General features: G+C 39.1%; 41 protein-coding genes and 1 tRNA gene (1 of these 42 running past the window's edge). 29 read left to right on the forward strand and 13 right to left on the reverse strand.

Features of this window, described 5'->3' with window-relative positions:
* From ACT3CD_RS14410 to ACT3CD_RS14425, 4 genes are all read left to right on the forward strand, one after another.
* Positions 1–2398, forward strand: a 2398-nt coding sequence (locus ACT3CD_RS14410) for an MBG domain-containing protein (protein ID WP_444646350.1), incomplete at its 5' end; no start/stop codon positions are given.
* Between the two features lie 1423 nt (positions 2399–3821).
* Positions 3822–4541 (forward strand): DUF6261 family protein, encoded by a 720-nt coding sequence (locus ACT3CD_RS14415; RefSeq protein WP_444646351.1) that lies wholly within the window; start codon positions 3822–3824, stop codon positions 4539–4541.
* 403 nt (positions 4542–4944) lie between these two features.
* On the forward strand, positions 4945–5163 hold the full coding sequence (locus tag ACT3CD_RS14420) for a (2Fe-2S)-binding protein (protein WP_444646352.1): 219 nt from the start codon (positions 4945–4947) through the stop codon (positions 5161–5163).
* Between the two features lie 21 nt (positions 5164–5184).
* On the forward strand, positions 5185–5841 hold the full coding sequence (locus tag ACT3CD_RS14425) for a ferredoxin--NADP reductase (RefSeq protein ID WP_444646353.1): 657 nt from the start codon (positions 5185–5187) through the stop codon (positions 5839–5841).
* Positions 5842–5913: 72 nt separating this feature from the next.
* On the opposite strand, the gene ACT3CD_RS14430 is transcribed toward ACT3CD_RS14425, so the two are convergent.
* From ACT3CD_RS14430 to mce, 5 genes are all read right to left on the reverse strand, one after another.
* The gene (locus ACT3CD_RS14430) at positions 5914–7212 is read right to left on the reverse strand and encodes a sodium ion-translocating decarboxylase subunit beta (protein ID WP_444646354.1); all 1299 of its coding nucleotides are present in this window, start codon (positions 7210–7212) and stop codon (positions 5914–5916) included.
* A gap of 56 nt (positions 7213–7268) precedes the next feature.
* On the reverse strand, positions 7269–7694 hold the full coding sequence (locus ACT3CD_RS14435; protein WP_444646355.1) for a biotin/lipoyl-containing protein: 426 nt from the start codon (positions 7692–7694) through the stop codon (positions 7269–7271).
* A gap of 49 nt (positions 7695–7743) precedes the next feature.
* The gene (locus ACT3CD_RS14440; RefSeq protein WP_444646357.1) at positions 7744–8121 is read right to left on the reverse strand and encodes an OadG family protein; all 378 of its coding nucleotides are present in this window, start codon (positions 8119–8121) and stop codon (positions 7744–7746) included.
* Positions 8122–8139: 18 nt separating this feature from the next.
* On the reverse strand, positions 8140–9699 hold the full coding sequence (locus ACT3CD_RS14445; RefSeq protein ID WP_444646358.1) for an acyl-CoA carboxylase subunit beta: 1560 nt from the start codon (positions 9697–9699) through the stop codon (positions 8140–8142).
* Positions 9700–10002: 303 nt separating this feature from the next.
* Positions 10003–10410 carry a methylmalonyl-CoA epimerase gene (gene mce, locus ACT3CD_RS14450; protein ID WP_444646359.1) on the reverse strand — a complete coding sequence of 136 codons (408 nt, stop codon included), beginning with the start codon at positions 10408–10410 and terminating at the stop codon, positions 10003–10005.
* A 209-nt stretch (positions 10411–10619) separates the two neighbouring features.
* Between mce and ACT3CD_RS14455 the strand changes: the two genes are divergently transcribed.
* Genes ACT3CD_RS14455 through ACT3CD_RS14465 form a run of 3 tightly spaced genes read left to right on the forward strand, consistent with a single transcriptional unit; the run spans position 10620 to position 13102 of the window.
* Complete coding sequence (locus tag ACT3CD_RS14455; RefSeq protein ID WP_444646360.1) at positions 10620–11813, forward strand: pyridoxal phosphate-dependent aminotransferase; 1194 nt, start codon at positions 10620–10622, stop codon at positions 11811–11813.
* A gap of 36 nt (positions 11814–11849) precedes the next feature.
* Complete coding sequence (locus tag ACT3CD_RS14460; protein ID WP_444646361.1) at positions 11850–12584, forward strand: cell division ATP-binding protein FtsE; 735 nt, start codon at positions 11850–11852, stop codon at positions 12582–12584.
* Between the two features lie 2 nt (positions 12585–12586).
* Positions 12587–13102 carry a DUF7935 family protein gene (locus tag ACT3CD_RS14465; protein ID WP_444646362.1) on the forward strand — a complete coding sequence of 172 codons (516 nt, stop codon included), beginning with the start codon at positions 12587–12589 and terminating at the stop codon, positions 13100–13102.
* A gap of 155 nt (positions 13103–13257) precedes the next feature.
* Here the strand turns inward: ACT3CD_RS14465 and ACT3CD_RS14470 are convergent, their stop codons facing one another.
* The gene (locus ACT3CD_RS14470; protein ID WP_444646363.1) at positions 13258–13995 is read right to left on the reverse strand and encodes a hypothetical protein; all 738 of its coding nucleotides are present in this window, start codon (positions 13993–13995) and stop codon (positions 13258–13260) included.
* A gap of 555 nt (positions 13996–14550) precedes the next feature.
* Here ACT3CD_RS14470 and asnA point away from each other — a divergent pair.
* From asnA to ACT3CD_RS14495, 5 genes are all read left to right on the forward strand, one after another.
* Positions 14551–15591, forward strand: a complete 1041-nt coding sequence (gene asnA, locus ACT3CD_RS14475) for an aspartate--ammonia ligase (protein WP_444646364.1) — start codon at positions 14551–14553, stop codon at positions 15589–15591.
* 242 nt (positions 15592–15833) lie between these two features.
* A complete protein-coding gene (locus tag ACT3CD_RS14480; RefSeq protein WP_444646365.1) occupies positions 15834–17780 on the forward strand; it encodes an LTA synthase family protein in 1947 nt (648 codons plus the stop codon).
* A gap of 448 nt (positions 17781–18228) precedes the next feature.
* Complete coding sequence (locus tag ACT3CD_RS14485; RefSeq protein WP_444646366.1) at positions 18229–18501, forward strand: HU family DNA-binding protein; 273 nt, start codon at positions 18229–18231, stop codon at positions 18499–18501.
* 125 nt (positions 18502–18626) lie between these two features.
* Positions 18627–19343: a TrmH family RNA methyltransferase gene (locus ACT3CD_RS14490; protein WP_444646367.1), complete on the forward strand. Its 717-nt coding sequence runs from the start codon at positions 18627–18629 to the stop codon at positions 19341–19343.
* Positions 19344–19499: 156 nt separating this feature from the next.
* Complete coding sequence (locus ACT3CD_RS14495; RefSeq protein ID WP_444646368.1) at positions 19500–20213, forward strand: LytR/AlgR family response regulator transcription factor; 714 nt, start codon at positions 19500–19502, stop codon at positions 20211–20213.
* Between the two features lie 160 nt (positions 20214–20373).
* Here the strand turns inward: ACT3CD_RS14495 and ACT3CD_RS14500 are convergent, their stop codons facing one another.
* The 3 genes from ACT3CD_RS14500 to ACT3CD_RS14510 all read right to left on the reverse strand — a co-directional run bounded on the left by ACT3CD_RS14500 (position 20374) and on the right by ACT3CD_RS14510 (position 25101).
* Positions 20374–21705, reverse strand: a complete 1332-nt coding sequence (locus ACT3CD_RS14500; RefSeq protein ID WP_444646369.1) for a hypothetical protein — start codon at positions 21703–21705, stop codon at positions 20374–20376.
* Positions 21706–21797: 92 nt separating this feature from the next.
* Positions 21798–22790 carry a porin gene (locus tag ACT3CD_RS14505; RefSeq protein WP_444646370.1) on the reverse strand — a complete coding sequence of 331 codons (993 nt, stop codon included), beginning with the start codon at positions 22788–22790 and terminating at the stop codon, positions 21798–21800.
* 58 nt (positions 22791–22848) lie between these two features.
* Positions 22849–25101: an anion permease gene (locus tag ACT3CD_RS14510; protein WP_444646371.1), complete on the reverse strand. Its 2253-nt coding sequence runs from the start codon at positions 25099–25101 to the stop codon at positions 22849–22851.
* A gap of 226 nt (positions 25102–25327) precedes the next feature.
* Between ACT3CD_RS14510 and ACT3CD_RS14515 the strand changes: the two genes are divergently transcribed.
* The 4 genes from ACT3CD_RS14515 to ACT3CD_RS14530 all read left to right on the forward strand — a co-directional run bounded on the left by ACT3CD_RS14515 (position 25328) and on the right by ACT3CD_RS14530 (position 31355).
* The gene (locus ACT3CD_RS14515) at positions 25328–25969 is read left to right on the forward strand and encodes a LysE family translocator (RefSeq protein ID WP_444646372.1); all 642 of its coding nucleotides are present in this window, start codon (positions 25328–25330) and stop codon (positions 25967–25969) included.
* A gap of 43 nt (positions 25970–26012) precedes the next feature.
* The gene (locus tag ACT3CD_RS14520) at positions 26013–27665 is read left to right on the forward strand and encodes a DUF6377 domain-containing protein (RefSeq protein WP_444646373.1); all 1653 of its coding nucleotides are present in this window, start codon (positions 26013–26015) and stop codon (positions 27663–27665) included.
* Between the two features lie 294 nt (positions 27666–27959).
* Positions 27960–30098, forward strand: a complete 2139-nt coding sequence (locus ACT3CD_RS14525) for a glycoside hydrolase family 97 protein (protein WP_444646374.1) — start codon at positions 27960–27962, stop codon at positions 30096–30098.
* Between the two features lie 810 nt (positions 30099–30908).
* On the forward strand, positions 30909–31355 hold the full coding sequence (locus ACT3CD_RS14530) for a cold-shock protein (RefSeq protein ID WP_444646375.1): 447 nt from the start codon (positions 30909–30911) through the stop codon (positions 31353–31355).
* Positions 31356–31720: 365 nt separating this feature from the next.
* On the opposite strand, the gene ACT3CD_RS14535 is transcribed toward ACT3CD_RS14530, so the two are convergent.
* The gene (locus ACT3CD_RS14535) at positions 31721–32530 is read right to left on the reverse strand and encodes an SDR family oxidoreductase (protein ID WP_444646376.1); all 810 of its coding nucleotides are present in this window, start codon (positions 32528–32530) and stop codon (positions 31721–31723) included.
* Positions 32531–32902: 372 nt separating this feature from the next.
* On the opposite strand from ACT3CD_RS14535, the gene ACT3CD_RS14540 reads away from it, so the two are divergent.
* The 5 genes from ACT3CD_RS14540 (at position 32903) to ACT3CD_RS14560 (ending at position 40412) form a co-directional block, all read left to right on the forward strand.
* Complete coding sequence (locus ACT3CD_RS14540; protein ID WP_444646377.1) at positions 32903–33445, forward strand: FKBP-type peptidyl-prolyl cis-trans isomerase; 543 nt, start codon at positions 32903–32905, stop codon at positions 33443–33445.
* Positions 33446–34025: 580 nt separating this feature from the next.
* Complete coding sequence (gene aroC / locus ACT3CD_RS14545) at positions 34026–35102, forward strand: chorismate synthase (protein ID WP_444646378.1); 1077 nt, start codon at positions 34026–34028, stop codon at positions 35100–35102.
* Between the two features lie 153 nt (positions 35103–35255).
* Positions 35256–36671: a dicarboxylate/amino acid:cation symporter gene (locus ACT3CD_RS14550; protein ID WP_444646379.1), complete on the forward strand. Its 1416-nt coding sequence runs from the start codon at positions 35256–35258 to the stop codon at positions 36669–36671.
* Positions 36672–36816: 145 nt separating this feature from the next.
* Positions 36817–36893: transfer RNA gene (locus ACT3CD_RS14555), tRNA-Pro, on the forward strand.
* A 711-nt stretch (positions 36894–37604) separates the two neighbouring features.
* On the forward strand, positions 37605–40412 hold the full coding sequence (locus ACT3CD_RS14560; protein WP_444646380.1) for a ligand-binding sensor domain-containing protein: 2808 nt from the start codon (positions 37605–37607) through the stop codon (positions 40410–40412).
* A 451-nt stretch (positions 40413–40863) separates the two neighbouring features.
* On the opposite strand, the gene tnpC is transcribed toward ACT3CD_RS14560, so the two are convergent.
* From tnpC to tnpA, 3 genes are all read right to left on the reverse strand, one after another.
* A complete protein-coding gene (gene tnpC, locus ACT3CD_RS14565) occupies positions 40864–42540 on the reverse strand; it encodes an IS66 family transposase (RefSeq protein WP_444646381.1) in 1677 nt (558 codons plus the stop codon).
* 73 nt (positions 42541–42613) lie between these two features.
* Complete coding sequence (gene tnpB, locus ACT3CD_RS14570) at positions 42614–42970, reverse strand: IS66 family insertion sequence element accessory protein TnpB (RefSeq protein WP_444646382.1); 357 nt, start codon at positions 42968–42970, stop codon at positions 42614–42616.
* Between the two features lie 5 nt (positions 42971–42975).
* Positions 42976–43329 carry an IS66 family insertion sequence element accessory protein TnpA gene (gene tnpA, locus ACT3CD_RS14575; RefSeq protein ID WP_444646383.1) on the reverse strand — a complete coding sequence of 118 codons (354 nt, stop codon included), beginning with the start codon at positions 43327–43329 and terminating at the stop codon, positions 42976–42978.
* Between the two features lie 705 nt (positions 43330–44034).
* Between tnpA and ACT3CD_RS14580 the strand changes: the two genes are divergently transcribed.
* The 8 genes from ACT3CD_RS14580 to ACT3CD_RS14615 all read left to right on the forward strand — a co-directional run.
* A complete protein-coding gene (locus tag ACT3CD_RS14580; protein WP_444646384.1) occupies positions 44035–47259 on the forward strand; it encodes a SusC/RagA family TonB-linked outer membrane protein in 3225 nt (1074 codons plus the stop codon).
* A gap of 11 nt (positions 47260–47270) precedes the next feature.
* Complete coding sequence (locus tag ACT3CD_RS14585; protein ID WP_444646385.1) at positions 47271–48992, forward strand: RagB/SusD family nutrient uptake outer membrane protein; 1722 nt, start codon at positions 47271–47273, stop codon at positions 48990–48992.
* Between the two features lie 33 nt (positions 48993–49025).
* Positions 49026–50558: an Ig-like domain-containing protein gene (locus ACT3CD_RS14590; protein ID WP_444646386.1), complete on the forward strand. Its 1533-nt coding sequence runs from the start codon at positions 49026–49028 to the stop codon at positions 50556–50558.
* Positions 50559–50938: 380 nt separating this feature from the next.
* Positions 50939–52300 (forward strand): alginate lyase family protein, encoded by a 1362-nt coding sequence (locus ACT3CD_RS14595; RefSeq protein ID WP_444646387.1) that lies wholly within the window; start codon positions 50939–50941, stop codon positions 52298–52300.
* A gap of 24 nt (positions 52301–52324) precedes the next feature.
* Entirely contained in the window at positions 52325–54223 is a 1899-nt protein-coding gene (locus ACT3CD_RS14600) for a glycoside hydrolase family 97 catalytic domain-containing protein (protein WP_444646388.1), read from the forward strand.
* 120 nt (positions 54224–54343) lie between these two features.
* Entirely contained in the window at positions 54344–55552 is a 1209-nt protein-coding gene (locus ACT3CD_RS14605) for a glycoside hydrolase family 88 protein (RefSeq protein WP_444646389.1), read from the forward strand.
* A gap of 218 nt (positions 55553–55770) precedes the next feature.
* Complete coding sequence (locus ACT3CD_RS14610; protein WP_444646390.1) at positions 55771–57141, forward strand: CBM96 family carbohydrate-binding protein; 1371 nt, start codon at positions 55771–55773, stop codon at positions 57139–57141.
* Positions 57142–57218: 77 nt separating this feature from the next.
* Positions 57219–57671, forward strand: partial view of a serine hydrolase domain-containing protein gene (locus tag ACT3CD_RS14615; RefSeq protein ID WP_444646391.1) — the beginning only. 867 nt of this gene lie beyond the right edge of the window; the window shows 453 of its 1320 coding nt (coding positions 1–453); it begins with the start codon at positions 57219–57221; its stop codon lies beyond the right edge, outside the window.

Consider the following 57671-nt stretch of genomic DNA (forward strand, 5'->3'; position numbering starts at 1 on the left):
CACCCAGGGCGATTTATCGTTGAGTAGCAATTATGATCTAAGCTTCGAATCGGCAGATTTTAGCATTAATCCTAAAGCAATCACAGTAACGGCCGATGCCGGTCAAAGCAAAACCTACGGTGAAGTTGATCCTGTATTAACCTACACGGTAAGTCCTTCTTTGATTGAAGGCGATGCCTTTAGTGGATCAATCAGTCGTGAAGCAGGTGAAGACGCAGAAATGTATGCCATCACCCAAGGCGATTTGTCCGCCGGTTCAAATTATGACGTAACTTTTGAGTCCGCAGATTTTGAAATTAAAACCAAAGCGATCACAGTAACGGCCGATGCCGGTCAAAGCAAAACCTACGGTGAATCAGATCCTGTATTAACCTATACGGTAAGTCCTTCTTTGATTGAAGGCGATGCCTTTAGTGGAGCACTCAGTCGTGAAGCAGGTGAAGACGCAGAAATGTATGCCATCACCCAAGGCGATTTGTCCGCCGGTTCAAATTACGCCTTAAGCTTTGAATCGGCAGATTTTGAAATTAAAACCAAAGCGATCACAGTAACGGCTGATGCCGGTCAAAGCAAAACCTACGGCGAAGCAGATCCTGTATTAACCTACATGGTAAGCCCTTCTTTAGTTGATGGAGATGCCTTTAGTGGAGCACTCAGTCGTGAAGCAGGTGAAGCTGCAGGAATGTATGCCATCACTTTGGGCGATTTGTCGTTGAGTAGCAATTATGATCTAAGCTTCGAATCGGCAGATTTTAGCATTAATCCTAAAGCGATCACAGTAACGGCCGATGCCGGTCAAAGCAAAACCTACGGTGAAGCAGATCCTGTATTAACCTATACGGTAAGTTCTTCTTTAATTGATGGCGATGCCTTTAGTGGAGCACTCAGTCGTGAAGCAGGCGAAGCTGCAGGGACGTATGCCATCACTTTGGGCGATTTGTCCGCCAGTTTAAATTACGCCTTAAGCTTTGAATCGGCAGATTTTGAAATTAAAACCAAAGCGATCACAGTAACGGCTGATGCCGGTCAAAGCAAAACCTACGGTGAAGTTGATCCTGTATTAACCTACACGGTAAGTCCTTCTTTAGTTGATGGCGATGCCTTTAGTGGAGCACTCAGTCGTGAAGCAGGCGAAGCTGCAGGAACGTATGCCATTACTTTGGGCGATTTGTCCGCCGGTTCAAATTATGCCTTAAGCTTCGAATCCGCAGATTTCAGCATTAATCCTAAAGCGATCACGGTAACGGCTGATGGCGGTCAAAGCAAAACCTACGGCGAAGCAGATCCTGTATTAACCTACACGGTAAGCCCTTCTTTAGTTGATGGAGATGCCTTTAGTGGATCACTCAGTCGTGAAGCAGGTGAAGCTGCAGGAATGTATGCCATCACGCAGGGCGATTTATCGTTGAGTAGCAATTATGATCTAAGCTTCGAATCGGCAGATTTTGAAATTAAAACCAAAGCGATCACAGTAACGGCTGATGCCGGTCAAAGCAAAACCTACGGCGAAGCAGATCCTGTATTAACCTACACGGTAAGCCCTTCTTTAGTTGATGGCGATGCCTTTAGTGGAGCACTCAGTCGTGAAGCAGGTGAAGGCGCAGAAATGTATGCCATCACCCAGGGCGATTTATCGTTGAGTAGCAATTATGATCTAAGCTTCGAATCGGCAGATTTTGAAATTAAAACCAAAGCGATCACAGTAACGGCTGATGCCGGTCAAAGCAAAACCTACGGTGAAGTTGATCCTGTATTAACCTATACGGTAAGTCCTTCTTTGATTGAAGGCGATGCCTTTAGTGGATCACTCAGTCGTGAAGCAGGTGAAGCTGCAGGAACGTATGCCATTTCTTTGGGCGATTTGTCCGTCGGTTCAAATTACGACGTAACCTTTGAATCTGTAGGTTTTGACATTACAAAGGCCGGACTCATCGTTACAGTAGATGATCAAATCATAACACAAGGCTCCGAAATTCCAGAATTTAATATTATTTACAGTGGCTTTGTCAACGGCGACACGGAAAGTGATTTGGATGAGTTTCCAACAGCTTCTGCTACGGCCACGTCAGAGAGCGAAGCCGGTGAGTATGTGATAACTGTTTCTGGTGGATCGGATAACAACTACGATTTGATCTATGTTGAGGGAACCTTAACAATTTCGCCATCTACCGCCACCCACGAATTATCGGCGGAGACAATTTCGGTTTATCCCAATCCGGCTACCACCGTCATAACGGTAACAGGAAGCACCGGTGTTGCAAGTCTTTATAGCTTAGACGGAACAAAAGTGCTGGTTCAGGATTTAAGCCATAGTAATAGCATCAATATTTCGGCCTTACCCAGTGGCTTATATTTGTTAAGTGTGGATGGCATTATTATTAAAGTGGTTATTAAATAAGTCCATTTTTCAAAAACACCAAAAATCCGGTCTTTTATGGCCGGATTTTTTTTGTGCTAAAATCCATTTTGTTAATGTTTTTTTGCTTCAATGGACAGTTCATCCTGATATTTTTCCGATTTCTCCGTCTCGTTTCATCTGATTATATTTTGTCTCTCAGTTGCCATATGGAACTCGCCAGGATAATCATACTTCTGTGTGTGAAGCTATTCAAAATATCGATTTATTAAGGTCTTTAGCTTCTATTGGTCTTGCTGCTCCGGAATATCTGTCATGAGTAGATCATGAATTTGTAATCTCAATTCCTGAGCTGGATTGAAATCACGCAAAAAAAACACTGAAAATTTTATCGGTGAAAATTTGTGTTCACCAATTCGTCGCCATGGGCCCGATGGAATTATGTGTCCGTCCTTAAAAATTTCGGAATCCGAAAATTAAATCTGTTTGGGGCTTAAAATTTTTTAGGAAGCCAAATCAATTTTCGTTTGGGGCTTAAAATTTTTTAAGACGTCAAAACAATTTTCGTTTGGGGCTTAAAATTTTTTAAGACGTCAAAACAATTTTCGTTTGGGGCTTAAAATTTTTTAGGACGTCAAAACAATTTTCGTTTGGGGCTTAAAATTTTTTAAGACGTCAAAACAATTTTAGTTTGGGGCTTAAAATTTTTTAGGACGTCAAATCAATTTTAGTTTGGGGCTTAAAATTTTTTAGGAAGCCAAATCAATTTTCGTTTGGGGCTTAAAATTTTTTAAGACGTCAAAACAATTTTCGTTTGGGGCTTAAAATTTTTTAAGACGTCAAATCAATTTTCGTTTGGGGCTTAAAATTTTTTAGGACGTCAAAACAATTTTCGTTTGGGGCTTAAAATTTTTTAGGACGTTAAATCAATTTTCGTTTGGGGCTTAAAATTTTTTAAGACGTCAAAACAATTTTAGTTTGGGGCTTAAAATTTTTTAGGACGTTAAATCAATTTTCGTTTGGGGCTTAAAATTTTTTAGGAAGTCAAAACAAAATCAGTTTGAGGTTAAAAAAATAACAGCCTCCTGAACCGGGGTTAAAGGGGGCAAAAAATTCATGTTTATTCTCAATCAAAATAATTTGGGGTTTTGATTTATATTTTTGCCCTTAGGGATGGGGGTAACCGGTTTTGGAGTCTGTTCTATTGGTCCTTGGTTAAGCCAATTTAAACCACTGAAATTTTTTACTCCGGCATCTTATTCCTCCTTGCAATGCCGGTTTTATTAAATCGTTCTATCCTGTCATTCTCATTACATATCGCTCTAACGGACTCATTGAATTGATTCTATGTATAAATTATTTTGAAATTTCGAAAAAAAAGAGGAACTTCAGTTTACTTATTACTAGTTAGATATATTAAGAAGCAACAATCAATTTTATTAATCAATTATCAAAATTTAATAAAATGAATAATTTATCTTTTTACCTTCTCAGTGCAGAAGAAATTTTAATTGTTTCTACAAAAATTAAAGAAATTATAACGGAAAATCTTAGTAGCGATCTGTTTTGCAGTAAGGTTTTGCCCTTAATTACCAGTGCAAACGCTAATTTATCGGAAGCCATTGGTCGCGATACAATTCAAAGCTATACGCATGAGTTAAGTGTCGCCGACGACGAACAGGATGATGCCTTTATTGGCTTTCGGGACTATGTTAAGGCATTCACTAATAATCCTGATTCGGAAAAACAAGCGGCTGCCAATACACTTATAGATGTCATTAAAAAAATTGGTTGGTCGATATGGAGTGAGGGGTATGTGAATGAATCAGCCCTGATGAAGGTCTTGTTTGCTGAGCTGGATAAAGAAGAAAATATGACCGCCATGACGGCCATCGGTGCCACGGACTGGTACGAGCATTTAAAAACCAAACATGCCGCTTTTGAGGCGCTTGGTCAGCAAAAAATTACCGCCGAAGCAGGAAAAGACACCCCGCTGACCAGCAGCACTAAAAAAGAATTGGCAAAATATATCAATCCATTATTGAGTTATATAGAGCTGTTGGCGGATATGGAAGGTGGAGCTTATACTTTGGCAGCCAATGAGCTGGACGAAGCCATTGCTGAAGTAATGACCATTGCCCGTTCGCGCCAAACCAGAAAGAACAATGCAGTATCAGAAGAATAGAAATTTGAAGCGTATTGCAATTGATTAAAAATACCCTCCCTGGTTTGTTGCTTCCCGGGGTGGGTTTTTTGTTTTTATCGCCCGATCGTGTTTGGCTATAAAGTTAACGACCTCGTTATGCTCATCGGATGTTTTTAACCGGGGATTTTTTGTCGTTTTTTAATTACTTATGCCGGTATGTATTCTTCTTATCAGCAAGAAAGGCCCGTTTTTTCGTTACGCTCGTTCTCAAGATGGTCAATTTTTCATGAAAAGGACGAGTACAGATGTTTAAGTCCCATTTTGTTATTTATAGAACGTCCTTTTTATCTGACAAAGCAGTTTTTTAACGGCAAACAAAAGTTTAAAGTGTCGTCAACTATTTCCTCTTTTTTCTGTTTATCACGGTATAAATTCTGTTTATATGCGTAACCAAATTGTTTGTAATTGCAATGGCGTTTCTAAAAGGGAAATTGAAGCCGTTGTTAAAGGCGGGCACTATTTGTTGCCCGAAGTAATCCGTTGTACAGGTGCGGCTGGCTCTTGTGGGCGCTGTCGTCCCCTGATCGAAGAGATCATTGCGGATTATTTAATGAAACAACAAACCTTTCAGACCGTTATTAACTGGTCCGGAAACGATTAATTTTCGAATAAAAATATAACAATGAACAGGGCAGAAGCTTATCCACATAAAGTTTTGGATGTTCGTGATGTAACGCCTTCCGTTTTTGTGATACGAATGGCGCGCAACGGACTTCTATTTAAGACGGGACAACACATTAATGTAGGTCCGGCAGATGCGGGTTACACGCGTGAGTATTCTATTTACAGCGGTGAAGATGACCCTTTTTTGGAAGTGTTGATTAAAGAGGTGGTGCCACATGGTTTTGTATCGCCATTGTTACGGCAGGTAAAGCCGGACGATGAGGTTATGGTAGAGCCGCCTATGGGATATTTCAGCCTGCCCGACGAGCTGGACTCAACAATGCTTTTTATAGCGACGGGTACAGGTATATCTCCCTATCATAGTTTTATTCGCAGTTATCCAAAACTTGATTATCGCCTGGTACATGGTGTTCATGATATTTCTGACGTTTGTGATCTGGCATCGTATGATCGGCCGAAGGTGCATATTTGTACTTCTCAGTCGCATGAGGGCGATTTTGCCGGCCGGGTGACACAATGGCTCATGCAAAATGATTTAACAGCCTATAGGCATGCTTTTTTATGCGGTAACAGAAATATGATTAATGAGGCCCGTGATATTTTGTCGGCTAAGGGTTTTTCGTCCTCACAGATTCATGCGGAAGCTTATTTCTGATTTTTGTTAGAGTAGATGCAAAAAAAAAAGACCGCCTGTTGAGCGGTCTTTTTCCTTTTGTGATAGATAGTTTTACATCAAAAAGCTGATCATGATACCGGCAGCCACTGCCGAGCCAATAACTCCCGAAACATTAGGCGCCATGGCGTGCATTAACAGGTGGTTGCTGGGGTCTGATTTCAGACCTTCGTGTTGTACCACCCTGGCACTGTCGGGCACCGCCGAAACTCCGGCGGCTCCAATCATTGGGTTAATTTTGTTTTCAGGGCTCAGGAATAAATTCATGACTTTGGCGAAGATTAAACCTCCGGCCGTGGCAACCACAAACGACGCAGCACCCAAAACAAATATATTAATTGATTCAAAGGTCAGGAATACACTGGCCTGAGTAGAGGCACCTACCGTAAGGCCCAATACAATTGTGACAATGTCAATTAGTTTGGTTCGTGCCGTATCCGCTAATCGTTCGGTTACACCACTTTCTTTTAGCAGGTTGCCAAAGAAAAGCATCCCCAACAATGGAATTGCCGTTGGTGAAATAAACAGGGTCAGTATTAATCCAATAATAGGGAACAGAATTTTTTCTGTTTTGGATACTGCCCGTGGTGGTTTCATGCGAATAAGACGTTCTTTTTTGCTGATCAGTAAACGAATAACCGGCGGTTGAATAACCGGCACAAGAGCCATGTATGAGTATGCAGCAATAGCAATGCTACCGATTAGATGAGGCGCCAGCTTTGAAGAGGCGAAGATAGCCGTTGGCCCATCAGCACCTCCGATAATAGAGATAGCTCCTGCTTCATGAATTTCAAAGCCCAGTGCCATAGCACCAATGAAAGTGGCAAAGATTCCCAGCTGAGCCGCAGCGCCCAGTAACATTAGTTTTGGGTTTGAAATGAGTGATGAGAAATCGGTCATTGCTCCAATACCCAAAAATATTAACGGCGGATAAATACCTTTGACAACCCCGAAATAGAGGTAGTTTAGAACCGATCCTTTCTCATAAATGCCAATTTGAAAGCCGGTATTATTTTCACCCCACATGCCCAGTTGAACTCCCATGGCCTGATCGATAAACGGGATGTTACCGATGATGATACCGGTACCTATTGGGACCAGTAAAAGGGGCTCGTAGTTATATTTAATACCCAGGAATATGAAGAATAACCCGGCGAAAATCATGATTATATTACCTATGGCAATGTTGGCAAATCCGGTGAATCGCCAAAACGATTTCAGGCCTCTCAGAAGTGCACTTCCTCCTTCTACGTCTCCTGTCAGAATAGTCTGGGCTGTGGCATCATTACCAAACAGAAAGGAAGCCATAAACAGGATGCCCAGTACCGCGTAAACAGTTACAAATTTTCTCACGTTTAAAATTTTTCGATGAAGTTAATTTACTCCAATGGTTTCACATCTGTTTTTCGTTATGCGATGACCAGTAATGGGTCGTTTTGTAGTACAGCATCACCTTCTCGAACTTTGATGTTTTGTACGACGCCATCTTTTTCGGCCATGACGTTATTTTCCATTTTCATGGCTTCCATAATAAGTAGTACATCACCTTTTTTTACGGTGTCGCCTTCGCGTACAAGCATCTTAAAGATGGAGCCCGGCAGTGGTGCTTCAACGGTATAACCGCCTGCTGATGCTTTTTTCTGTATGTTGCCTTCGCCCGGTTTATTTTTTACCTCTTGACGCACCAGTTTGGGTGTCTTAACTTTTTTTACTTCCTGATGAATTTCAACTTGATAAGGGGTGCCATTGACCTCTATGGAAGCGACGTTGTCTTCCATGTCTTTGAAATCCACTTCATATTTGTTTCCGTTGATGGAAAAACTGTATTTCTTCATTGGTCGATAATTTGAGATTAAATCAGATTATAACGTTAACCGATTTCGTTTAACGTCGGCCCGATGGTAAAACATTAGCGGATGTTCCATAAATTTTGGAACTCCAGGGTGAATAAGTACGCGCCACTCTTTTTATGGTGATAATGTGGCTCTCTTCGTCGTGCTGTTCATTGAAATAAAGCACCAACGCCATTCCAATGGCAGCGTTCACTTCGCCTGAAATATAAGAGCCGTCGTTTGTCCCGGTGTCGGTCTGATCACCTGTCTTTTTCCTCTTTGGACGCGTTTGTATCTTGAGTATTATGGGTAAAAATTTATAAACAAAGATGAGGATCACCAATGCAAAAAATACCACCAAATACCCCACCGCCGTGATCACCCAAATGAGTGACCAGTTGACGGGGGTTGTACTTAAAAAGTTTATCATATTCTTTACTGATAGGAATTATAATGGAATATTACTGTGTTTCTTGGGAGGATTAACCAGTTTCTTGGTCTGAAGACTTTGTAATCCGCGAATAATTCTAAAACGCGTATTACGTGGCTCAATTACATCGTCGATATACCCGTAAGAGGCTGCCTGGTATGGATTGGCAAATTTTTCTTTGTATTCCTCTTCTTTGGTAGCAACGAGTTTGGCTTTTTCTTCTTCGTTTTCGATTTTGGCCATGGCTCGTCCTTCCAACACTTCTATGGCGCCGGAAGCTCCCATAACAGCAATTTCGGCTGTTGGCCAGGCGTAGTTCAGATCGCCGCGCAGTTGTTTACAACTCATTACGTCGTGCGCACCACCGTAAGATTTGCGTAGTGTGATTGTTACTTTTGGAACCGTGGCTTCTCCATAGGCAAACATCAGTTTGGCGCCATGGGTGATGATACCGGCATATTCCTGTCCGCTGCCGGGTAAAAAGCCGGGAACGTCAACCAGTGTTAAAATCGGTATGTTGAAGGCATCGCAGAAGCGAACAAAGCGGGCTGCTTTGCGGGATGCTTCAGTATCGAGTACACCCGCCAGGAAACTGGGCTGGTTGGCTACAACGCCTACCGATGCACCGCCCATACGGCAGAATCCGACAATAATATTTTTGGCATAATTGCGATGAACTTCCAGAAACTCGCCGTCGTCGGAGATGGAGTAAATCACCTCTTTCATGTCATAAGGCTGGTTCGGATTGTCAGGAATGATGGCGTTCAAGCCGTCGTCTACGCGGTCAATGGGATCATTGCATTCCATCAATGGCGGTTCTTCCAGATTATTCTGAGGAAGATACGACATCAGTTTGCGAATAAGCAGCAAGCCTTCTTCTTCGTTGTCTACTTTGAAATGTGATACGCCTGATTTTGACGCATGGATATTGGCACCGCCAAGGTCTTCGGTGGTTATGGTTTCGCCGGTAACGGTTTTTACCACTTTAGGACCGGTTACAAACATATAACTTGATTGTTCGGTCATCATGATGAAGTCGGTGAGGGCCGGAGAGTATACAGCACCACCGGCACAAGGGCCAAAAATTGCAGATATCTGCGGTATGACGCCTGACGCCATGATGTTACGCTGGAAAATTTCGGCATAGCCGGCCAATGATGTAACGCCTTCCTGAATACGGGCGCCACCGCTGTCGTTGATGCCAATAACCGGCGCTCCGACTTTCATGGCCATATCCATCACTTTGCAAATTTTTTGTGCAAATGTTTCAGATAAAGAGCCGCCAAAAACAGTGAAATCCTGCGAGAATACATAGACAACACGTCCATCAATGGTGCCATGACCGGTTACAACACCATCGCCCATAAATTTGGTTTTTTCCATGCCAAAATTGGTGCAGCGGTGTGTGACAAACATATCGAATTCTTCAAAACTGCCTTCATCCAAAAGGATTTCAATACGCTCACGGGCTGTTAACTTGCCTTTAGCATGTTGCGATTCGATTCGTTTTTCACCGCCGCCTAGTTTGGCTTCGGTTCTCAGGTCAATCAGCTTCTTAATTTTATCTTGATTTGACATATTTGTGTTTTAGTAAAAAAATTAATACTACTATTTAATGCCTGTTCATAAAGTCAGGAGTCTGAGGCAAGGAAGTTTTAATTCAAAATTTTATAAGCTCGGAAAATGTGAGTTTGCCTTTGTAAATTAGCATTTTTAAAGTGAGCGTAACAAAATAATGATGTTTCCTTGCTGACACGATTTAGTGTTTGTCCATAAATTCTAGCGTTTGAAATATAAAGTCCAAATTTTAGGCTTGCGTTGCTCTCAAAGTGTAGGTATACTGTCGGGCATAACGCATAAGTTGTACTTTATAAACAGACTTTATTTAGGATGTTCACACAATTCGGTAAGAACCCCGAAAGTTGATTTTGGATGCAGAAAACCGATGCTTAAGCCTTCTGCACCTTTGCGGGATGTTTTATCAATTAATCTAACGCCTTTGGCTTCGGCAGCCTGTAGTTGCTCATTAATATTTTCAACAGCAAAAGCCATGTGGTGAATGCCTTCTCCTTTTTTCTCAATAAATTTTCCGATGGGGCCTTCGGGATCTGTTGATTCCAGTAGTTCAATTTTGGTCTGTCCAACTTTGAAGAACGCTGTTTTTACTTTTTGGTCGGTCACTTCTTCAACGTTGTAACATTTCAGTCCAAATACTTCTTCGTAAAATGGGATGGCTTCATCCAGATTTTTTACTGCAATACCAATGTGTTCGATATGAGTTGGTTTCATGCCTTTAGAATTAGTGTGTATTTTAAATAATTTGTCCAAAAGTAAAACTTATTTAATAGTCTTCCCATTAATAAACGCTTAAAAAAGATTGTTTTAAAACATACCTCACGCTGTAAATGGTCAATTGGTGGGATCTCGAATATTTTGGACAATTGCGTGCACGCGGATTGCTGAATATTTTTTTACATTTGTGCGTTAAAATAACGTGTATGTACCATATTTCTCAGCGGATACAGAATCTTTCTGAGCCTGAGATGGCATTAATGTCGCAACGAAGCAGTGAACTGCGGGCCCAGGGAAGGGATATTATTAATTTAAGTTTGGGCGAGCCCGATTTTTCTACGCCTGAACATATTAAGGAGGCGGCCATTGAGGCTGTTAAACACGATTATTCACATTATCCTCCCATAGGAGGGTATGCCGTGTTGAAACAGGCCATAGCTGAGAAACTAAAGAGAGAAAACGGACTCGCGTTTGAGCCTTCACAAATTGTGATATCCAATGGTGCAAAACAGGCTTTAGCCAACGTTATACTAAGCCTTGTTAACCCGGGTGACGAGGTTATTATTCCGACACCTTACTGGGCTACTTATATAGAGATGGTTAAGTTGGCGCAAGGTGAAAGTGTAATCGTTAAAACTTTTTTCGAACAAAATTTTAAGATGACTGCTCTTCAGTTGGAGGAAGCCATTACGCCGCAAACGCGTGTGCTTCTTCTCAACAGCCCGTCAAACCCTTCGGGTGTGGTTTACACTAAGGATGAGCTTATGGAGCTGGCTTCAGTGCTTCAGCGTTATCCGCATGTGACTGTTGTTTCGGATGAGATTTACGAATTAATATCTTTTGGCGGCTGCCATGCAAGTATTGCCGGTTTACCCGGCATGAAAAACAGAGTCGTGATTATCAATGGGGTTTCTAAAGGGTATGCCATGACCGGATGGCGTATTGGTTTTTCGGCTTCTACACCTGATATCGCGGCGGCTTGTGTTAAAGTTCAAAGTCAGTATACTTCAGGTGCCAGCAGTATTTCTCAGATGGCAGCGCTGGCGGCCTATAAAGGTTCGCTGGACCCGTCGCTTGCTATGCGCGATGCCTTTAAGCGGCGGCGGAACCTGATCATGAAAAAAGCCGCGCATATCCCCGGTTTCAGGATTGTAAAGCCAGAAGGTGCTTTTTATCTGTTTCCCGATGTTAGTTATTATTTTGGTCGGTCGGATGGTCAGGTGGTAATTCAAAATGCAAAAGACCTTAGTATGTATCTGCTTGATAAGGCGATGGTGGCTACCGTGGCCGGCGATGCCTTTGGTGAACCTGCGTGTTTGCGAATTTCATACGCCGCGTCCGATGAAGAGCTGGCTAAGGCCATGGACAGGATTAAAGTGGTTTTGGAAGAACTCAGTTAATGATATTTTATATCTTTAGCATTTAAAAATTTAATTATGGCTAAGCAACCCGTATCGGCGGTCAACACAAACGGAAATGTTGTTGAGTTGGAAAATTCGTTAATTAGGCAGGAAGAACATATTATTCTGCGTGATGTGAATCTGGCAGTTCGACCGGGTGAATTTGTTTATCTTATCGGACGTGTTGGAAGCGGTAAATCGAGTCTTATGAAAACACTTTACGGGGAAATACCGCTTCGCGAAGGAGACGGATTTGCCGTTGGCTACAAGCTCAATACTGTTAAAACACGTGAGATACCCTGGCTGCGGCGTAGAATGGGCATCGTTTTTCAGGATTTTCAGCTGTTGATTGACCGTAATGTGTACGATAATTTATTATTTGTACTTAAAGCCACTGGCTGGAAGAATAAGCAGGAAATGGATCACCGTATCAGGGAGGTGCTTTCTGTTGTTGATATGGTTCATAAAGGTTATAAGATGCCGCATCAGTTGTCGGGTGGCGAGCAGCAACGAATAGGTATTGCCCGTGCTTTGCTTAATAAACCGGAATTGATTTTGGCGGATGAGCCTACCGGTAATCTGGATCCTGATACTTCGGATGACCTGATGAAACTACTGCATAAAATTTGTAAAGACGGGAAGACCGTTATTATGGCTACTCATAATTATAACCTCATTAAGAAATTTCCGGGACGCACCATGCGCTGTCAGGATACCCGTTTGAGTGAATCGCGTCAGGAAGAAATTGATTTTGACCAGTTAACTTTTTAACGATGACGGATTATACGATGTTTGTTCTGGCTCTTCTGGCCATCATGGTTTTTACACTGTTGTTGGTTTCATTTTTTTTGCGACAGGAAACCCGACGACGGCAATTGGAAATACGTTATAAGGACGGCGTTGAATTGATGAAACATCGTCTGCAGGCATATGAGCGGTTGACGCTTCTGTTGGAACGATTATCACCGGAAGCGTTAATTTTGCGTGAGCAGCGTCACGATTTATCAGGTGTATCTTTTCATCAGCATCTTTTGCGGGTTATCAGGAATGAGTTCGATCATAATATGGCCATGCAGGTTTATGTGAATGCTTCAACATGGGAGAAGATTAAATCAGCCCGTGAGGCCTTGGTTCGCCTGATTAACAGTACGGCAGCGGGTCTTGACCCTAAAGCTCCGGCTTTAGAACTGGGACGTCTGATCATTGAAAACAGTGGTGGCGAATTAATTCAAATCTTTAGAAGTGCCATTGCGGCTATCCGTGATGAAATGAGTAATTATTACCAGTAATGCTTATGTGAAATCCTGTTCTTGGACGATGAGAATTTTTCCATAGCAGTGAGAACAATGGATACGGCAACAGGGGAGATGGGCGCATGGTTTAATATAGCAGAGGTGTGTGTCTTTCCGTATCTGTCTTTTGTTAACTATAGCCGGTTAATGAATCAGCGTATTTGCTGGTTGCTAATAATGAGGTTGCTAATCATATTTACAATTTCTTGTTCGCTGATGTAGTTATAGTTTTGAATAGGGGGGATAAAAGAGTTTTCAGGAATGGCTTTATTGCTGATTTTTACTGCTTTAAGTCCCAAAAGATTGTTATTGCCAGATGCTGGTATCATTTCCATCATAATGCCCGGGAGCTCTTTAAATGGAGTGTATTTATTGAGATTGCCGGCATCTATTTCTTCAGTAAACCAAATTGTGGCTATTGTTGTTTTTTCGATTTTATTGAAAAGAATCGCTTTGTGGCATTGCATTTCCTGGATGTATCGCAGCGTGTCCCGGTCTATTTCAATGCCCATGTCATCATTGGGATTCAGCCATCTTTGTAATGATTTTGCCGATGACATCGTGTATTGTTTTTGCACATTTAAATCAATAAATGTATAAATGGTGTCGCTCTTGTCAGAACGGAAGAGGTTAATGGTATATAAATCCATGGCCCCGCTTAGGCTGAAGGCCTGGTTGTTGCGGTTAAACTTCATGGTTAGTTGTTTGGGTAGAAAAAATGAAATGCTTTCATTTTTTATTTTTGCAGGCCATAGTATGCTATATTCGATGGTCCCTTCATGAATGGCGGCTGTTGGTTGTGCTTTTTTGGCTGTTTGAATGCACGATACAATAAAGGTGCTAAGAGCGACCAGGAGAATTAGAAAGACGTATTTAGAAATTCGCGTCATGACCTGTTTTTTATTAAAAGTGGACTCAAATATAATTTATTTTTATTAGCCAAATGAAACCAGAGGCAATAGGCATTTCTTTTATGAGGAATTATTCTCATGTTCGTTTAATACAGTAAGTAGTGCCTGTCCATAAAGTCGGGAGTTTGAGCTATCAAGTTCAAATTCAAGGCTTGCGCAGCTCGAAAAATGTGAGTTTACTCCCGTAAATGACCATTTTGAGAGCAAGCGTAACGCAGAAGTTGGACTTTATAGACAGACTCTAAGTAGTTTGCGCTGAAATGTTCAAAACCTGGGGGCTCCGCGCTAAAACTGGGAGCTTTTTGATATGAGTGGTTCTTTTGAGAGCGCGCGTAATGATATTAATGGGATTTGACATTGTCTCCTTATTTAAAAAGGTAATAATGAAATCATAACTCTATTTTAAAAGTGTGCGAAATTTGTTATTATTTGTTATAGATTATATAGTTTTGTCTGTTTTTAATTTTGAATTGAAACAAAAGAGACCTACTTTTGATCTGCTTTTAATATACATCATTTGTCAATTTTAACAGAATGGAAGATTTACTCTATATACCTAAAGAATACAAGTCGTTACTTGATTTGAAGCAGACAGAGCATGCCATCACTATAATTAAAGATTCGTTTCAGACATTTTTATCTGCCGAACTTCGGTTACGTCGGGTTACGGCCCCTTTGTTTGTTTTGAAGGGAACTGGTGTCAATGATGATTTAAACGGAATTGAACGACCTGTAACTTTTCCTGTACGTGGATTAGATGATCGCGAAGTTGAAGTGGTTCATAGTCTGGCGAAATGGAAGCGCATGATGTTGGCCGATTATGATATTGAACCTGGTTATGGCATTTATACTGATATGAATGCCATTCGCCCGGACGAAGATCTTGATAATACCCATTCAATATATGTCGATCAGTGGGATTGGGAGCGCCATATAACCGAACGCGACCGAAATCTGGATTATTTGAAAGGCGTGGTTTCGCGTATCTTTGAAGTGATGAAACGTGTTGAGTTTGTGGTTTATGAAAAATATCCACAACTACGACCTATTCTTCCCGATCATATAACTTTTATTCATACGGAGGAGCTGTATGAAATGTATCCTAATCTGAAGGCTAAGGAGAGGGAAGACGCTGTGACAAAAAAATATGGTGCCGTTTTTTTGATCGGTATCGGGGGGGATTTGACCAATGGCGAACCTCATGATGGCAGGGCTCCCGATTATGACGATTGGAGTACGCCCACCGGAAATGGCCGAAAAGGTCTTAATGGTGATATTCTTTTGTGGAATCCTGTTTTGCGACGGGCTTTCGAAATTTCGTCCATGGGCATTCGTGTGAATGCAGAAATTCTTAAACAACAGCTGGCCATCAGAAATCAGGAATACAAAGAGAGTTTAATGTTTCATCAGCGTCTGCTGAAGGGGGAGCTTACCGACAGTATAGGCGGCGGCATAGGGCAGTCTCGTTTGTGTATGTACTTTTTGCACAAAGCCCATATTGGTGAAATTCAGGCAAGTATCTGGCCCGAAAAAATGCGGCAGAAATGTCGTGTCAATAATATTCATTTAGTATAAATTTAGGACTGTTAGAATAATATTACTTCCCGTGGGCTACTTTGCTCACGGGTTTTCTTATTTTTGTGAGTTTCCGTGTATATTATTGAGACGGGTTCTTTTTTGGGTACGATTGTTGAAAACGCAAAAATTGGACTTTTGCAAGTACTACCTCTAATTTATGATGAAATAAGCATGGTTGCTATCACTATTGTTTTATTATTTTAACCTGTCATTTCAACTTTAAAACAAATTATCAACGAATGAAACGAATTGAAGCGAATGAATATCTGGTACTGATTTATAGAATTGGCTTAATGATGCTGATTTATTCTTTGTGCCGCCTGGGGTTTTATGTTTTTAATACCGGTTTTTTTACGAATGTTAACTTTCCTGACTTCATGCACATAATGTGGGGGGGATTAATGTTTGATATCAGCGCTTTATTATATTTAAACAGCCTGTATTTATTTTTGTTTTTACTCCCTTTTAGGTTTAAGTTCCGGTCGGGTTACCGACAGTTGCTTAAATGGATCTTTTTTATCATTAATGGCGCCGGTTTGGCTGCCAATGTAAGCGATTTTATTTATTACCGGTTTACCTTAAAGCGTACCACTTTTAGTGTTTTTGATGCTTTTAAGAATGAAGATAATATGTTGCAGTTATGGGGGCGGTTTCTTATTGATTACTGGTACGCCACATTATTTTGGGTCGCAATTGTTGCACTGATGGTCTGGTCGTATGGCCGTTTAAAATCTAAGCCTTTTTCTGTTGCCCGTGGGTGGTGGTACACACCGTTGGCTTTGGTTTTTTTGACCCTTTTTTCAGGCCTGACAATTGTGGGAATGCGCGGCGGATATCGTCATAGCACTCGGCCTATAACAATGAGCAATGCCGGTAAATTCGTTGACGCGCCCGAAGAGATGGCATTGGTGATTAATACGCCGTTTAGTATTTTACGTACCATCGGTAAAACGACTTTTAAGCCTGTTCATTTTTTGCCGGACGACCAGATTGAATCTGTTTTTACGCCCGTTTATCAGGCGCCTGACTCAGTTGTTAAGAAACCAATGAATGTGGTTGTCTTTATTCTTGAGAGTTTTAACAGAGAAAATTCGGGGTGGCTTAATCCGACCCTCGATGGTGGCCATTATAAAGGTTATACCCCGTTTTTGGACTCGTTGATGCAACAGTCCCTGGTTTTTCCCAATGCCTTTGCCAATGGGCGTAAATCAATCGATGCCATGCCATCTGTTCTGGCCTCGCTGCCAGCATTGGTACAACCTTTTGTTTTGTCTGAATATTCATCCAATCGTATTAATGGATTTGGCACAATGCTCAATGAGATGGGTTATCATACAGCCTTTTTTCATGGAGCTCCCAATGGATCGATGGGCTTTGATGCTTTTGCCAAAATGGCCGGGTTTGACGCTTACTATGGAAAAGATGAGTATAATAATAATGATGACTTTGATGGTGTTTGGGGGATTTGGGATGAACCATTTTTTCAGTTTTATGCCAATACCATCACTACTTTTAAAGAACCTTTCGCGACGGCCCTGTTTTCCGTCTCGTCACATCATCCGTTTCAAGTGCCGGAGAAATATAATGGTGTTTTCCCAAAAGGAACCTTGCCTATTCACCAATGTGTAGGTTACACAGATATGGCCTTACGTCGTTTTTTTGAGACCGCTTCGAAAACAGAATGGTATAAAAATACTTTATTTATTCTCACGGCAGATCATAGTGTTCCGTCGCATTTTCCCGAGTATAAGACCAATATTAATGGGTTTGCCATACCATTGGTTTTTTATGCCCCGGGTTTGCAGTTAAAGGGGGTTAATAACCGACTGGCACAACAGATTGACATATTACCCACTCTGATGCATTTGATTGGTTATCCTAAGGGGTTCGTGGCTTTCGGTAATGATTTGTTGAAGCCCGACAGTCAATCTTTTGTGTTGAATTATTCCAACGAAAGCTATCAGTTTATGAAGGGTGATTCGGTGTATTATTTTGATGGCGACAATATCCAGGCTTTTTATAATTATAAAAAAGATCCGTTTTTATCGCATAATCTTAAAAAGAATGGCACTCCTGACGCAACGGCCGTTAAAACCATGAAAGCGTTTATTCAACAATATATTAATAGAATGGTCAGAAATGAACTTACTGTGGATGAAGCACCCACTGATGGCGCTACAAATTAGCGTTTGTCTGTAAAGTTCAACTTCTGCCTTAATTTTGCAATGGAAATGTACGTTTACACAAGTAACCTTACATTTTCAAAGCTTCAAAATAAATATGTTTGCAGAAAAGCCTTATATCAATATAAATTGGATATTTTGATTTAATACGACTACAAAAGGATAAATTATTTGCGGATGAAATTCTTAAAAGGGATGCTTTCTTACCTGTGGCAGGGGTTTTCAGGGGAATATAAAATTAATCTGACCCCAATGTTTTCAGGTTATAAAAAAGTGTCCGTTTTCGTACTATTCTGGTTACTTAGAAGCTGATAAAAGTCTCTTTTCTAGAAAAATTAGGGGTTTCAGTGCAATTTTTTTGTTCTGAAATTTGGAAGCCATTAGAAATACTCTATATTTGTCATAGTAAGTTTAAAAACCTAGTTTTTAACCCTAAAATTTAATTACTATTATGAACAAAGCTCAATTAATTGATGCAATCGCCGGGGATTCAGGATTGACCAAGGCTGATGCAAAAAAAGCACTGGATGCTTTCTTAAAAGTAACCGGCGACGCTCTTAAGGGTGGCGATCGCGTTTCTTTGGTAGGATTTGGGTCTTTCGCAGTTTCTGCAAGAAGTGCCAGAACTGGTAGAAACCCTCAAACCGGTAAAGAAATTAGCATTCCTGCTAAAAAGGTTATTAAATTTAAGGCTGGTAGCGAATTGACTGACTCAGTTAATTAGTAATCACTTTAAAAGAAAAAGGAGAGGCTTCGTTGAGGACTCTCTTTTTTTATGTTTTTTGAGCAGGTTTTACTTGAAATTTATTGTTTTTTAACGATTTGTTGTTATTGGTTAAGTGACAGTTTATGAATCGATTGCGCGAAATTGAAAGCCTTCCTTCCATCGAGCGTCAGCAGCTGATAAATCATTTAAAAGCCTTTAAGTTGGATGAACGACTGAAAACGTTTGAGCGTGTCATTGAGGGACGCACAAACTACTTTACAGTTATGCTTGAGAATATTGTTCATCCGCATAATGCCAGTGCGGTCCTGCGTAGCTGCGATTGTTTTGGTGTTCAAACGGTTCATTTGGTCGACGATGCCGATAATTATGCTGTTAACCGAAAAGTAGCTATGGGCGCGTCAAAATGGTTGCATTTAAAACGTTACAGTACCTTCAGCAATAATAGTGAAACTGCCATTGCCACGTTAAAAGAAGCTGGTTACCGAATTGTGGCAACAACTCCACATAAAGAGGCGCCGTCGTTGTCGCAATTTGATATTTCAAAAGGACCCGCCGCCTTTGTTTTTGGGACTGAGCTCACAGGGATATCATCTGTCGTTGAAAGTCTGGCTGATGAGTTTATCACCATACCTATGGTGGGTTTTACCGAAAGTTTAAATTTATCGGTTTCTGTGGCTGTTTTGTTGCAAAGTGTGACGGCCCGTTTACATCTTTCTGATATCGATTGGCAATTGAATTATGATCAAAAACAGAATTTATTTCTCGAATGGCTTAGGAAAAGCATACCACATATCTCACTGATTGAAGAACGTTTTTTTAAGATGCGTTTAGAACGTTAATTTTTTAGTTTCAGTTTTTTATGTTCAATTACGGCCTCAATTGTAAAATGTTTTTGGTGACGTTTATCAACAAAATTTGGATGTTCGTACTAAAAAAAAGGTCGTTGGTCAGGTTTCTTGTGCATAATTTTATATTTTTGACTAAAATATGTGTGTATGAATTGCATTATTGTTGATGACGATAAGTTATCTGTTAAGATAATACAGGAATTTGTTGAGCGTACTGAAGCTTTAGAGCTGAAGGGGACTTTTAGTTCGGCTGTTGAGGCGCTGAGTATTCTTAACAGCCCTTTAAGTCAACCTGTGCAGCTCATATTTCTGGATATTGAAATGCCTGAGATGTCGGGAATTGAATTTCTAAAGGCTCTTAATGTTATTCCTCAGGTTATTATTTATTCTTCGCAAGAAAAATATGCGCTGGAATCCTACGAGTATGATGTGACAGATTATTTGTTGAAACCGGTGCATTATGGCCGTTTTATGAAGGCTATATCACGTGTTCGCGAGCGATTTGAGAAGAAGGAAAATCCAGTGAAACAGAGCACCGAAATATTTATTAAAAATAACTCCTCTCTGGTTCGGTTAAAGTACGATGATATTTTATGGGCAGAGGCGATGGAGAATTATGTGGTGCTTAATACTTTTAAAGATAAGTACACCATTCATTTCACCATGAAATCGTTGCTTGAGAAGTTGCCTTCTGATCGATTTATGAGGGTTCACCGCTCTTTTATTGTCAATTTTAGTCGCGTAAAATCAATTGAGGATAATTGTTTGATTTTGGTCACTGAAAATGGGATTAAATCCATTCCTGTTGGGAAATCTTTTCGTGAAAAACTGCTGAACGATATTAATTTGATTACTAAATAAATTCCGTTCATAAAGTGGGGCGGTGGAGCTTGAAAATAAGTTCAGTCCCACGACTCCAGCAGTCCGCAAAATGTGCGATTCTAAAGTAAATGGTCGGTTGGAGAGCAAGCCTAACGGCAGGAGTTGGACGCTGCCAACAGACTCTAAAATGAAGCAAATTTTAATCGAGTAATCCCGCCTGATCTAATAAGGTCCAACCCAACAGCCAGTTATTTAATGGCGATATTGCCCCTTTAAACGATACTTCTTCAATTCCATTTTTTGTCGGTGCCAGATTCTGATGTATGGCTTCGTTTGGCTCTAATTTCCATGGGGACGAGGTTAGGCCTGCATCGGTAATTTCATTTAAGCCGTCCTGAAAATGCTGGCTAAAGGAGGTGTTTTCGTTTCTGATGTCAAGTCCTGTTTTGGTGTAGACCTCAAATACTGATGTGCTATTATTATCGCTGATATTGTAAAATACATTGTTGTTGAGTTGCAGCCATCCCGAAAGATATTGTTGGTAGGAGTCCAGTTGGTCGCCGCTGTATTCAATTTTTACCCCTTCGCGTGATTCCACAAAAATTGAATTAATAATTGTTCCGGCGGCGCTGTTGTCGAAGCGTACTATTTGTCCGTTTTCTCCTGCGCCCCGGCCAATGAATGTGCCATTAGCAATGGTGGGACGCGTTTGGGGAAATCCCTTTTGATCACTTAGTTCAATTAGCAGGTCGCCTATTGTTTCGGACTCCAATCCGACGATAAACTGAACATTTCCAGTATACCCCAGATCGAAGTCAAATGCATCATCCCCGCAAAATGCGCATACCATATAGCGCGGATTTACTGTCCCTCCAAATATTTCGATGCCATCGTCGCGCGATGAAATGACTTCAATGTATTCAACAATGGTCTTATTACCTACACCGCCAAGTGTGAGTCCGTTTATTTCGTTATCAGGACTCAGGCGCGTGCCTGAATGCCGAATGGATACATATCTGAAGATGCCTGAGTTATCTTCGGTATCGGGTCCTCCGTATGTGGCGCGGGGTTCGCCCACAGGGATGCCTTCAATTTGATTTTCATTTTCTTCCGTGTTAACGGGGGCGTTACCCAGTATGATGACACCTCCCCAAAGACCGCTTGTTTCAAGGGGGACTGATCCTTCCAGATCATCGCCCTCAACCGTGAAAATGATGGGTTGTTCTTTGGTGCCATTGGCCATGATTTTGCCTCCGCGGGCAACGATCAATGCACTGGCATTTTCTCCCTGACCGGTTTTGGCATGTATTACAGTTCCAGCTTCTATTGTCAGTGTCTGTCCATCATTTACATAAACCTTGCCTTCAATCAGATACTTTTGATTCGCTGTCCACGAGGTGGTGCCGGTACCCTGTCCGTCGTCTGTTATTCTGATATATCCGTCGCTCAGGTAATAGTCTGATTTTGTACAACCGTAAAAGACTATTGCAACGATTATAACCAAACGTGAGTACCGAAGTAAATATTTCATAGACGTCACTTTTTTAATGTTAAAATAGGATGAAGTTGCCTGTCTGCTCGTATGTTGAAAATTGAACGTTTTATTGAGTCAATTGCATGTTGTTAAAACTTTACTTCCACGTTGATATGAAGCGATGATTCTGTTTCGCTGTTGACCGCTTCGGGAATCCAGGTGTAATAATTGGCCGACAGACGCACCTGCTTACTGGCTTTATATTCCAGTCCGGCAATGACTGCCGATCCGTTGCTGGCCAAATTCCATGGTATATCTGAACCGTCAAGAATGTTGGATGTGATATAGTCGTAACGACCCAAAATATTGAATTTTTTGCTAATATCTATTTGCCCAAATACGCTATAGCCATATAGGTTATAATCCGCCAAAAAGTCTCTATTAAATTGGTAATTGTATTCTGCTCCCAACAACAAGCGGTTCAATTTTTGACCCGCAAAGACCGACAGCGTACTTTGAGTAATTTCTTTTGAGGCATAGTCTCCATATATTCGGGTTGTAAATCCATTGAAAGGCTTAGCTGTTACTCCCATTGCCGCTTTGAATGTATTATCGTTTTGAAGACTTGAATAGCCTTCTCCATTATATACGGCAAAGTCGAAACTGTATTTGTTTAAATTATAGATGGCTTTAAAACCTATATCGGCACTGGGACCAAATTTGTATTCATCCATGAACGATTTGATAATATACCGTTTGTTCCAGAATGATTCACTTACTTTGAATTGTAGGGCGTCAATGAGTCCGAATGCCAGTTTTAGGTTGTGGTAATCGTAATAGAGGGCGGCTGTTTTAAAATACCCAAACCGCCTTAGCAATGAGTAGGAGGATACATCGTCAGGCGATCCGATGTCAAGTTTTACCTCGGCCGAAAAACCATCCTGAAGCTCCTTAAAATAGCCGATGTAGGCTCTTTTAACTTCAAAAGCTGTTTGTTGTTCTTCTCCCTCCAGTGTGGTGTTAAATTCCGAAAAGATGGTGGCGTAAAAGCGCCCTTTGTCCGGTTCTGATTTTGTTTGAGCAGTCAGCATTGTCATAGTCAAGCTGCCCGCCAATAAAAGCATGGCTTTGGCACGTTTCATTTCCTGTGTGTATGATAAAACGGGCATTGCTTTGTGTGGAAGCAATGCCCGAAAATGGTTATTTTTTTAAGAATGTTACAAAATCTCGTTGCGCTTTTAACAGATTTACTAAATGTAACATCATATTTTGGGTTTCGTGCAATACATTTAAGTAAAGCATACTTATTTTGGTCCCGGCACGATCTTTTTTGATCCTTTTTAATTGTCCTTTTCTGAAGCTTTTTATTTGCTCAAGCAGTGCTGCCTGATCTTCAAAAATCTTATTTGATTCACTAAAGTTCTTTTTGTTTATGATCTGGATACTTTTTACTATGATTGATTTAACCTTGATTTGTAGTAGATTAAGATCTTCAAACTGCTCTTCGGTAAATACTCTGTGATTGTTATCAAGATGCTCGAAGCATGGGTTTGTGATGAAAGAGAGGCAATGGGTTGTTTCGCGAAGATAATCGAGGACCTGAACATAGTAGAGCCCGGAGTCGATACTTTCTTCCTGAAGTTTGCGTACCGTCGCAAATACGTTGCTTTTAAGTTTTTTGGTTTTTTTATTTATCTGTTCCACATCTTTTACTATTTCTTTGAGCGACTTGCGGTCTTCGGCCTCAAATGAAGTCAGCGTGTTTGAATATAATTGGGAGATTTTGTTTAGCGTTTCAGTGACGCTAATGGTGCATTTTTCCAGAACTTTTTCTGACTGAATAACGCCGTTAATATCCTCTATTTCAATTTCAGTCGTTTCGATTTCTTTTGTCTCACCTTTTTTTGAGAAAAGATGACTCCTAATCAGCATAAAAAAGGCGAGTATCAGGAGTCCGGCAATGGCCCACTGGCCTCCAAAGAGAATGGCATTGGCCACCAAAAATGCAATGGTAAAGGCCGAGAAAGCTGTGAAGAACCATCCGCCAATCACTGAAAGTACCCCTGTAATACGGTAAACGGCACTGTCGCGACCCCAGGCTCGGTCAGATAACGAGCTTCCCATTGCAACCATGAATGTGACGTATGTGGTGGATAGCGGAAGTTTTAACGAGGTGGCGCTGGCGATTAATATGCTGGCTACGACCAGGTTTACAGAGGCTCGTAACATGTCAAAAGCTGGCGCATCTAAGTCTTTTTTTTGCGGTGTGAGGCCTGAAGTGTCAAATTGTTTTTCTATTTGTCGCTTAATGGGCTCAGGAATGATTTTATTAACTGAGGTCGATAAGGCTATTGAGCTTCTAACAATGGAACGGGCAAAAAAGGAAGACCCAAATCGTTCTTCACCTTCGGACTGTCGACTGAGATCCACGGAAGTTTTTACCACTTTACGGGCTTTTTTTGAAAACCAAAGTGTCAATACCATTATTAAGCCGGCGATCAGTAAAAAGAATGTCTTCGTTTGAACCGGGTCGGATAGTGATCCCATCAAAAAAGTTGACGGCGTGGCGCCCGGGGTTGAAATGAAAACTTTGAACGATTCGTATCCAGCCAATGGTACGCCGATGAAATTTACCAGATCGTTACCGGCAAAGGCCATGGCCAGAGCAAATGTCCCGACTAAAACGGTAAATTTAAGGATGTTTAGTTTGAATAACCATTGAGATATTTGCAACAGACCGGTCCAGCCTATTAAGCTGTATAGAATGATGAGATGGCTGTTGTTATGAATCCAGTTTTGGGTATCGGTGGTCATAAAGGTGGCTCCTTTGGCCCCTTTAACCAGGATGAAGTAGGTGATGGCAGTAATGGCGAAACCTCCCCATAAGGCTCCCAGATATTTTATCCTTTTTTCGTATCGGAACGAAAAGATCAGACGAGCCACAAACTGGACCACTGCTCCTACGGTAAATGAGATTACCACAGAGATTAGAATCCCCGAGATAATTGCCAGTGCTTTGGCTGAGTTAATATAATCGCTCATCGGTATTTCAGGGTTATTCATGGCTTTAATGATAGCCACGCCTACCGCAGCCCCCAATAATTCAAAAACGATTGATACTGTGGTAGAGGTTGGAAGCCCAAATGTGTTGAACAAATCCAGTAATACCACATCGGTAATCATTACTGCCAGAAAAATAATCATTATCTCTTCAAAGAAGAAATACCCTGGGTTGAACATGCTTTTCCGCGCAATTTCCATCATTCCTCCTGAAAAGGTTGCGCCAATAAATACGCCTAATGCTGCTATGGCCATTATAATTTTGAAAGGCGCAGCTTTGGAACCAATGGCTGAGTTTAGAAAGTTGACGGCATCGTTGCTTACGCCAACCACGAGATCGGATATGGCTAGTACAAACAGTACTATAACCAAAATTAGATAGATGTTTTCCATTCTTACAATCACTATTTAGTCGCCGGCAAACTTACTTTCATCTGGGGTGCGGAATATTGTCAGTAGTTTAATTCTATGTTAAGAAATTGTTAAGTCATTTTTTGGAATGGCTATAATTAGTTAATATTAACAAATTTATGGGGAAAAAATAACATTTGCGTCCATTTTATGGGCTATTTTTTGTTAGAGTGTTTTATAAAGAGTGATTTTTTCAGATATTTGCCACATGGATTGGAATGGATTCTTTGATGGTATGATTGTTGGGTTTTCTGCCTCGGTTCCTTTGGGACCAATAGGAGTGCTGTGCATTCAACGTACGCTTCAGCGGGGACGTTGGGCTGGTTTTATGTCGGGCCTGGGGGCTGCATTTTCTGATACAATCTATGCTATTATTGCCGGATTTAGTTTGTCGTATATTGTTTCTTTTATTGAGGAACAATTTCTTTGGATTCAGATTTTTGGCGCTATTATACTTATCTTTTTGGGCGTATACATATTTCGATCCAACCCTGCCGTGCAACTTCGACGACAAAGACAACGAAGGGGAAACCTTTTTCAGGATTTTGTATCTACTTTTTTACTGACCATTTCTAATCCGTTGGCAGTATTTCTTTTTATTGCTTTTTTTGCCGGATTTCGGGTCGTTGATCCTTCTTCAGGCCTGATAGGCCAGATGATTCTTATTACCGGTGTCTTTTTGGGGGCTGCAACGTGGTGGTTCATGTTGACTTCCGTGGTTGGCTTCTTCAGATCAGCCGTTAATTTGAGACGTTTGTACTGGATTAATAAAATTGCCGGAGCTGCCATTATCGTTTTAGTAATAATTGGTATGACAGTGTGGATGATTCGTGATTATGTTATGAAGTGAATTTTTTTTTATGCCCCTCTGATAACTGTAACTGCAACTTGTTATGAAGCAGTCAGCCTTTGTATTATTCTTTTTTTTATCTGTCGCTTGTTTGGATGGTCAGTCGTTTTCGGTTGACTCGGCTTTGCGAGTACTGGATTCTACTCTTTTACGGAAGAATGAGTTTATTAGGGAGAAAGAAAACCGTGTGGATGCTATTAAAGTTGAGTTGAATGAGTCGACATCTCAGGACTCGGTTTTCTTGCTTTTGGGCAAACTGTTTTTTGAATATTTACCCTATAATACCGACTCGGCTTTTTACTTCGCCCGACAACGGGTTGCTAGTGCCCAAACTAACGGTCGGGCCGATTGGTACCAGGAGGCTCTGTTAAATATGGTGTCGGTCTATAATTCAACAGGCATGTATCTGGAGGCTGTTGAATGGCTCAGGCGGGTTTCCCGCCCGGCAATGACGCCTAAGGTACAATTGGCTTATTATCATCTCTGCAGAACTTTATATGGTGCCTTGGCCGATTATTCCATTTTTCAGGGCGAAAAGAAGAGCTATCAGACTTTAACGCAAAACTATCGCGATAGTATTATTCTGGCTTCCGGGTCGTACAGTGAAGATGTAAAAGTGGTTAAGGCTGATGCCATGATTGCTAAAGGTGAGTATCGTGATGCAATTAATTTGCTTTTGTCAGATCATAACGATCTTCAGGGTACAACTCATCAAAAGGCCATTGTCTGTTATACCATTGCCGATGCCTGGCATGGACTGGGCAATAGTGAAATGGAGTTGTATTATCTGGCCTTGTCATCGGTTTATGATGTAAGGGCCGCTGTGAGAGAATACATCTCATTGTGGCGGTTGGCTGAACGTTTATTTGAACATGGCGACATTGAACGGGCGTATCGTTATCTGCAAGTGTCGCTGAAGGATGCCACGGCCGGAAACGCACGGCTTCGAACCATTCGTATTTCAGAGATTTACCCCATCATTGCCAATTCGTATGAGGCGATGGTGCAGCGTCAGCAGCAGCAGTTACGTAAACAGTTGATGACGATAACGTTACTGGCTGTAATTTTGTTTATGGCGGTGGCCCTTGTGTTATGGCAGGTGTCACGTTTGGGCCGGGCGCGAAAAGCGTTGAGTAACGCCAATGAACGACTGGAAATGATTAACGGGGAATTAAGTCTGCGAAATGAAAATCTCAAAGATTTAAATCAGATCATTACCGAAAATAGTTTTATCAAGGAGGCTTATATTGGTAGATACATGCAACAATGTTCTCTTTATCTCGATAAAATGGATCATTTTCGGCGTTGGGTGAGGAAGATGGCCGCAGGGCCTAAAGATGACCTGCTGGAGGCATTGAAATCCTCTGAAATAGTGGATGATGAACTCCGAGAGTTTTACAACGGTTTTGATGATGCTTTCCTTCATTTGTTTCCTGATTTTGTGAAAGAATTTAATGCTTTACTTAATCCCAATGAGCAGGTGGTGCTTAAACCTGGCGAGTTGCTTAACACTGAACTTCGTATTTATGCTCTTATTCGATTGGGAATCAGCGACAGTGATAAAATTGCTGATTTCTTGAGATATTCTGTCTCCACCATCTATAATTATCGTACCAGAGTTAGAAATAAAGCGGCTGGCGAACGTCAACACTTTGAAGAAAAAGTGATGAAAATTGGTGTTAAACCGGGCATTTAAAACTTTGTTTAGACTACCTTTTTGAGGCTTGTTTTTACTAAGCTTTTTATGCAATATGCTGATATGTAGTCTGTTCTTATTTTATGTCTTTTCGTTTTTACTACTTTTTTACTTTATACCTTAGTTTTGTTTGTGGTTGTCTGATACATTTGTCGTAGCTTCATTTTAAAATGATGTCAGTTAATCATCGTAAAAATAAGAATTATGAAACGAGCCCTGGGAATAGCTTCACACACAGAAGTATGATTATCCTGGCGAGTTCCATATGACAACTGAAAAACAAATTGTAAACATATGAAAAAGTTATTGTTAATATTTATTAGTGCATTAGCCATGTTATCAGTTACGCGAGCCGAAGAATTGCAATCGCCCAACAAAGAATTGGTTCTTCATTTTGATGTAAAGGATGGGCGCCCCGTTTATCGGTTAGACTACAAAGGTAAAGCGGTGATTAAGGAGAGTGGTTTAGGATTGTCATTAACCGATGCCGTCGATTTAATGGGTGGTTTTAAGGTGACGGCTGTTAAACGGGACGCCTTTGATGAAACATGGGAGCCGGTGTGGGGTGAGTGGAAAACCATACGCAACCATTACCAGGAAATGTTAGTGACCTTGAGCCAGACCGAAACAAACCGTGTTATGAATATTCGTTTTCGTTTATTCGACGATGGGTTGGGCTTTCGATACGAATGGCCTGAACAGGATAATCTGACTTATTTTGTGATTAAAGAAGAGCATTCTCAGTTTGCGATGGCCGGCGATCATACGGCTTTCTGGATTCCAGGGGATTATGATACGCAGGAATACGATTATACAACTTCTAAATTGACCGAAATCAGGGGGCTAATGGATGGTGCTATTACAGGCAATGCTTCACAAACCTCCTTTTCGCCTACCGGCGTTCAAACGGCTTTGATGATGAAAAGTGATGATGGTTTGTACATTAATCTTCACGAAGCTGCATTGGTAAATTACAGTTGCATGCATCTGATTCTGGATGATGAAAAGCTGGTGTTTGAATCGCACTTAACTCCCGATGCAATAGGCAATATGTGTTATATGCAGGCACCCTGCCATTCGCCGTGGCGTACAGTTATCGTCAGCGATCGGGCAGCAGATATTTTGGAATCCAAAATAACGCTTAACCTGAACGAGCCAACCAAATATAAAGATACATCCTGGATTAAACCGGTTAAGTATATTGGCGTTTGGTGGGAAATGATTACCGGTAAAAGCAGTTGGGCATATGCCGATGTGCCATCGGTGAAGCTCGGTGAGACCGACTATTCAAAATTGAAACCCAACGGAAAGCATGCTGCGAACAACGAACGCGTTAAGTATTACATTGATTTTGCAGCCCGCCATGGCTTTGATGCCGTGCTGGTGGAAGGCTGGAACATTGGCTGGGAGGATTGGTTTGGTAAATCCAAAGATTATGTATTTGATTTTGTGACGCCTTATCCCGATTTTGATGTTAAGATGCTGAATGGTTATGCCGCCTCTAAAGGTGTGAAATTAATGATGCACCACGAAACGTCGAGTTCGGTACGTAACTATGAACGTCACATGGATCAGGCTTATCAGTTTATGGTGGATAATGGCTATAATGCCGTGAAGAGTGGTTACGTGGGAGATATTATTCCCCGTGGCGAGTATCATTATGGCCAGTGGATGATTAATCATTATTTGTATGCCGTGACAAAGGCCGCTGATTATAAAATTATGGTTAACGCGCACGAGGCGGTGCGCCCAACCGGTCTGTCTCGTACCTATCCCAACCTGATTGGTAATGAGTCGGCTCGTGGTACCGAATACGAAGCCTTTGGCGGCAGTCATCCCGATCACACCACCATACTGCCGTTTACCCGACTCATTGGTGGCCCCATGGACTATACGCCAGGTATTTTTGTTACCGATATTAGTAAGCTGAATCCCGACAATCACTCATGGGTTCGTTCAACCATTGCCCGCCAGCTGGCATTGTATGTTACCATGTACAGTCCGCTGCAAATGGCGGCTGATTTGCCCGAGAATTATAATATGTTTCTGGATGCTTTCCAGTTTATTAAAGATGTGGCTGTTGATTGGGACGATACTAAAGTGCTGGCCGCCGAGCCCGGCGATTACATCACTATTGCACGAAAAGCCAAAGATTCCAATAATTGGTTCATTGGCACTACCGTGGATGAAAATGGCTATACTTCCAATATCAGCTTTGATTTTCTGAATCCCGGTAAAACTTATGTGGCCACCATCTACGCCGATGGAAAAGATGCCCATTATCGTGATAATCCGCAATCGTATCGCATTCGTAAGGTATTGGTCAGTAATAAATCAAAACTGACGCAGAAATGCGCCCCCGGTGGTGGTTATGCCATTAGTGTTATGGAAGTGACTGATAAAGATCAAACCAAAGGTTTAAGGCGATTGTAGTCGTTCAGAATGTTTGCCCGGAAATTTTTGAGGCAGATACAAAAATGATATTTTAAAACGATAACACCTGTTAACGGAGGTGTTGAACTGAGCCCTGACTAATTTGTCAGGGCTTTTAGCTTTCTGCCGGATCATGTTAAAGAAAACGCATGGCAAGCAGTGAGTAATTATCTAATTTTTTCATACATTTGAGGCTGAATTTGTTTTTTATGTCTTGATGGCATTTTTGTGATTGAATAATAGAAGAAATTGCGTAATCCAGAGAATACTTCAATTCCATGCTCTGGCGGTTATAGGTGTTAATATTTCCGGTTTACAAGATGCCACAATCTTTCAATAAAGATATTGTCAAGTGCTCGTCCTTTTTTATCCGGACTTAATTATTTAAGTTTTAGGTGTTAGGTGATCAATTCATAATGGACAGATAGTCTGGTCTGAAATCAATGTTTTTTATAAATTAATATTGCTTTTTTGTTAGGCGCTGAGATTGTTTTTAACCTCTGCATCGTAGTCAATAGATCAGGTCGAAAACTGATCTTCGTAATCTTTGATTGTGGCTTTTGATGTTCAGCCCGGATAAAAGATTAGGTTGAATCTATTTTACGATGACAAAATTGCTGAAGTTATATTTTTTCAACTTAACTTGTAGTCCTGATTTTTTGGGTATTAGGATAAGTGCAGTCACCGTAACCGAAGCGAATGCAAATTTGATTATAGCAACAGATCCGGGTGGAGAATGTCAAAAATAAATGAATGAATAAAGCCAATGCTTCGTTGCATTAGCAAGTATTAAACAAAAAATAATAATTAATGGGAAAATCACAAGAAACTTATAACAAGAAAGAAAAAGAGAAAAAGCGTTTGAAGAAACGTCAGGACAAAGAAGCAAAAAGAGAAGAACGTAAGGCGCTTCCCAAAAATTCAGGACTAGAGAGTATGATAACCTATGTTAATGAATTTGGAAATTTTTCTGACACGCCACCGGATCCAACAAAAAGAAAAAAATTAAAGGCTGAAGATATAGAGCTTGGCGTTCCAAAAAGAGAAAAAGAAGAAGTGGACCCCATTCGAATGGGAAAAGTTGAGTTTTTCAATAATGAAAAAGGATATGGGTTCATTAAAGAAAATGAGACAAATGAAAAGTTCTTTGTTCATGTGAGCAGCCTCACTGAAGAGATCGTTGAAAACGACAAAGTTTCGTTTGAACTGGAACAAGGTTTAAAAGGTTTGAACGCTGTTCGGGTGAAGAAAATCTGATATTGTAGATAGGGCTTGCCGGAAGGGGCATTTTTTGCGTCAGGCTTCTCCTGTATTGAGTGATTTACATTAGTGAATTTACTTTTTTACTTAAGTTTTCAATTTTATGGACAGGTACTTGATTAGTGTCGTCTGATATAGCAATTGTGAAATTTGTTTGGAATTTGGTTAAGACCACACAAATAATAGTTGCAGAGAAATAAAACCACAAAAAGCAGTTGGAAAGATAAAAATTTTCAACTGCTTTTTGTGGTTTTATATTCATCTATACCAGAATGTTTCGGAAAACGAAGTCTGGTTTAATATTGTTTCATTTTAGCCTTGAAGTGGTTTGTTTTAGGCAATTTATTCTTGTGTTTCACGAATCAGTGGAACGGAGAATTGGGCTCCTTTGCCATGTGCATATAACTGAGCCGGTCCAGAAGCGATGGCCACCATTTATGCATGAAGACGGTGAATTTACCTTCGGCAAAGGTAAGTATAAGCGTTCTTTTCCTTTTAATGATGGCTTTTGAAATGTGAACCGCCACCTCTTGGGCACTCATCATTTTATTTTCGGCGCGTGGCGTTTCTCCCTGCTGCGAACCATCGGCTGTGAGGGCCGACTTACGTACATTAGACGCCGTAAAGCCGGGGGCTGTAATCAAAACGTGAAGACCTTGTTTTCGGTTTTCGACGCGTATTGTTTCCAGAAAACCCTGCATCGCAAATTTGCTGGCTGAATAACCGGCACGCCCGGGTAATCCTATAAACCCCGCTATGGATGAGATTCCTACCACCGAACCTTTTTCTTTGAGAATATAGGGGAGCGCATATTTGGTACAATATACTGTTCCCCAAAAATTAACATCCATGAGGCTTTTCATGACTGATAAGTCCAATTCCGTGAATATGGCGCGCATTGATAGGCCGGCATTATTAATCAGAATGTCGATTTTTCCAAAGCGTTTTATGGTGTTCTCAACCAATTGTCGACAGTCGGCCTCCTGGCTGACATCGGTACGGGTTATTTCCACCTGGTGACCTTCTTGTTCTAGTTCCTGTTGAAGTGCCTGCAATTTGTCAAATGAGCGTGCTCCCAATGACACGAGCGCTCCTCGTCGGGCCATTTCCCGGGCACAGGCCATGCCAATTCCTGATGAGGCGCCTGTGATGATTATTACCTTGTTTAACATATTTCAAGATTCCAGTCTGCTATTTTTTTTGTTTGAATGTTCGAAATTAAGAAAAATAAGTTTTGTTGATAGCATTGACACTTGAAATTCCTTTGGTTTGTGAGTTCTGAAAGTTGGTTGGTATTTCAGCTTAGGTAATTCGTGTTTTTGGAATGTGCCATAGCTTTGTCGCTTGGTTTCCCGATATCGGTTGGGTGAAACTTCTGTTTCCATTAAAAAAAGTGTTAAATGACCGGTTGGGCTTAAGTTGTTTTTTGATAAGAACTAAATTCTCCTTTTCTTTGCATCTTTCTGGCGTATGCCAAAACCTTATATGTGCTGTTTTGTTTATTATAGCATCTTTATGCATTAAATTTTAAAAGGAATACTACCATGGAAATTGGAAGAAACAAATTTGTATCGCTTACCTATCAACTACGTCTTGATGGTGCTCAGGGAGAAATGATTGAAGAAACGAGTGCCGACAGTCCGCTGGAATTTGTGTTTGGTGCCGGACGTATGCTCGAAATGTTTGAAGAGAAACTGGATGGGATGAAGGCCGGTGATAAATTTGATTTTGAACTGAAAGCTAAGGATGCTTACGGTGAGGTCAATGAAGATGCTATTGTCGATTTGCCTAAAAATATTTTTGAAGTAAACGGTTCTGTTGATGAGGAAATGTTGACAGTTGGAAATTCAGTTCCCATGCAGGATGCCAATGGTAACCGTTTGAACGGTATTATACTGGAAGTTAGCGATGACGCTGTCAAAATGGATTTTAACCACCCTTTGGCTGGCGATAATCTGCATTTTTCTGGCGCTATCTTGTCTGTTCGTGAAGCTACCGAAGATGAATTAGTGGCTGTAACTAGCAGTTGCAGCAGCCATGGCGATGGTTGTGATTCTGGTTGTGGTGATAGTTGCGGATGCCATTAATCTTTTGGCGTTAATAATATTAAAAGAGGCTGCTCCATTTGGTGCAGCCTCTTTTGATTATGTGTATTAATGGATTATCGATATTAATGCGTTCAAATTAATTGTATGTTATGTAGAGTCCGTCTATAAAAGTGCAACTTCTGCGTTACGCTCTCTCTTAAAATAATCATTTATACCGGTAAGCTCACATTTTTCGAACTGCGCAAGCCTTGAATTTGCACTTTATAATCAAACTACCAACTTTATGGAGAGTCACTATGTCCTGCTTGCAATAGAAGTTCAAATTCGGCATCATGTTAGTCTTAAAAATGGTCATTTATTTTCGCAGAATCACATTCTTTGGACTTATAAAGCCTGAATTTGAAAATTTCTTATCAAGCACTTGAGCTTTCTTGCTGACACTGAATATAAAGCTATTGTTTATCGATAGACCGATATTACAATTTTATAGCGAATAAAGATTCCTTTTCAAGACCCTCTTTTTGTTTCTTACCAATTCATACATTATTTTTGACCTCAGACGTTATGCTGGTTATTAATCGTAAGCGTCAATTGTTATAATCTGATAATTTGAAATTGTATGGCTGGAAATAGTTTTGGAACTTTATATAAGCTGACTTCTTTTGGCGAGTCACATGGGGTTGGTGTAGGTGGTATTATTGAAGGGGTATTACCTGGTTTGGTTTTGGATATGAATTTTATTCAGGGAGAACTGAATCGACGACGTCCGGGACAGAGTGCCATAACCACACCACGCGATGAATCTGACCAGGTTGAGTTTCTGTCAGGGGTGTTTGAGGGGAAGACCACAGGTACGCCGTTGGCGTTTCTTATTCGTAATAAAGATCAACGTTCAGGTGATTATGGTAATTTAAAGGATTTATATCGGCCATCGCATGCCGATTATACTTATGAGGCTAAGTACGGACTCCGTGACCATAGAGGTGGGGGACGTGCTTCCGCGCGCGAGACCATTGCCCGGGTGGTGGCTGGTGCCATTGCTAAGCTGATGCTCCGTGATATGGGCGTTTCGATACAGGCGTTTGTGTCGCAGGTGGGGACGCTTAAACTTGAAAAATCCTATACCGATCTTGATCTATCGGTTGCCGAAACCAATATCGTTCGTTGTCCCGATCCTGAAACTGCTCAAAAAATGATTGATTATATCGATACGGTCCGTTTGGATCACGATTCGGTGGGGGGTATTGTGACCTGTGTGGTGGCCGGCGCGCCGGCTGGCCTGGGTGATCCAGTGTTCGATAAGCTTCATGCGACTCTGGGACATGCAATGCTTAGTATCAATGCTGTTAAAGGGTTTGAATATGGCACTGGATTCGATGCCGCCAAAATGAGAGGCTCGCTCCATAATGATGAGTTTACAGCCGAAAAGGGGATGATAAAAACAAGAACCAATCGGTCGGGGGGCATACAGGGCGGAATCGCCAATGGCGAAGACATCTATTTTAATGTGGCTTTTAAACCGGTGGCAACTATTACAAAGGATCAGAAGACGGTCGATAAAGACGGCAACGAAACGGTTATGAAGGCCAAAGGCCGTCACGATCCATGCGTTGTGCCCAGAGCTGTTCCCATTGTTGAGGCAATGGCTGCCATTGTGCTCGCAGATGCCGTCTTAATTAATAAATCATACAAATAGAGTGGGTGACCTTTGCTTTCCATCATTTGGGAGCGCCCGCCTGCCTTGTTTTTTGTGAAATTAGATGTCCTAAAATGGTATTTTGCAGAATTATATTGTGAAATTATTGATTAGATTTAATAATATTTTGGTCTTTACGTTTAAGCCCCTCTCATGAAAAAAATTCCTCTTTATCTTCAAATTATTATCGGATTAATTGTTGGGATTATTTGGGCGATTGTTGGCGGCTACCTCGGATGGTCACATTTTACGGCCCAATGGATTGCCCCATTTGGGCGTATTTTTATTAATTTGTTGAAGCTGATTGCTGTGCCTCTGGTCTTTTTTTCAATAGTAGGCGGCGTTATTCAGCTGGGTAATCCGCGTAATTTAGGACGTCTGGGGGGACGCACCATATTATTTTACATGGCAACGACTGTTTTTGCCATTTCGCTTGGACTTCTTATTGTAAACGTCTTTAAACCCGGTAAGCATATTGACGAAACGCTGCGTATTGAAAATCGTCTGAGTTATGAGTTGTGGCTCCAAACTGAGGGACTTCAGCCTAAAGATGGACGTTGGTTGATGAAACAGACCGATTACGCCGGTTTGTTGCAGGAGGTTTTGCAACGTTCAGGCCGTGAGGCGGATGAACAGATACAACCCCGTCTGAAAACCGCGCAGAGGGCTTCGCAGGATGGACCTCTTACTTTTTTGGAAGAGATCGTCCCTGGCAATGTGTTTGCAGCCTTGCAGGATAACCGTAGCATGTTACAAATTATCTTTTTTGCCATCTTTTTTGGGGTGGCAGTGCTGTTTTTACCCAGGCAGCAAACGTCCCTGATAAATAAAGTTATGGATGCCTTAACACAGGCGTTTATTACGATGGTTGATTTGGTGATGAAAGCTGCACCCTGGTTTGTTTTTGCCCTAATGGCTGGCATGGTCAGCGAAATGGCTGGCGACGAGCCGTCACGGGTCTTCGAGCTTTTTAAAGGCCTTACCTGGTATTCGTTGTCGGTGCTGGGAGGTTTGCTGTTTATGGCATTTGTTGTATACCCGTCGTTGATGTCTGTTTTGGTCAAGGGCATCTCTTTTCGTCGTTTTTTACGTGGTATCAGTCCGGCTCAAATGTTAGCCTTTTCTACAAGCAGTAGTGCTGCTACATTACCGGTAACCATTGAGTGTGTTGAAGAAAATCTTAAAGTAGATCGCAAGATTACCGGTTTTGTTTTGCCCATTGGTGCTACCATTAATATGGATGGCACAAGTTTGTACCAGGCCATAGCCGTGGTCTTTTTGGCCCAAATGCACATGGTCGATTTAACCCTGGGCCAACAACTCACCGTGCTTATGACTACGGTTTTGGCAAGTATTGGGTCTGCCGCAATCCCGGGAGCCGGGGTGGTTATGATGATGGTTGTTCTTAGTTCGGTCGGCCTCAACCCGGCCTGGATTGCTATAATTTTACCCGTTGACCGGATTCTCGACATGGTACGTACCATGGTTAATGTGACCGGAGATGCTTGTGTGGCAACTGTTATTAGTCGGATGCCATCGAGCGATGAGCCTGACATTGATTTATTGTGAGCTGTAATTATTAAAAAAATCAGTTGTTCCTTTTGTAAGAATTTACATCATTGGTGATTAGCATTGCCGTTGAAATTTCTGTGCGATTGTTTTGTGCATTTATGCGTTCTATGAATATATTTTTTTAAATTTGCAACGTCAAAATCGGGGTGTAGCGCAGTCCGGTAGCGCACTACGTTCGGGACGTAGGGGCCGCTGGTTCGAATCCAGTCACCCCGACCATTTTACTGACATACAAGAAAAGAGCCGACAGATCAATTGATTTGCCGGCTTTTTTATGCGTTAATGTCTGATTTATAGTCCCGATTTCCATTTATGAAAAAAAAGAACCGGCTAGCTTTCTTCTAAAATATGATACTTTACGTTACAATCCTGATTTGAGTTCATTCTTGTTATTATTTTTTAGAGTGCAGGGGATTCGAAAGACTTTAATGCTTTTAGGTTTGGGTGAGAACATTCGCAACAACGAAGTTTACAACAATTATTTAAATAGGAAGAAAATGGCAGTAGTTGATAATTAGTTGTTTAGGGCTGTGGTGATTTAACTGGCAGGATTGTATACATTTTTATTATATTTGAGCAATAATCGCCGTTTTATGAGTAGTACTATCCATTTGTTAAAGCAAAAAGAGTTATTAACCACGCTTGGAAAAAATCTTAAGTTGGAAAGATTAAGCAGACAGATGAGATCTGAACGAGCAAATCTTAACCGTCGGAAGTTTGTTCACACTGAGCAACGAACTGAAAGTGAATCAATGGACAGTTATTTACAAGGTTTTATTTGTTTGAATTTAAACTAAAATATACTGGAGTCTAAAGACGTTATGTTACGACAAAAATTTCAAGATGTCTTATTGGTCACTTCTAAGTGAGTTAGAAAATAATGGCATTAAAAATATTTTTTAATATAATCGAAAAATTATTTGTTTTTAAATGGGATATTGTTTAAAGCAGATGTTGTGTAGAGTTATGGCAGTTTATTTGTCATTGGTTATAGCTCCGGGAATTATGGCTGAATCAACATCAATGGTATTTAGTCATATATCAGTTGATGATGGGTTGTCCAATAATTTTGTAAAGACAATATTTAAAGATAGTTATGGGTTCTTATGGTTTGGTACGCTAGAGGGGATTAATAGATTTGATGGCGTAGAAGTCAGGTCATACAATCACTATTTTCCTGATAATATTTATAGTGTCGTTTCAATATCTGAGGATATCGATCATAAACTTTGGATAGGTACGGAATCTGGATTGTTTTATTGGGACAGAGTGACTAATTATTTTGTAGAGTTTGATAATGAATTAATAAAAAAAGCAAAAATTGATAAACTTTTGTGGCTCTCGCAGAATAAACTTCTGTGTTCTACCGAAAAAGGATTTTTTCTTATTAATATTCATTCTTTTGAAATTGATCAAATACGTTTTCATAAAAGTGTTGATGCATTATTAAACAAAGTGACTGATTTTGTAGTTGAAGATGACCAATTATTTGTCGCAACTAAAGGAGGGTTGATCCAGTATGATTTGAAGTACCAAAGCTCGATGATATATAATATGTCCTCATTACGAGGTGAAGAGTATTTGGATTTTTCATGTATAACAAAATTTGATGATATTATTTATTTGGGAACTCCAACTAAAGGTATTGTAGGCTTTAATACGCATACTAAGGAGTATTTCGAATTTAATAATTTTAAGGATGATATAATTTTATCACTTGCGCATGATTCGTCGAAATTATTTATCGGCACCGATTCTAACGGCTTGTTAATTTATGATGTATTAGAAAAAAGAATAGCGAGAGTAGAACATGTCGATAACGATGTTACTTCGATATCTTCTGATGCTATATATTCTTTACTAATTGATGATAATTCGACTCTTTGGGTTGGGACATATGCCGGAGGTGTAAATTTTGCTTCTTTGCTTGATAAAACGTTTAATACCTATAGTTTAGATAATGAATCGTATAATCTAAGCAAAAGTATACGCTCAATATATTTTAAAAATAATACCAAATATATTGGCACAAGGGACGGGTTGTATGTAATTGTTGATAATAAGAATGTTAGTTACTTTTCAAATGATAATTCTTTAATGAAAAGTAAAATAGTTCTTTCTTTTTATGATAGTCAAGATGGAATTTTGTTTGGAACCTATGGTGGAGGGATTTATAAATATAAAATTAACGAAAATTCAATTACAGCGTGGAATGATAATCGTTTTTTGAATAAAAGTGTTTATGCTTTTGAGGAAGATAGTTCTGGGACCCTTTGGATAGGGACGCTTTGTGGCTTATACAAAAAAGAAATCGCACAATCTTCTAGTATCCGTAAACTGAATCTTGATGCAGATACGTTAATTTATTGTTTGAAAGTTGATCATTTAAATCGGTTGTGGATCGGAAGTATGTCAGGAGCGCGTGTGTATCAAATTAATTCGGATGGTTTAGGGCTTATTTCCGATCTCCCTAGCGTGTCAGGGTTTAAAATTACTGGGTTTTATTTGGATAGAAAAAATACAATGTGGATTTTATCTGAAAAGCATGGGGCTTTTCGGGTAGATATGAACTTGAAAGTGATTAACCATATTACAGAAGACGATGGATTAAGTAATAATTCTGTTTGCTCAATGATTGAAATTGAATCGGGAGAATACTGGATAGGAACATTAAAAGGCATGAGTCTTTATAAAATTAATGATCACTCGATGATTAATTTTTATAAATCAAATGGATTACCCGGTCTTGTTTTTAATCCGAATGCAATTATACAAAAGGATAATCAGATCTGGATCGGAAATGAGAAAGGTTTGGTTTATTTTAATCCTCAAAAAGTTGTTCGGGATAGCGGTATTAGCAACATTGTGATTACCGACATTTATATAGGAGGCAAACCGATTGCAGAGAAGGAAGTTGTGTTAAATAAAAGTATTGAAGCATTAACAGACCTCGAGTTAAGAGGAAAGGATAATAATATTGGCTTTCGCTTTGTTAATTTATCTATCCCAAACCTTAAAGAAAGTAAATATGCGGTAAGATTAGAGAAAAATGGACTCGGTGACGATAATAATCAATGGGTTTATCTGGATAATGAAAATAAAGTTTTTTATAATTCGATGAAACCAGGGACATACTTATTTAGTATCGTCCTTGTTGATGGCGCAGGAACAGTGATTGAAGATAGTCTGAAATCTATTTCGATAAAGATAACATCGGAATGGTATCAGAGTGTTTTTGTTTTAATTTTGATTATTATTTTTCTGATTCTCTTATGGCTTGTTTTTATATATTCGATCAAAAACGTTAGAGCGAAGCTTAAAGAGGCGTACATTCAGATAAATGATGATGATAAGAATAGATATGGAAATTCTCGATTGAGTGTTGAAGAAAGTAAAGAATTATTAACTTCAATCCAGAATTATGTATTCGAATCAAAAATTTATTTAAAACCGGATTTAAAGATCGGCGATTTAGCCATAAAAATGGACTATTCAATACACAATATATCGCAATCTATTAATCAAAATTTAAATCAGGGATTTACCGATTTTATTAATTTTTATCGTGTTGAGGAGGTTAAACGACGGTTAGAAGATCCTAAATATGAAAAATTTACGCTATATGCAGTAGCTGAAAAATGTGGGTTCAATTCTAAATCGTCTTTTTATAGAGCTTTTAAAAGAGTAACAAATCAAACACCTTCAGATTATTGGAATGATATTCACAAAGGGAGATGAAAGTTAAATCGCATCAGCATGCAAACTTTTTTTTGTAACTGTTGTTTCCAAAATGTTTTTTTGCGACAATCAATTTGTATTCTCTTTTTTTTCTCAATTAATAGGCAATAGCTCGGACGGGCTAAATTCATCGTGGGCGTTGTCCGAAGCATAATGCTATTTTACGAGATAGATGAGTTAACCATTTTTTGTGGTTTGCGGCCCATTAAATAAGGGATTTAGCCTTCAATCATGCCTGCTTATGACGGCCGATGTGCGGCCATCACTGAAAGAAGTATTCTTAAAAACGCAGTTTCCCACCTTTTTGTGATTGGAGGGATCTTTTTTTTTTTGCTTGGAATCAACGTAAGTATTCGGCCTAATACGTATGGGAAAAATAAAAAAAAGGCCCAAGCGGAGAATGCCTGCCTGGGTGTTGTAATTTTCTAAGTTCTACTGGAATCTTTTGGAATTAGTTGGAATTGTTTGGAAAACTCTGACACTTGTTGGTCTTTTTCCAATTGTGTGGCAACAGCTCAGCCAGGTCTAATTCATAGTTGGCGTTGTACATAGCAATTTTGCTAAAGACGTAGGTCAACCATTCTCTGGGGTTCACGTCACAGGTTTTGCAGCAACCCAATAAGGAATACATGACAGCAGCATTTTCTGCGGCATCATCGTTTCCGCAAAAAAGATATCCCTTTCGTCCCACCGCCAAAGGGCGGATGGCATTTTCAGCCAGATTATTATCCGGCAGATAGCGGCCATCAAGATGATAGCGTGATAATCGCCCGAAGATGTTATAAGTATAGCTCAGAGCTTTACTCATCCTTCCTCCCGGAATCGCTTTGGGATAATAAGCCTCAATCCATTTCTCAAAGGCGCGCATGATCGGATAAGCCAATCGTTTTCGTAACTCAGCTCTTTGCTCATAACTTAACTTTTGGTCGTCAGCCATTTGCTCAACCCTATAGAGTTTGGCGATTTGCGCCAAAGCATATTCGGCTCCGGCTTGATCTTCCGAAACACTTTCGGAAAATTTTCGACGTGCATGCGCCCAGCAACCTAAGAGCAAAACACCTTTTTTCTGCTCGTAAATTGAATATGCCTGATAACCATCGGTTTGAATTGCCCCCTGGAACTTTTTTAAGAGATCGACCACTACTTTTTGAGCCCGGGAGCCTTTGTCGTAGTGAAAGAATACCAGATCATCCATCACTGAACGTACCATCCAGAGGTAGGCCTTTTGGGCTTTATGCTTTTCGTTGTCGATAACCGGAATGGTGCTTTCATCTACCTGAATATAGTCGGATGCCAGAACTTTATCCTTTAAACAAAAGTAGAGAGCCCGAAGCAAGTCACAGCCGCCCTGAAACCAACCATTAACGGTAGATGCCGCCAATTTAAAATTCACCATATTTAGCATGGCTATTTGACGATTAAAAGGGAGGTGGTAAAAGTATTTGTTCATCAATAGCTCAGCCAACAAAGAGGGACCGGCATTGCTGCGAGGTAATGGCAACATGGGCATAGCTGCAATGCGAATGGCTACGGTTTCTTCCTGTATTGACTGGTCAATTTGTTTTTCTGCTGCGGGTTGTTTTGTTGCGAATTTAGGACGTTCTATGCGACGAACATACAGCTCTCCGGGTTTGTGTTCAAGTATTTCAGTCACTTCAACACCTATCCGCTCCCAGTTGTCTTGAATGCCTTCCGGTTCAATCACTTCGACTTCTCGTCTGAGTTCTTCAGGAATAGGAAGACGTACAGGTTTTTTCTTTTCTCTGACAACTTTACGTCGTTCATATTCAACAATCTCTTTATCGGCTTCTTCTGTGGCTGCTAGTTCTTCAGGAAGGACTTCAATTCCATCAAAATCAAGCTTTCTTTGATTGGGGTCTTCCTTTATAAATTTTTCAGACGATTTACTGAAATACTTATGACGAAACCACGCCAGCTGGTCGGTAAGTTTTTTGATTTGTTGATCTTTTTCAGCCACTACAGAGGTTAATTCCTTGTTCTGGGCCTCCAGAGTATCTATGGCTCCGTTATCGATTTTTCGCAGCCGGGAAAGCTCCTGAAAGAGTTCGTCACGTTCCTGAAGAAGCGCCTGAACAAAAGAGTCTTTGTCGGATGAAAAATCGGTCATTTATCTTTGCTTGATTGTGAGCTTAAAGATAGTAAAGTCAAGTAGTTTGGCCAATTTTACGAGCTTAATAATGCTAAAAAAATGCTTCTTTTTGTCGCTGCTTCAGGAGTCTTTTTCGGGGTTTCACATTTTGTGCAATCAGCATTAAATCATGCCAGCTTATAGCGGCCGATGTCAGGTCTTCATCAAAGGTAGGGAGCTTAAAAACGCCGCTTTCCAATTTTTTGTGATAAATCACCAAACCACCATGTTCCAAATGAAGGATTTTCATGGTGGTTAATCTTTTGTTGACAAAAATAAAAACCTCTCCGCTTTGAACATCGCGATTCATCCGGGACTTTACGATACCACTCAAAGTGTAGAAACTCTTGCGCATATCAACGGGAGCCGGATAAAGAAAGTATTTTAGTTTATCGTGTAGATAAAACATCGGCTTCAATCATATAAATGAACAATTGTTTTTAGTAACCCCATATCGACATTATTGTCTCGTAAAACCATTTTTGTGCCATTGGGAAATACAAATTCAATGGAAGCGAGATTACTTGAGGTTGGCGAATTTTTTGTGATAGCTGAAATGGCTTGTCGTTCTCGGATCGGTTGATTGGGATCAAATATCAGTGGGACAAAACTCGTGGGCTGATGTTGCGATGTCTCTTCTAATTTATGCCGCCAGTAGTAAAATGTTGACGGGGCTATGGCCTGGTTGGCACAAAAGTCCTTTATGTTCAGGCCGGATTCCTGATACGCCTGATAAAGGCGTGTGAAGGTTGATAATGTCATCCCCATTTTTTGCCGTCAAAGTAACAGCAGAGGAAAGTCGTGCACAATATTTAGGGTCCCGGGGGCTTACGCTAATTCATTTTTTTATGACGTCTGAAATTTGAAATTCAGATATTGCTGAAATTTATTTCTTAGGTATTACTTTAATTTATCTTCAGTTTGTTCTTTTTTCTTAGCCCCGTGATAGAGTCTACATGTCTACAATAGTTAACGGTATTTGGTTTGGTTGATTTTTTAAAGGTATTGTTCGCTTTTTAGATGTTGTTAAGAATTGAACTGGTGTTGTTTTTAAAAATAGTTGATACACCTGGGGGGGGAGTTGTGTTTAAGCTGTTTTGTTAGTTGAAATGATGCTGCTTATAATTGGCTTATTAGGTGATTTGTGTTATCGCATTAAGATGTGTCATATCATAATGTGACAATCTGTTATGCTTCTAGTTTGTTGTTTTATAGATGGTTGTGTATTGTATTTTAAAGGTTGATCTAATTATGTTGATTTAGAATTCAAATAAATTGACACTAGTAAAATTTAGGTTCAAAGCTTGAAAAGAGACATTTGTGACAGTTTTTTGTTTTACAATAATTTCAATTTAATGGATATTTGTGTGATTAATTAACGGTATTTAACAGCTGTACGTGTAATTAATTATCAGTTCATGTCGAGTATAACTAAGTTACAAATCAATTTATAGTTAATTAAATTTCATATTTATGAAAAATTATGATGAATATAGTGGCTATTATCCAGCTGAATTTTGGAGCGTTAGCCAAAAATTAACAAGGATACTTTTAATTGCTTTGTTATTCCTATTTATAGAGCATTTTGCTAAAGCAGATTTTGTCATAAGTTATGATCAAACTCAACAGCAAGAACAAGCTCTAATTAACGGTAAAGTCGTTGATGAATTTGGGGCTGCAATGCCAGGGGTTGCTATTGTGGTTAAAGGTACATCAACTGGTACCATTACCGATATTAATGGTAATTATTCTATTAATATCAACAAGGGCGAAATTTTGGTTTTTTCATTTATTGGAATGAAAACACAAGAGTTTGTTGTTGGTGATCAAAGTGTTATTAATGTTTCGCTTCTTTCTGATGTCGTCGGCCTTGACGATGTCGTCGTTGTTGGATATGGTGTGCAAAAGAAAGCCACATTAACAGGCGCTGTTACAGCAATTAATTCGGAAACATTACAAGAAAAAGGAAGCCTTTCTAGTCCTTTACAAGCGCTACAAGGACAGGTCCCCGGAGTGATGGTCTCAAGAGCTTCAAGTGCTCCTGGAGATGAAAGTTGGGATTTAAAGTTAAGAGGATCTTCATCCGTAAATTCAATGGAGCCTTTAATAATTGTTGATGGAGTAGCATATAATAGTGTTAATGATTTGCGTCTGTTGAATTCAAATGATATTGAGTCAATGAATTTTTTAAAAGATGGAGCAGCCGCAATTTATGGATCAAGAGCAGCCGGAGGTGTTGTTTTGATCACAACAAAAAAGGGAAAATCAGGAGATGTCAAGTTTGAGTATAGTGGTACAATGGCTTTTAAAAAAGTGGGATTAATGCCGGATTTGATGAATACGAATCAGTGGGCAGATGGTGTTATGACAGCTTTAGAAAATGACGATAATACTTCAAATGTTTGGTATACTTTTGCTCAATTGGCTAAATCATATAAAGGAAAGTATATTGATTTATCCGAAAGTGCAAATCCTTTTGGTAATTCGGCTTTTACTGATGTGTCTGATTTTGTTTTTTGCGAAGATGATTGGTTAGGCTCTTTATTTGGAGATTCATACTCTACCGAAAATAATCTTTCTATATCAGGCGGGACGGAAAGATCTTCATATAGGGTTTCTATGAGTTATTTATATGATGGGTCAAACTTGCAATATGGAAATAACAATAATAAAAGATATACGTTTAGAGTAAATAATAGTTATAGTTTTACAGATAAGGCTACTTTAGAGTCGGTTATTTCATATAACCGACAAGAGCAGGTTGCTCCAACATTTATTGGTTCAATGTTAACGACTTCGATGCCAATGCCTGGGTTGCCTTTAAAATCATTGAACGGTAAGCCTTATGCCTGGGGAACTTGGGGGTCGCCTGTTGCAAAGGCAGAAGAAGGAGGAGATAATAAATTGTCGGTGTCAGCTATAAATATTAGTGAAACATTTAAATATGATGTTACTAATTGGCTGGATGCTAATGTGAATGTTGGTTATAATACATCTTCTGCTTCAAGACATGTAACTCAGAATTCAATTTCTTTTTATAATTATACAGGAACAGATGAAGTATTAACCTCACCTACACAAGCTAATTCATATTATAAGCAAACTAATGCACAAACAGATTTTTATTCTCTGTCAGGATACTTGAATTTCAAAAAGAGCTTGGAAGATCATGCCTTTAAATTGATGGTTGGTAGTCAGTATGAATTTAAACAGTATACATATTTTGGAGTAAAAGTTTTAGATACCCAGGAAGGTTTAGAAATTGTTAATGGATCTGGAGAAATTTCTTTGTCAGGTGATGAAGAAAAGTATCAAAATGCTAATACTTCATTTTTTGGGCGACTTAACTACGATTATAAATCTAAATATCTACTTGAATTTAACAGCCGATACGATGGATCTTCCAAGTTTTTGCCTGAAAATAGATGGGATTTATTTTATGGTGCTTCTTTAGGGTGGAGAATTTCAGAAGAAAATTTTTTGAAGGACGTTAGTTGGTTGGATCAGTTAAAATTTAGGATCTCTTATGCCGAAATGGGTAACCAAAGTGGTATTTCTAATTATGACGGTGTTCAACTATATAATATTAGTTCTTCAAATGGTGCTTACGTCGGAGACTCAAAGTTATCATATCTTAAAACTTCTGGTGTGTTAGCATCTACATCACGAAGTTGGGAAAGAATTAAAAATTATAATATAGGTTTTGATTTTTCAGTGCTAAATCAGAAGTTATCAGGATCAGTTGATGCTTTTTTGAAGAAAAATGACAATATGCTGGTTAGTATTACTTTCCCTTCTGTATTAGGAGATTCTGCGCCGAAGGCAAACTCAGGAGAGTTTAAGAATTGGGGGTATGAAGGGAGTTTTACTTGGAGAGATAAAATTGGAGCTGTATCGTATCATGTGGGAGGTGTTTTGTCTTTTGCACGTAACGAATTAGTCGATTATGGTGGAACGTCTGTTATTTCTTCGGGGTACACCTCGACACAACAAGGTTACTCTCTTAACTCAATATTTGGATTAAGATATGGAGGGAAAATCCAAAATTTAGAGATGTTAGATGCATACATTGCGAAGTATTATGAGAATAATGGTATTGAAATGCCATCAAACTTGCGTGTCGGAGATAATATGTATTGTGACTTAAATAAAGATGGTGTTTTAGATGAACAAGATTATGAGTATTTAGGAAGTGATACTCCAGAAATTTCTTATTCTTTCAATGCAGGTGTGAGTTATAAAGGGTTTGATTTAGATCTTTTATTTCAGGGAGCTGCTAATCGTTTTGTCTATAGAGACATTGATAACTGGACAGTTCCTTTTCGCGCAAATTATACAAATACGACGACTCAATCTATTGGTCGAACATGGAATGAAAACAATCCAAATGCGTATTATGCACCATACACTAATGATAGTAATTTAAATAATTATAACTATCAGGCTTCTTCACTTACTGCTCAGGATGGAAGGTATATTAGACTGAAAAATTTGACTCTAGGATATTCACTCCCTTCAGATAAGATGTTTAAAACAAAATATATTTCAGGTTTCCGCATTTATTTAACAGGAACTGATTTGTGGGAATCAACTAAGATTAAGGATGGTTGGGATCCTGAAGCAAAAAGAAATGCTGCAGGAACGCAGAGGTATCCTTTTACACGAAGCTATACTGTAGGAATTAATCTAACATTTTAAAACGAACTGTCATGAAGAAATATATAATTCGATTATCATATATATGTTTGCTCATTGGGCTTATGACATCATGTATGGATTTAGACCCATTGGATTCTATGGGAGACAATATTACCTGGTCATCAGCTGACAATTTTCAGTTGTTTGCAAATCAGTTTTATGCATATACCAGAGATTTTAAAAAATCAGATGACTATAACGCGTATAATGGATTTTCTGATGGCCCTCATAGTGATTTTAGATCAGATTTAATTGCTACATCTTCTATAAATACTTATAGTCAGGGAACAAATGTAATTCCTACGGAGGATAAAAATTATAGTGAAACTTATAAAAGAATATACTATACAAATTTACTGCTTGAAAAAGCTAAAAGTTATAGCGATGAAACTGAAATAGCTGTACCTATTGCGGAGGCTAAGTTTTTTAGAGCTTATTTACATTTTGAGTTAGTTCAGTTATATGGAGATGTTATTCTTTTAACAAAACCATTAGATATTGATTCTTATGAATTAAATGGTGAGCGAGATGATAGAAGGGTTGTGATTGACCAAATTATTGCTGACCTTAAGGATGCAGCCTTATCTTTACCAGCTACGGCTTCCGAAGATGGACGTTTAACACAAGCTGCAGCCTACGCATTTTTATCACGAGTTGCTCTTTATGAAGGAACCTGGCAGAAATTTCATAACAATAATACATCACGTAGTTCTGAATTATTAACTATTGCAAGAGATGCTGCTTTGAATGTAATGGATGGAACTTATGAGTTGTTTTATGATGAAACTTTAGGAGTTGAGAGTTACCGTTACATGTTTATTTTAGAAGATGCTGCGCAATGTAATCCTGCCGGTTTAACAACCTCTGATAATAAAGAGTACATTTTAGCGCATAGGCATTATAATGGTGATAAATTAGGTGTTAATATTTCTCATGCTGCCTTAGGTAATGTGATTTATCCCACAAGTAAATTAGCAAATATGTATCTATGCTCTGATGGTCTACCTGTTGAAGTCTCTGATTTGTTTGGAGGATATTCAACCACTACAACCGAGTTTCAAAATAGAGATAATCGTATGAGTACCTCTCTTATTAAACATGGGGCAAATTATTGGAATAATGATGGAGCTTGGAGAACCAGTTGGACAGACGATGATTTAGAAAGTTGTTTAACAATGGATGTCCGTTCAAATGGCGGTTATCAAAATCAAAAATGGGCAACGGAGCGGCAAGTGGCAGATGAGTATGAAACTTATGATTATCCTGTTATTCGTTATGCTGAAGTATTATTAAATTATGCCGAGGCTGAATTTGAGTTAAATGGAGCTATTACCGATGAGCAGTTAGATGCTTCTCTAAATTTGGTTCGACAACGAGTTAATCCTGATATGCCTAAACTAAGTAATTCTTTTGTTGCGACCTATGGTTTAGATATGCAGGAAGAAATCAGAAGAGAAAGAACTATTGAGCTTTATTTAGAGGGGTTTAGAATTGATGACTTGAAGCGTTGGGCTATAGCTGAAGATGAGATGCCAAAAAATCAATTAGGTGTTATGTTTACAGGAACCTGGTTTGAAACAAATTGGACTAAGCAAGCAAGAAGTATTAATAGTGATGGAAGAATAATTTTATATGATAACAGAACTTGGGCTGATAAAAATTATCTATATCCTTTACCTTCTGATGAAGTGCAGCTAAATCCAAATCTTGGACAGAATCCTGGTTGGGAGTGAGCGTATTAGTTATTAACTGAAAAATTGAGAAAAATGAAAAATATTTTTAAATATATATTTGGTTTTACATTAGTCGTTTCTGCTGTTGTGCCTCTATCGTGCGATGAGGAGAGCTTATCAACAGCAGAACCAGCCATCTATGCAACTTCATTAGAGTTAAATATTCCAGATAGTAAACTGGTATATATTTATCAGGATGAAACAGAAAGTAGTGTTTATCCTATGATTAAGGGAGAAATACTTAATCTGACATATTCTATGGCGCCCGATAATGTTACTTATTCTGATGTAGAATGGAGTTCTTCCGATGCAACTGTGGCTACTGTGGATGCAGATGGGGTAGTGACGGCACTTAGCGCAGGTACATCCGTTATTACAGTTTCACCTTCTGTATTTTATTCGGGAAGTGGTATTTATGGGACTATTAAAATTGTCGTTTCAGATGTGGCTGTTGCTGCTGAATCAATTACTTTGACAAGTAGTGCAGAATCATGTTATGAAGGTGAAACATTAACTATAACTCCAACTATTAACCCTTCAAATACGACATATAAAACAGTGAAATTCACAAGTTCTGATGAGAGTGTTGCCATGGTAGATCTAAATGGTGTTGTGACAGGTGTTTCAGGTGATCCTGATCCGGGAACAACAGTCACCGTTACAGCAACTGCATTAGATGAAGGTAGTGCTGTTTCTGCATCAATAGATGTGCAGATTATTAGAATTGTTGAGCCACAGTCGGTGATATTGGATCAAACTTACAATAGTGATAATTATGAATGGGCAATTGGTGATAAAACGTATTCTATAGCTTATGATTTAGAACCTGCAAATGCAACTAAATCATTAGTAGAATGGACTTCAAGCGATGAAAGTATTGCAACTGTGTCTAAAGGTGTGGTTACATTTAATCAAGAAGGAGTATTTGGTGAGGTCACTATTAACGCAACGTGCCCAGAGACAGGAAGCTCTAGTTCGGTAACTATTTTATTAGCCGAAGGTCTGGTAAGAGAACTGTTTCATTATGAGAATAATATTACTTGGAACATAACATCTAGTCAGCAATTACAAGGTGCAAGTTTTAAATGGAATTATGGAAAGTTAGATGTATACACTTATGGTACATCTAAACAGCGAGCAGACTTTTCTAAACAAGATTCATATGTTTGGTTACATGCCGGTAACTACCCCATTGTTGCAATTAAAATGGATGATGTTATGGATTATGCTGAAGTAACAGGTCGAAATATTAATGTGGATAGTAATACCGATGATGGTTCTTATAAAGGAAGTCTTGGTGGTGGAAACAACAAGTGGTTTTCTCGTTATAAGTGTAACGATGGTAGTTATGTTTTTATTTACGATTTAAGCCAACAGGAATTCTCAACAGGCGGATTATTACCAACGGATGCATCCGTACAATTTAAAACTTTCCAATGGAAATATGCTGATATGGTAGTAACGCCAATTCAACAGATATCTTACTCTGTATATTGGGTTCAAACATTTAAGAGTATAAGTAGCCTTGAGGATTATCTAACAAGCCAAGGTGTAATTTGGGAGTAAGAATATAACTAATGTTTACCCGAAAACGCTTGTGGCAGATAAGAAAGCTTCATTTTTGAGGCATGCGAAGCTAGAAATATGTGAATTCCATAATGTGAATGACCATTTTTATAGCGAGCGTAACGGAAAAATATGAGTTTTTTTTGCTGACGCTAAATAGAGTCTGTCCGTAAACTAAGTGTTTGAAATAAAAAGCTCAAATTCATGGCTTGCGAAGTCATAAAAATCAAGGAGTTTACTTTTCGTAAATGACTGTTTTTATGACAAGCGTAACGCAGAAATTGACTTTATAGACAAACACTAAATAGTATTAGGTTGTACTGGTTAATTTAAATAGTTAATCAGTGCAACTCAATTAATAAATATTAAAGAATTTTATTATGAAGTTGCAAAATGTATTTAAATCAGTTTCTATAACTACAGTCCTATTATTAGGAATAGTAGGGTGCATGGAAAATAAAATTGGTACAGTTGACCTTGATTTAGATGAAGGGAATGATGAAGAAGTGACTTATACATATGAACATCCTTGTGCATTATATAATGAAGATGATTTTACTCGTGTTAAGGCATCCATAGCAACAGGTGTTGGTGATGTATATACTGAGTTTAATAATTTAGAAGCATCGCCTTATGCTCAATTAGCTTATAATCCAACACCTCAAACTCAAATTGTAAGAGGTGATTATACTGGAACAGATTATACCTCTGAGAATTATGTTTATGCAATGAAGGATGCGGCAGCAGCTTATCAGCAGGCTCTTTTATGGAAGTTAACCGATAATGATGAATATGCGGCCAATGCAATAGATATTTTAAATCAGTGGGCAGCTACATGTGACGAGATAACATCGAATGATGCTAACCATTATTTAGCAGCAGGAGCTCAAGGGTATACTTTTGCTAATGCGGGTGAGTTACTCCGTGATTATGATGGATGGTCTGATGATGATTTTTCATTATTTAAAACATGGATGGTTGATGTTTTTGCCGCTAAAAATTACAAATTTCTTACTGAGCATTCAAATGCCAGCGACACGCATTATTGGGCTAATTGGGATTTGGTAAATATGTCTTCTTATTTGGCAATAGGTATCTTAACTGAGAATGACGAAATGGTCACTTTTGTAAAGAATTATTTTTATAAAGGAGTAGGAAATGGATGCCTTGAACAGCTAATTATAGATACTCATGATGATCCTTTAAATTCAGGACAAACTATAGCTCAATGTCAAGAATCAGGCAGAGATCAAGGACATGCCACAATGGTTTCTGCTGTTTCTGCTAATCTTTGCCAGATGGCTTATACGCTATATTTAAATAATACAGATGTGCCTGAATTAGATTTTTTTGCCGCAAACGATAATGTCATTTTAAAAATGTGTGAATATACCGCTTTATTTAATTACAGAAATGGAAGCGATAATGCGAATAGTGAAGGTTCATATATCGTTTCTGTAACGGCAATGCCATTTACTTCATATACGGCTTTCGTTGGGGAAAGTCAGGAGTATGTTCAGACTCAGGTTTCAGAAGATGGAAGAGGGACGGCCCGACCAGGATGGGAAATTATATATAATCATTATGCAAAGGTTAAAGGTTTGAGTTCTGGATTTCAATATACTCAAATGTTTGCCGAAAAATTAAGACCTGAAGGTGGTTCTGGAGACGCTCGTTATGGGTCTAATAGTGGTGCTTTTGACCAATTAGGTTGGGGAACTTTAATGATGTATAGGGACTAGTTTTATTTTGTGAATTATAGCAGTATGTGTGAATTTAGAAAAAGGATTTTAGTCTTATTTGTTTTTATTTTTAGCGTTTTTGCAATTATAAAAGCAGAAATTAGAAAGACAATAATATCTCCTGATGAGAAATATGTATTAACATTTATTATTGAGAAGAATGCAAAACTAGAAACTTGTATTTCATATTTTTTGATGTACGAAGGTAAAGTTGTTGTCGAAAAGTCAGAACTCGACATCGTGCTGGATAATCATATCTCTGAGTTGGCTATGGCTATCAAACCAGATGATAATTATCACTTTATTAATGATATGGATTTTATATCCCAAAAGGATACAAGCGTAAATACGACATGGTACAATGCTTTTGGTGAGAGGAGTATAGTAAAAGATGAATACAATCAAAGCTCTTTTTTATTCGAGAAAAGGAGCAAAAAAGGATATCAAATGCAAATTGATATTCGAATGTATAATACAGGAGCAGCTATTCGTTATTACTTTCCAACGAATCCGAAAGGTTTGTATTATAAGATAGTAGAAGAGAATACGGAGTTTGTCTTTCCTGAGGGAACAAAAGCATGGTACGCACGTTGGGCACAGGCGCCATATGAATTATTACCGCTCAGGGGCTGGATTGATCAATCAGAAAGACCTTTAACTTGTGTATTGCCCAATGGTCTGTATGTTTCTTTGGCAGAAGCAGCAATGGTTGATTATTCCAGAACAAAATTTCAAATTAAGAAAAATTCTCCGGGGACTATTGTTACAGTTATCGATAGTAATGTAGATGCAATTACTGATTTTACAACGCCATGGCGGGTTATTATGACTGCTGGTACACCTGGTCAGTTATTAGAAAATAATGATATTTTACTAAATCTTAATGAGCCGTGCAAAATATCAAATACTGATTGGATTAAACCAGGTAAAATTATGCGTGAGATTACCCAGACCAATCAAAACTCAAAGGCTCAAATTGATTTTTCGTCCAAAAATGGTGTTGATTATTTGCTCTATGACTGGAAATGGTACGGCCCTGCTTTTGATTTTAATTCCGATGCTTCAACTGTTGATATAGATTTAGATTTGCATCATTGGATCGAATATGGAAAAGAAAAAGGTGTTGGTGTATGGGTGTATGTCAATCAGCAAGCATTATTGAGTCAAATGCGTGAGATTTTTCCGCTTTATAAGAAGTGGGGAATCAAAGGCGTTAAGTTTGGATTTGTTCAGGTTGGTTCATATCGTTGGACAACGTGGCTGCACGAAGCAATTAAGTTGGCTGCCCAAAATGAATTAATGGTGAATATACATGATGAATTCAGAACGACCGGTGAAACAAGAACCTGGCCTAATATCGTGTCTGTTGAAGGTATTAGAGGAAATGAGGAGTTCCCGGATGCTACACACAACTGTATCTTGCCATTTACTCGTTTTGTAGGTGGGGTTGGCGATTATACCATTTGTTATATGGACAAAAGAATTAAAACAACTCATGCACATCAGTTGGCATTAGGCGTTATTTATTTTAGTCCGTTACAAACTATTTATTGGTACGATAAGCCTGAATATCTTATAGATGTTCCTGAAACTGAATTTTTCAAAACATTACCTACTGTTTGGGATGATACAAAGGTTTTATCGGGAGAGATAGGCGAACATGTTATAATTGCCCGACGAAAAGATGACGATTGGTATATCGGTGCTATAACAAATGTGCACGGTCGTGAGTTAGAAATAAATTTTGATTTTTTACCTCGTAGTGAAAAGTATGAAGCTTGTATTTATGAAGATGATGCCAATATTGGAAGTAAAACAGGAGTCATGATGAGGAAAAAAGTAATTACCTCAAAAACCAATTTGAAATTTACATTGATCGACTCTGGAGGCGTTGCTATCAAATTGGTAAGAAAAAGTAAGTGAGATTTGAGCTTTTGAATTTAATATATCGAGAAGTTTATTCTGCTATATGAATTTAGCACAGGAAAGTATTTGTGTTCTTCATCGAGTTTGTGTAAACCAGCATCGTAAAAATAAATGTTCATGAAGAGAAATTTGTTGATTCAATTTTTAGGTATAGGTGGAATATTGGGATTACTTGTTTCCTGTGTTACAAAAAAGGATAATGAGGAATTTAATGTGAATAATATGATAGAGTATTGTGTTGATAAAACTAGATCTACCATGCTTACATTAGATGACGCTGATAGTTTACCTCGTAATATATATTTATACCAAAAAAACTGGAATAAGGTTGGTATTCATGATTGGACGAGTGGCTTTTGGCCCGGAATACTTTGGTACGCTTATGAAGTTTCCGGTGATACTTCGATTTTAACGCAGGCAAAAAGATTTACAAATCCGCTTCAGGATATTTTAGATGTGCCAGTGGATAATCATGATCTTGGGTTTATGTTATTTTGTAGTATGGGTAATGGAGAGCGTTTAACTAAGAGTATTGAGTATAAAAAAACTTTATTAGTGGCAGCTGACTCTTTGGCAACGCTTTTTAATCCTAAGGTAGGAACCATATTATCATGGCCAGCAATGAGGGAAAAAATGAATTGGCCGCATAATACGATTATTGATAATATGATTAATCTTGAACTCCTTTTTTGGGCCTCAAAAAACGGAGGCAGTCAATCGTTATACGATATAGCAGTAAGACATGCCGAGACATGTATGCACACATTAATACGGCCCGACTATACCACTTATCATGTTGCTGTTTTTGATACTATTGATGGCCATTTTATTAAAGGTGTTACGCATCAGGGATATTCAGATGATTCTCAATGGGCTCGTGGACAAGGTTGGGCTATTTATGGTTACACGATGGTTTATAGAGAAACAAAGGATAAAAAATTCTTAGATACAGCCATTAATTTAGCTGATAAATTTATTCAAATGATGCCGCAAGATAAAGTGCCTTATTGGGATTTTAATGATCCATCTATTCCTAATGCACCAAAGGATGCTTCCGCAGCAGCTATCATTGCCTCTGGATTGTTGGAAATGGCTTCTTATGTGAAAGATGAAAATAGCAAGATAAAGTATCAAGAGGTCGCACTCTGTTTATTAAAGGAACTTTCTTCTGACAAATATTTGAGTGGAAATAAAAACCAGGCATTTTTGCTTCATTCTACGGGACACTGGCCAAAGCGAACAGAAATTGACGCTTCCATAATATATGCTGATTATTATTATTTCGAGGCATTGCTTCGGTATAAAAATTTAACTAGTCGTTTTTAGTGTAATTAACACCTTTCCCTTATCTATTTAGAGTCTGTTCATAAACTAAGTGTTTGAAATATAAAGTTCAAATTCAAGGCTTGCGAAGTCATAAAAATCAAGGCGTTTACTTTTCGTAAATGACTGTTTTTATGACAAGCGTAACGCAGAAGTTGACTTTATAGACAAACACTATTTAAAACCATAAGACTATGAAAAAAAATTTTTTACTTAAAAGTATGGTCGCAGCTGTTTTTTGTTTAACAACTGTTAATCAGGTAAATGCTCAGGATATCGTGAAAGTGGTCGCTGATACACATATCCAGGTCGGTAATCCGGATGGCAATTTTAGTACAACGAACCAGTTTATTGTAAAGACCAATGCTGATGAAGCAATTGACCGAATGGGGTTGCTTAAATTTGATTTTAATTCTTTGTCAGATTACGATGCCAGTAATGTATTGAGTGCTCAGTTATTTATGGGATATCACAATTCACACAACGGAACAATATCAATATATGAGTATGCAAGCAGTTGGGAAGAAAGCACTGTTACTTGGAATAATGCTCCTGCAACTGTAGCTACTATTGCAGAATTAGCCGATTGGACTGCTATTGGCGTTCAAACAACTAGTGCCGATTGGCATCGTGATGTTGAAAGTTTTCACGGTGGATTGGATATAACATCTTATTTTAAAACATGTATGGAAGACGATAAGATTATGTCCCTTGCTTTAGTAGGTGAAGCTAGTGGTAGCGGTTACGATATTCACCAAAAGGAAAATACAACTATTTCGATTGATGGTCATGAAAACTGGGGGGCGTATATTCTTATAAGCTATGTATCACAAGCTGCCAATGCTTTATCGGAGAGTTTTGATGGAAATGATCTTCCTGCCGGATACTCTGTCTCAAATAGTGGAACTTATACTGTAAGCAATAGTTTAATTGATGTTGATATGGTATTAAGTGGAGATAAATATAGAGCCGACATTTGGTACAATGAAGGTACATCAACAGCAGGTTCAGATATTTCCATGAATTCTGCAATTGATAAATATTTGGCCATTAAGTTTCAGGGAGAACGTCCCGATGGTAATTTGAAATTTGAAATGAAGACAGCTTCTGATGTCTGGATGAATACTCAATGGAATTATGGTGCCGATGGTCAAATAGTTTCAACAGGTAGTAATAATATTTATTATTTCGATCTAACCAAGGATGAGTCATACTCTGGTGCTATTGATATTCGTAGATTACATTTTATAATTGCAGATAACGTTAATAGTCAGTCATATCAGATTGATTGGATTGGAACTTTTCCTTCGGTTGATGCTATTGAGACGATTAAAGATCAAAATGATATTAGTACCCCAACAGATATAAAATTGAGCTCTTTTTCTAAGTTGAATGTTTTTGGAGCAAGTGGATCAATAGAAATAAGTAATTGTGCGGTAGGTAATATGATATCCGTATATAGTATGTCAGGAACCCTTGTATATGAAGGAGTCGCTAAAACAAGCAATGTTAGTGTGAAATGTAGTAATGGTTTGTATCTGGTGGCTGTTAAAGGAGTAGCTATTGAGACAACAAAAGTTTTTGTTAAATAATAAAATTTAAGTACACGGAGGGTTGTTTGTACCCCCCCTCCGTGTTATTCATTTTTTTTATAAGCGCACTCTACAATATGAGATCTTTTAAAATATTTAATAAAGTTGTGTTAGTTATTTTGCTAATATTTCTTATAAAAATATATGGCTGTACTGATCCCAAATTACTTTGTCCAAAACATTATGATTTTTCATTGCTGAGTACAAAGATTCAATCGTGGATTGATTCTGGTTACTACTCTGGCGCTGCGATTGAGGTATATAGAGACAATGCCCAAATATTAAAATCAACCTTTGGAAACTATACTGATACAATTAATGTTTTTATAGCTTCTTCCGGGAAATGGCTGGTTGCTGCAACGATCGCGGCAGTGGTTGATGAAGGCAAGCTTCAGTGGAATGATAACGTAAATAAATGGTTGCCGCAATTTACTGATCAAAAAGGTGAAGCTACATTAAAACAATTGCTGTCACATACAAGTGGGTATCCTGATTATCAGCCAATGACTCAGCCAAAGGATATTTATCAG

This window comes from Geofilum sp. OHC36d9 (genome assembly GCF_052400685.1).
GTDB lineage: Bacteria > Bacteroidota > Bacteroidia > Bacteroidales > Marinilabiliaceae > CAZHHH01.

Coding starts and splice junctions, on each gene's coding strand:
- ACT3CD_RS14415 (WP_444646351.1), top strand. CDS start 3,822: ATGAATAATTTATCTTTTTACCTTCTCAGTGCAGAAGAAATTTTAATT.
- ACT3CD_RS14420 (WP_444646352.1), top strand. CDS start 4,945: ATGCGTAACCAAATTGTTTGTAATTGCAATGGCGTTTCTAAAAGGGAA.
- ACT3CD_RS14425 (WP_444646353.1), top strand. CDS start 5,185: ATGAACAGGGCAGAAGCTTATCCACATAAAGTTTTGGATGTTCGTGAT.
- ACT3CD_RS14435 (WP_444646355.1), bottom strand. CDS start 7,694: ATGAAGAAATACAGTTTTTCCATCAACGGAAACAAATATGAAGTGGAT.
- ACT3CD_RS14440 (WP_444646357.1), bottom strand. CDS start 8,121: ATGATAAACTTTTTAAGTACAACCCCCGTCAACTGGTCACTCATTTGG.
- ACT3CD_RS14445 (WP_444646358.1), bottom strand. CDS start 9,699: ATGTCAAATCAAGATAAAATTAAGAAGCTGATTGACCTGAGAACCGAA.
- mce (WP_444646359.1), bottom strand. CDS start 10,410: ATGAAACCAACTCATATCGAACACATTGGTATTGCAGTAAAAAATCTG.
- ACT3CD_RS14455 (WP_444646360.1), top strand. CDS start 10,620: ATGTACCATATTTCTCAGCGGATACAGAATCTTTCTGAGCCTGAGATG.
- ACT3CD_RS14460 (WP_444646361.1), top strand. CDS start 11,850: ATGGCTAAGCAACCCGTATCGGCGGTCAACACAAACGGAAATGTTGTT.
- ACT3CD_RS14465 (WP_444646362.1), top strand. CDS start 12,587: ATGACGGATTATACGATGTTTGTTCTGGCTCTTCTGGCCATCATGGTT.
- ACT3CD_RS14470 (WP_444646363.1), bottom strand. CDS start 13,995: ATGACGCGAATTTCTAAATACGTCTTTCTAATTCTCCTGGTCGCTCTT.
- asnA (WP_444646364.1), top strand. CDS start 14,551: ATGGAAGATTTACTCTATATACCTAAAGAATACAAGTCGTTACTTGAT.
- ACT3CD_RS14480 (WP_444646365.1), top strand. CDS start 15,834: ATGAAACGAATTGAAGCGAATGAATATCTGGTACTGATTTATAGAATT.
- ACT3CD_RS14485 (WP_444646366.1), top strand. CDS start 18,229: ATGAACAAAGCTCAATTAATTGATGCAATCGCCGGGGATTCAGGATTG.
- ACT3CD_RS14490 (WP_444646367.1), top strand. CDS start 18,627: ATGAATCGATTGCGCGAAATTGAAAGCCTTCCTTCCATCGAGCGTCAG.
- ACT3CD_RS14495 (WP_444646368.1), top strand. CDS start 19,500: ATGAATTGCATTATTGTTGATGACGATAAGTTATCTGTTAAGATAATA.
- ACT3CD_RS14500 (WP_444646369.1), bottom strand. CDS start 21,705: ATGAAATATTTACTTCGGTACTCACGTTTGGTTATAATCGTTGCAATA.
- ACT3CD_RS14505 (WP_444646370.1), bottom strand. CDS start 22,790: ATGAAACGTGCCAAAGCCATGCTTTTATTGGCGGGCAGCTTGACTATG.
- ACT3CD_RS14510 (WP_444646371.1), bottom strand. CDS start 25,101: ATGGAAAACATCTATCTAATTTTGGTTATAGTACTGTTTGTACTAGCC.
- ACT3CD_RS14515 (WP_444646372.1), top strand. CDS start 25,328: ATGGATTGGAATGGATTCTTTGATGGTATGATTGTTGGGTTTTCTGCC.
- ACT3CD_RS14520 (WP_444646373.1), top strand. CDS start 26,013: ATGAAGCAGTCAGCCTTTGTATTATTCTTTTTTTTATCTGTCGCTTGT.
- ACT3CD_RS14525 (WP_444646374.1), top strand. CDS start 27,960: ATGAAAAAGTTATTGTTAATATTTATTAGTGCATTAGCCATGTTATCA.
- ACT3CD_RS14530 (WP_444646375.1), top strand. CDS start 30,909: ATGGGAAAATCACAAGAAACTTATAACAAGAAAGAAAAAGAGAAAAAG.
- ACT3CD_RS14535 (WP_444646376.1), bottom strand. CDS start 32,530: ATGTTAAACAAGGTAATAATCATCACAGGCGCCTCATCAGGAATTGGC.
- ACT3CD_RS14540 (WP_444646377.1), top strand. CDS start 32,903: ATGGAAATTGGAAGAAACAAATTTGTATCGCTTACCTATCAACTACGT.
- aroC (WP_444646378.1), top strand. CDS start 34,026: ATGGCTGGAAATAGTTTTGGAACTTTATATAAGCTGACTTCTTTTGGC.
- ACT3CD_RS14550 (WP_444646379.1), top strand. CDS start 35,256: ATGAAAAAAATTCCTCTTTATCTTCAAATTATTATCGGATTAATTGTT.
- ACT3CD_RS14560 (WP_444646380.1), top strand. CDS start 37,605: ATGGGATATTGTTTAAAGCAGATGTTGTGTAGAGTTATGGCAGTTTAT.
- tnpC (WP_444646381.1), bottom strand. CDS start 42,540: ATGACCGATTTTTCATCCGACAAAGACTCTTTTGTTCAGGCGCTTCTT.
- tnpB (WP_444646382.1), bottom strand. CDS start 42,970: ATGTTTTATCTACACGATAAACTAAAATACTTTCTTTATCCGGCTCCC.
- tnpA (WP_444646383.1), bottom strand. CDS start 43,329: ATGGGGATGACATTATCAACCTTCACACGCCTTTATCAGGCGTATCAG.
- ACT3CD_RS14580 (WP_444646384.1), top strand. CDS start 44,035: ATGAAAAATTATGATGAATATAGTGGCTATTATCCAGCTGAATTTTGG.
- ACT3CD_RS14585 (WP_444646385.1), top strand. CDS start 47,271: ATGAAGAAATATATAATTCGATTATCATATATATGTTTGCTCATTGGG.
- ACT3CD_RS14590 (WP_444646386.1), top strand. CDS start 49,026: ATGAAAAATATTTTTAAATATATATTTGGTTTTACATTAGTCGTTTCT.
- ACT3CD_RS14595 (WP_444646387.1), top strand. CDS start 50,939: ATGAAGTTGCAAAATGTATTTAAATCAGTTTCTATAACTACAGTCCTA.
- ACT3CD_RS14600 (WP_444646388.1), top strand. CDS start 52,325: ATGTGTGAATTTAGAAAAAGGATTTTAGTCTTATTTGTTTTTATTTTT.
- ACT3CD_RS14605 (WP_444646389.1), top strand. CDS start 54,344: ATGAAGAGAAATTTGTTGATTCAATTTTTAGGTATAGGTGGAATATTG.
- ACT3CD_RS14610 (WP_444646390.1), top strand. CDS start 55,771: ATGGTCGCAGCTGTTTTTTGTTTAACAACTGTTAATCAGGTAAATGCT.